Genomic DNA, 57,671 nt, shown 5'->3' with positions numbered 1-57,671 from the left:
AAGCAAGTAAATATTCAAACAGTCGGACTGTTTTATGCTCTATATCTTTTTGAGTTATACCCCTTTTTAAAGTAAAAGCTTCCTGCAGACCGGGACTATTAGAGTCCAGCACACCGATTTCTTCATCTAAAAGACAAAATATCTCCTTACCATTCTGAAATTCTGAGCGAATGGGGCTTGGATGCACATGTCGATAGTAAGACTGGCTTTCAGCTGTTTTACTGATCTTGAAAAAATGAAGAGAAAGATTTTCTTCCAGTTCTGCTTTCGAATGATAAAAGCCTTCTTTCAACAAAGCAGCTTTAATATCTTTCAAATAAGCATCGGGCAGCTGAGCCACACTGAATTCTTCCACCGTCAGCCACCTGTTCAAAAACGATACGGCGTCTTGCTCTTCTTCACGGATAACCAGTTGCCCTTCATATTGGTCCAGCATGGCTTCAATACTTTCCTGCCTCTCTTCGGGACCATCATCTGTCATTGTTATACCATTTCCTAAATATATATGATCTTTCGTCTTTGGGTTGCGCTTCAGCATAAACTGTTCCGGGACTTTATCCACCCCACCCTCAACAAATGGGTTGCAGCGAATAATCCTAGCGACCGCCATCAAACTTCCTTTAAAAGCACCGTGCATTTCTATCGCCTGCACCGTGTAATTGGAACAAGATGGATAATATCTGCATGTTGGCGGGAATAAAGGAGAAATCATTCTCTGGTAGCCCTTTACTGCCGCTAACAGTAATTTTTTCAAATTGACCTTCTCCTTCGGCTTTCTTAATAGCTCTTATTATACCAAATCACTGCAAAAAAAGAAGCGCCCATATACAGGCACTTCTTCATTTTTATTTCTTATTCTGTTTCAAAAACATCGGCTACTGTTCTTGTAACGTAACGTGCACCTCTGACAGAAGCAAACAAGTTAACGCCCTCTTTTTCAAAGAGATTCTGGTCGATGATTTTCTGCATAGCTGCTTCTACCGTCTCCTGATCAATATCTAAGACTGGTTGATTTATACCAATGGTTTTGCTTTTTCCTTCTCCTGTTTTAAAACGTAATTCTAATTTTGTTGACATATTCATTCCTCCTATTAAAATGTGATCATTGTTTTTTGGTAAAGCTGCTTAATTTTTGACACACCTGATTACAGTGAGTAACGGTATTCTTCTACCAGCACAGTTTCTGATACCGGCAATTCACTGACCGTATCAATCGCTTGTGTAAAAGCTGTAATTTGTTCATTTGTCGGTGAATGAAGCGCTCCGTTGAAGCTGCGTCGTACAAGTCGCTCATTCGCCACATCCTCAAAATATACTTCCACTCTGCTTTCTGCCCATTCTTTTTGCATAGAACATTCCTCCTGTTTTGTTTTCGTTTACTATTTTGGTAAGTTGTGATCACGCCTTACACCCTTAATAACGAACGACAGTAAAAATGTGTTACCTTGATATTAAAAAACGCCTACCTTTTTTCGGTAAGCGTTGCGCATTAGATTTTTATCAACATCCTTGATCAGTCTGCCGCTTGACGGTACATGCATGAAACCAGATGATCATTCACCATGCCCGCTGCTTGCATATAAGCATAGCAAATCGTAGGACCGACAAACTTGAACCCATCTTTTTTCAATTGTTTGCTCATCTGCGTACTGATCTCAGTCACTGCAGGCACCTCTGCTTGGTGTTCCCAGTAATTGATCACTGGTTTTCCGCCCACAAACTGCCAGATATATTCAGAAAAAGACTGTCCACCCTCAACGATTTTTATATAAGCTTTGGCATTGGTAACAACACTACGGATCTTTAGACGGTTTCGTATAATATTTTCATTCTGCAGCAATTCAGCAATTTTCTTTTCATCATAGTCAGCGATCTGATAAGGATCAAACCCGTCAAACGCTTCACGGTAGCTTTCTCTTCTCTGCAGTATGGTCCACCAGCTTAATCCAGCCTGAGCCCCTTCTAAGCATAAAAGCTCGAACAGTCGCTGATCATCATATAACGGCTGACCCCATTCCTTGTCATGATAGGCTATATACAAAGGATCTTCAGTTACCCATTCGCACCGTTTCCCCATTTTAAGCACGCTTCTTTCTTAATGATTTTTTCCAGTTTCTTCATTATAAGTTAATTTCAAAGTCCAGGTTTCTGAAATCAGGTTTTCCCCAAATTCCTGATTCTCTTCTTCATGCGTAACCCGGAAACCTACTTTTTTGTAAATATGCCTAGCCGTATCTAACTGTTTCATCGTCCATAATTGAACACTGTCGTAACCGGCTGTTCTAGAAAATTGTATGACTTCTTCTACCAGCCTTGTCGCCAGTCCCATTCCGCGTGCGTTTGGTTCAACAAAAAGCAGTCTAAGCTTCGCTGTCTGGTTTCCTGCATTTACGACAAAGACACAACCGATCATCTGCCCGTCTTTTTCCGCTATAAAGCACCGCTCTTTTTCCGGGTCATAGGTTTTGATAAATTGTGATGTGATTTCTCCTACGACAGCCTCGAATGCTTCTCCCCATCCGTATGTACTGGCTACTGTCATTGCATGACGGTAAGTAATCCATCCCATATCGCCTAATTGGTGGTTTCTAATTGAATATAGTTGTTCATTCATGCTCTTCCGCCTTTCATTTAACGTTTTCTTTATTGTCGACGACTCCACCTCCTTTGTCAATCGCTTAAAATGGTAAAATACTTCCTTCATTTTTTGCGAAAAACAGCCTAAACAATTCTCATAATCATAACTAATAATAACGATGTAATATTTTTAACATTCATACTCTTACTAATGAAGAGATTCAAAGTATACCTAACGTATTAGAATTTCTTATATTTTTATTGAACTCCAACCAAATGCTTATTAAATAAAGCCATTTTGGAATGTTAGTATGTTCAAAAAAAGCCTAGCTATCATTTTTATCAGAGATATATTAAGTGCGTTAAACAATAGATTGAGTTACAATAAGGTTACACAAAACCTATGACACATCAAATTCTAATCATATTATTAGAAAAGCTTCAAATCAATGTTTTAAAACGGTAACATCGGCAACTCGATTGTGAAAGCTAAGCAATTTGTTTTACAGTGCGTATTTGGTTTGTTACGATTATGATTGTGCAAAATGCCGCACTTAGACAGAAGTTATGTAAACAAACCCTTTTGTTTTAAGGAATAGGTGAATAACTTTTTTCACTAAAAAAAATAAAACATTATTTTTGAGGAGGTAATGATTTCTTGGGTACAAAAGTAGAAGTACAAAATTTAGTTAAGATCTTCGGTAAAAAAGAACAGCAAGCTCTTGAACTGCTGCACCAAGGCAAGGGAAAGGCTGAGATTCTACAAAAAACCGGAGCAACTGTTGGGGTAAACCAAGCAAGTTTCGAAATTCAAGAAGGCGAAATATTCGTTATTATGGGACTTTCGGGAAGTGGAAAGTCTACTTTGGTTCGTATGTTGAATCGCTTGATCGAACCATCAGAAGGAAACGTTTTGATTGATGGTGACAACATCTCCAAAATGGAAAAGGAAGAATTACGTAAGGTGAGACGTGAGAAAGTCTCTATGGTTTTCCAGAATTTTGGGTTATTCCCGCACCGTACAATTCTAGAAAACACTGAATATGGGCTAGAAGTGCAAGGCGTTGATAAAGAAGAGCGTCAGAAAAAAGCAGAAAAGGCCTTAGATAACGCTGGACTTCTTCCTTATAAAGATCAGCTTCCAAGCCAGTTATCTGGTGGGATGCAGCAACGTGTCGGGCTGGCTCGTGCGTTAGCAAATGATCCAGAAATACTATTGATGGATGAGGCATTTTCAGCATTAGACCCGCTGATTCGTCGTGATATGCAAGACGAACTGCTGGATATGCAGGAAACGATGCGCAAAACCATCATCTTCATTACCCATGATCTGAACGAGTCGCTAAGAATTGGTGACCGTATCGCAATTATGAAAGATGGAGAAGTTGTTCAAGTCGGAACTGGTGAAGAAATCTTGACTAATCCAGCTAACGATTATGTTGAGCGTTTCGTAGAAGACGTCGACCGTTCTAAAGTCTTGACTGCTGAAAACATTATGGTTCGCCCGCAAACCGTTCGTTTAGGACAAAGCGGACCAAGAGTTGCATTGAACCGTATGAGAACAGAAAGTCTTTCAAGCTTACTGGTTGTTGGAGAAAATCAAAAACTATTGGGTTATGTAGTAGCTGATGATGCTGCAAGACTAGTTAAAGAAAACGTTACTTCATTAGAGTCTATTATTCGTACGGATATTCCAAAAGTTGACAGACATACTCTGATCAATGAACTGTATGGTATTATTCATGAAGCAACAACACCAGTAGCTGTAGTGAATGAAAATGACCGACTGCTAGGTATCGTTGTTCGTGGATTAGTCATCGGTGCATTAGCGAAAGAAGAAGAGGAGGAAGCAACTAATGGAGAATAGTTTTTTAGATGTAATCCCTCGTGTCCCCGTATCAGAATGGATTTCAGCTACTGTCGATTGGTTGACAAATAATCTTGCATGGTTATTTGGTGCCATTCAAGATGCCGGCGATTGGTTAATGGATACAATGACGGATCTGTTATTATTGATTCCAGATTTCGTATTCATCATTATCATGGTTGCATTGGCATTCTTTGCAGCGAAAAAGAAATTTGGATTACCCATTTTTACACTTGTTGGATTACTATATATTCAAAACCAAGGACTTTGGGAATCCTTAATGTATACCTTCACGCTGGTTATCGTAGCCAGTCTGGTATCCATCATCATTGGAGTGCCTGCCGGAATATTAATGGCTAAAAGCAAGATAGCTAATACTATCTTAAGCCCTATATTGGACTTCATGCAGACTATGCCGGCTTTTGTTTACTTGATTCCCGCTGTAGCTTTCTTTGGAATCGGTATGGTTCCAGGGGTATTCTCAGCTGTTATCTTCGCATTACCGCCTACTGTTCGTTTTACGAACTTAGGGATTCGCCAAGTGTCTGAAGAAATGGTCGAAGCTGCGGATTCATTCGGTAGTACTGGATCACAAAAATTATTCAAAGTAGAATTGCCATTAGCTAAAGCAACTATGATGGCTGGTATCAACCAGACAGTATTGCTTGCACTATCAATGGTAGTTATCGCATCAATGATCGGTGCACCTGGTCTTGGTGAAGAAGTTATCAGTGCCTTGCAGCGTGCACAAGTAGGACCAGGATTCGTTTCAGGTCTATCACTTGTAGTACTAGCGATTATTCTAGACAGAATTATGCAAGGGTTCAATAAAAGATAACTATAAGACATGGAGTAATTGAAATGTCTTACCAATATTCAATACTTGTTTTAAAAAAGAATAAATAATACTTTCGAGGAGAGATTTATTTTGACAATGACATGGAAAAAATTTGGATTAACTGCTGCTTCAGCTTCAGTATTACTTTTAGGAGCTTGCGGAAATGATTCTGATTCTGCAGATTCAGGCGAAGATAACGGCGTATCTGGAGAAGTCAATCTAGCTTACGTTGCCTGGGATACTGAAATTGCTTCTACAAACGTTATTGCTACTGTTCTAAGTGACTATGGTTATGATGCAGAAACAACTCAATTAGATAATGCTATCATGTGGGAATCTGTGGCAAGCGGTGAAGCTGATGCTATGGTTGCTGGATGGCTGCCTGGTACACACGGCGAACAGTTTGAACAATACGGAGATCAATTGGATCACTTAGGCACAAACCTTGAAGGAGCTAAAATCGGATTAGTAGTTCCTTCATATATGGATGTAGACTCTATTGCAGACTTAAGTGACGAAGCCGGTCAATCTATTACAGGTATCGAAGCTGGAGCTGGAGTTGTCGGAGCGGCTGAACAAGCACTTGAAGACTACGAGAATCTTTCAGACTGGTCTGTTCAGACTTCTTCATCTGGTGCGATGACTACTCAATTAAACACAGCAATACAGAACGAAGAAGATATTGTGATTACTGGATGGTCTCCACACTGGATGTTCCAAACTTATGATCTTAAATATTTAGAAGATCCTGAAGGTTCTTTCGGCGAAGCTGAAACAATTGATACGTTTGCTCGTGAAGGATTAGCTGAAGATATGCCTGAAGCATACCAAATCTTAGATAACTTCCAATGGTCTACGGAAGACATGGAATCAGTTATGCTTGATATTCAAGAAGGAACAGATCCTGAAGACGCTGCTCGTACTTGGGTTGATGAAAATCCAGAAAAAGTTGCTGAGTGGACTGAAGGCGTAGGAGCAGAATAATACTGTTTTTACTAACAAAAGATTCGTCAAAAAGCCGACAACCTAAAAGGTCGTCGGCTTTTTTGATAGATATATGACCATCTATTGACGTTTTTCAATAGAATAATGAGTATCTTTCAGGCTGCTATCAGCTGTTTCTTCGCTAATTCCTCTTGCACTTTCAACAGTCGCAGTTTTGTTTTCTAAATCTATTTTTACTGATGCTACTGTTTCTATTGCAGATAGTTTATCTTTGACTGTATTAGCGCATCCTTCACACTTCATACCGTTCACCGTCATCACTTGTTCCACTTTAATCTCTCCCTCAAATTTACTTTAGAGTAATCATTCATCAATGGCATTCTTGCTGACAATTACATTGTCCCGGTACACACTGACAAGCTACTACTTTTGGCGCCGTCTTTTTTTTAGTCTGCAGCAGTTCTTCCAGTCGCTCAATGTCTTCTATACTCAATGTCGTGTCTTCAATCATTTGATAGAGAACTGCTCCTCTTTTTTTAGTACAAACCTGTTGCAATACTTCTTTACTATTTTCTTGTATACTTTCTTGTTCAGAAACATTTGCTGAATAGAGGTATTTTCTGCCTTCTTCAAGCGTGTTCAGCTTGTTTTTCTTTACCAGGCGCCCAATTAGTGTTTTGGTTGTTGCAGGCTTCCAATCCATTTTTTGCGTTAGTATTTCACTGATATATTTACTTGTAGTCGGCTGATTGGCCCAAACTACGCGCATCACTTCCCATTCAGAAGAAGTAATCTGACTCTCTTGCATATACGTCCTCCTTTTGACTACGTGTGTAATCTTTCCTACTACATTTAGTTTACATCTGTAAACAATATTAGTCAAGTCTCTATTCCTGATATCAAAAAAAGCCAAAAACTTGAGCAGCTTTTTGCTCTGTTTTTGGCTTGATCATTCTAATTTGTCATGAACTCCTGAAGCTCTTCCCACCTAGGCGGTCGATTGATCAACTCAGTTATTCGGTATTCTCCGGTTCCTGCTGTTTCTTTCAACTGATTCAGCGCATCAACATCATTAAAATGCCACCACTCGGAAGCAAGAGGCGTGAACCCAGCGGCTGTCATATATCCTTGCAGTCTTAACGCAGGTTCTGTTACTGCACTATTGAGCGTCATGTTTTTCCAGCCTTCCTGGTCACTGGACGCAATCGGTTTAGTAAACATTGCCGAGTTCGTACTCAATTCATGAAAAGGCGTCTGCATTTCATATTCAGTGTATTCTAATATTTTAGGCACATGGTAATCGCCAACGATTCTTTCTGTCAGTTCTTCAATTTTTACTAAGGTTAAATCAATCGCTAACCCTTTTTGATGATTAGAAACACTCGTATTAATAAACCAAGTCAAACTCCAAGGTTTTTCTGTAATTCCCGTTTTGACTACAGAGTTGTTCTTCGCCAGCTTACTTAACGCTTCATTTACTAGAAGCTGAATATCTCGAGGGCGAAAAGTTTCGTAAACCTTAAGCGCTTCTCCATTCTGCAAGGCAATCTGTTGAGCAGCCTGTACTTTTTTAGCAGTCTGATACAAGATAGGCATGATATAGCTATCTTCACCTAATCGGTCACTGTAAGCTCTCATATCGTACAGTGATTCTCCTGTCAGTTCTGGGATATCTACAAAAGAGGATCGAAATTGAGCATTGTAGCTGTTTGTATGATCATAGATAATAGAAGGAATGACATCCGGCAAGTTTATCATAGCTGTTTTATGTTGAATCCATCCGTCTGTCCCTGAGTCTCCTTTCACTCTCCACCATTCACCAATTTCTTGCTCAATTACAAAAGGTGCTCCAGCTTTCAGCGTTACAAGTACATCTGCTTGAGTATCCGGTTCAGCAAAAAGTTTTTGCTCCACCGACGTATACCCCCCTGCACCGATAAGCGGCAACTCGAAAGGTCCTTCTTCATACCAAATCGGAAATTCAGGTGGAACGGGTTCTTTTATATTTACAGGTTCTTCTGGTTCTTCAGAAGTCTCTTCTGAAGGTTGATCTGTTTGTGTCGGCTGTTCTGTTGGCGCTTCTGCAGTGCCATCGGGAGAGTCAGTCTGCAGGTCTTGAATAATATAAATGATCAAACCGATCAGAATAATACTGAGTACTGCAATAATGGCTGGTCTTTTATCTCTCAACTCGATAGCTCCTTTATCTTTTTATTTAAGTGACGTTCGTTATTTTTCACTTAAACTTTATTTTATCACATAATAAGCCAGCTTAGTAGGATAAAAAAGGTTAAATGCAACGGATAGAACCAGTAAAATGCCCATTTAGAGAACCAGCTTCTTTTCCCCGGTTGACGATTGTAGTAGTAAAAGAAGGGTATGGCCAATAAAAATCCGAATCGGTACGTAACAAATGGTCCATATTGCAGCAATCCTGGAAGCACATAGAGCAGACCTCCAACGGCAACATAAAAAAGCATTTTTTTGGTAAACTGTTCCCTGAAAACACCAAATCCTACAATCCACAATACAGCCAGGTAATGCCAATTGGCCGGATACGCGGCTAAGCAACAGAGCAGTATCACAAGTGATTTCTGAAAAACATTCATGGTTTGATGCTTAGCTGCCGTTAATGCAATCAGTCCTAACATGAGAGACCACATTACACTAGTTGCCTTCCATAAACTTAGATCGAAATAAATAACATAAGGAAAGTGAGAAATCAGTGCAAATAAAAATAAGCGTATCGTATAAGCCTTTTTATTAGATGTATAGTGATGACCTTCTGCAATCAAATAACAAATCAGCGGTGCAGCTAATCGTCCAAAAAGATGAATGCCCCATCTCATAGGGGTACCATCCGGGACGAAAACATTTGTAGCATGATCGAAAAACATTGCTGCTACTGCAACAATTTTAAGTACATTAGCGTTGATTCCATTGTTCGATAAATCTAGTTGTCTAATATTTTTCAAGATAGGCACCTCTACTGAACAGTTTTTTATAAAGGAATTGGATTTAAAGTATTATATTTATTCATAAAAAGCTTAGTAAATTTTCCTTTTATTCATTTTGCTTTCTAACTCTCTCATCATACTACGGTTTATCATCTCAATCTATGCCCTATGCTTTTTTGTGATGAAATTGAAATGTTTAGATCGTTTTTCACTTTTCCGAATAAAAAAGCTGCAGGATTTAATTGTCCTGCAACTTTTTGGTTCACTGTAATTGTATTACACTTTTTATGTTGTTTTTGTTAGACTTTCTGCTAATACTTGCATCGGATCAATCAGCGGGACTGACACATCTTCTTGTTTCAAAGCCAGCTCAATCTCTGTACATCCAGAAATAATGACCTCTACTCCAGCAGCAATCAGTTCATCTGCAGCTTCTTGCAGCAATTGCTTAGGAATAAGACCGGTATTCCCTTGCTTGATACCTTCTGCACCGTAAATTGCTTCCATCACTTTATTTTTTTGAGTGATATCGCTGGGATACTGAATCTCAAAGTCTGTTAATTTTCGCTGAAACAATTCCATTTTGCGCGTACCTGTCGTGCATAACACACCCACTTTACGAACACTGCCCTCAAGCTGCTTCAAGTGAGCATCTACTGCTTCAAAAACATCAGCAATCGGGATAGAGAGTTCTTTTTGTACGTCTTCTAAAAAATAATTGGACGTAATGCATGGAACTGCAATTACGTCGGCCCCTGCTTGTTCCACATTTTTAGCTGTCTGGATCAGTGCCGGCAGAGGACTCTCTCCTTCTCCTAAAATCGCTTTGGTTCTATCAGGAATTTTAGGATTATTATCAATGAAGATTCTGAAATGATCTTGATCTTTTTGTACTTTGGTTGTATGGATCAGCTTGCTGAAAAAGCTAGCTGTCGCTTCCGGTCCCATACCGCCTACTACACCGATGACTTTTTCATGATCACTCACTTTGCATCATCCTTATTTAAGAAAGACTCGTCAATGCCGGCTACGCGTTCTTCTAGTGGTGCTAACACTTCTTTAGCATCTAATTCCGGTTTCATTTCCACTAATTGATTCAAGATATACTTTGCTCCAAAGTCCATACCCTGCGCACCACCAATGACGATCACATCGTTTTCTTCCGCTTGATTCAAACTGGACTGCAGCGCATCTGGCATTTCATGGTGCAGTTCTACTTCCACGCCGGCTTTTTCCATTGTCTTGTTGAACGCATCCAGCTCTTCCGGTGTAACGATATCTTTTTCCGTTACATGGGATTCACTCAATGAAACAATGACCTTTTTCAGCCCTAGTTCCGGAATCCACTTCGCCAGAGCTTCAGCATTTTCCAGATTGGTCGTTACCCCGCGGCTTCCGCGAATGGCATATACTAAGTGCAGGTTATTGTAATCCATTTTTGTCAGCGTTTCGAGAGTAACATCAATATTTCCGGCATTTGCAAAGTGATCGTCGACAATTTTAAAGTCATCTTCATAGATAAACTGGAAACGTCTTTCTACACCTTTGAAGTTTTTGATTCCTGTCTGAATTGTTGAGATTGAAACACCGCTGATCAAACCTATCGCTATGGCTGTCATCGCATTGTAGACAGAATGGTATCCCGCAACGGATAGAGATACATCAAATGATGTCGGTTCAATCGTCTGTCCCTCCACGGTTTTGATTGGACGTTTGATTTCTACCGTAAAGTTGCCTCGGCCAGTAGATAAGTCAATATCCGTACAGTGTAAATGCCCTTCTTCACTATCGATACCGTAAGTTACAGTTGCAGCTTTCGTTTCATTGACAAGTGAAGCCGAATACTCATCATCCAGATTCAATACCGCGAACTCGTCCTCGGTTGCTTCTCTGATCAGGCTAGCTTTCGCGTTATAATACTCTTCAAACGAACCATGCAAATCAATATGCTCACGACTGATGTTATTCAGTGCAACGATATTGAAATCCACATTGCCGACTCTTTTTAAATCTAGTGCAGAAGAAGAAACTTCCATTGTGACATGAGAGATTTGCTGATCACGCATCTGTGCAAAATAAGCATGTAAATCCAGCGATTCCGGTGTCGTTAACACACTCGGAATTAAGGTGTCTCCAAACTTGACCATAACGGTTCCCATCAAGCCGGTTCTCCATTGATTCTCTTCTAAAATCGCATTTGTCATAAAGGAAGTAGAGGTTTTTCCGTTCGTTGCTGTAATGCCGATGACATTCAACTCTTTCGAAGGGTGGCCATAGTATTGATCTCCCAAAGCTGCTAGCGCTTGTCGAGTATCTTCAACTACATACTGTGCGACGCTCAGCTCAGGAAGGAATTCTTCGACAATCAATGCTGAAGCTCCACTTTCAACGGCTTGTGGTGCGAATTGATGTCCATCTGTTTTATACCCTCTAATACAGACAAACAATGTGTCTTTTTTTACTGCCTCCGAATGATAGGCTACTTCAGAAATCTTCTGATCCTGATGGTTTTTAGACTCTTTTACCTCGATTGCATCCAGTAAGGTAGATAATTGAATCATCTGTCGATTCTCCTTTTTTAATTTAACGATTTCTGCCTGTGACTCTGCCGGCCATTCGTTTCATGAATTTTCCGATAAACTGTATGCCCGGCTTTGGATCGTCTGCTGCCCATACAGCACCAGTCTTGCTTGCTTTATAGGACTTGAGGATTTGTCCCCAGGTCAGATCCCCGGCTTTCACATAAGCTCTGGAAGCATGCAGATCTTCATACATATAGTGGAAGACTTGTCCGGTGTCTTCTTTGATCACTCTGGAACCGATCGGCTGTCCAGTTAGTTCTTTATAAGCAATCAGCGGCATATTTAATCCTACATCCGCAATCATCTGATTGAAGTTTGTTGTTCGAACATTGATTTCGATCAGGTAATATTCACCCGTCTGAGCATCTTTTTTGAACTCGATCTCCGCAAAGCCTTTATATCCGATTTTTTCCAGGAACGGTGCTCCGATAGCATGCAATTCCGGAACATAACGCTGCATAGTGTAGACAGATGCCCCAAAATGAATGGGATACTGACGATGCTTCTGAGCGGTCATCCAATGGGTGACTTTAGATTCCTGATTCAAATAAGCATCGAATGTATACATGTGGTCATCGAACCCTTGAACTAGCTGCTGTACAACAACCTCAATGTCAGCATCTTTTGCTTTTTTCAAGCTTTCCTCCAGTTCTTGGCGGTTCTGGGCTTTGAATAGTTTTCTGCGGAATTTCGCAACAAATTTAGTAGAATCAGCCGGTTTTACTAAACAGGGATAGCCCAATTCTGATTCAACCGTTTCAATCAGGTTTTGTCGTGTTGTCTGAATGGTTTTCGGCACTCTGACGCCATGCTGTTCTGCCAGCACATATAAATCATCCTTATCAATCAGACGTGTCCATAATCCTTTTTCTTTTTGTGTAATCAAGAAGTACTCACTTAATTCATCCAAGTAAGCATCGATAAATTCTACATAAGGATCCGCTGTGGGATACAGTACAGGTTTGGCTTCTTGTTTTTTAGCATATTCAATCAAGAAATCTTTTAATGCTTCTGGTTCTTTTTTATAATTCGGACCGATCAGCTGCTCTGATAAGTATTTTGAGTGCAGACCATAGGCGCCCTCTTTCTGGTATTCTACGGCAACAACGGGAACTCCGGTACGGCCGAGACAACGGATAATACTTAATCCGATATAGTAATTTGCGCCTAATACGACGGCTTTATTTTGGACTGTCATGTATCTTCCCATCTCTTCCTTGTAAATGTTGATTGAGTCGTTTATTTAATCGAAGTGCGTACAACTCTCGTATGATTGATTTTTCATCTAATTTGAATCTGTACACGTTCGTTTATTATACATCAAATTGTATAGTTTTTGTAGAAGCAGCCTCTTTTTGCTGACCGTATACGCAACTTTTGTGTCGCTGATTTTTCTACTCTCCTGCTTGGCAGCACAGCTGATAAAGTGTCTCTGCATAGATATCCATTGCTCGGTAAAACTCTTCCAGTTTGATTCCTTCATTTTCCTGGTGAGCCAGGCTTGGACTTCCCGGAAAGTGTGCTCCGAACGCAACCATATTCGGCATGGAGCGTGCATATGTTGCACCACCTGATGTCATGGGTTCTTGATGGTCTCCTGTCTTTTCTCTATAAATAGACATCAATGTTTTCACCAATTCACTGTCTTTTGGAACATGCAAAGACGGCAGCGCATCATACTGCTGATACTCTAATTGATAAGCTGCAGCTGTTGTTTGCAGCTGTTCTGCCAGTTCTTCTTGAGTATAAGAGACAGGGATTCGCATATCAATCATGATTTCTGACTGTTGAGCATCGATTTTTAAAGCAGCCGCATTAAAGGTCAATTCTCCTGTAATCTCATCTTTGACTTTCCCAAACAAGCTGCTTCCATTTGTTTCTTTACCGACTTTTTCCGTTAAAAATGAAAGCGCAGGATGATCATATACCGCAGCCAATCCACCCGCTAAAGCTGTAATAGCATTTTTCCCTAAATATGCTGTACTGGCATGGACTGCTTTTCCGTAAACCGTCAGCGTCTGTCCGCTGAGAGCATATTCAGTATCTGCAGCATCCAATGCTTCTGCTATCGCAGCAACTTTTCCACCTTGATATACTGCTGTAGCTGGGACTACATTCGGTGCGCCCGGACAATCTATTTTCAGCTCATCAGAACCCGGTCCGACCAGCTTCAGCTGCAAAAGGCCTTTTTCAGCATACGTCAGTGGGAATGCCCCATCTGGAACAAATCCTCTATCCGGCAAACGCTCTTGCGCTGTGTAGCGATCCATACAGCGCCACAAGCTTTCTTCATCCGTTCCAAATACAAAACGAACAGTATGGTCAAACGTTTCTCCCGCATCTACTAATGCTTTAAAAGCGTACAAAGCAGCGATCGTCGGTCCTTTATCATCTTGTGTCCCGCGACCGTAAATCACACCGTCTTTTTCCGTTGCAGAGAATGGATCTGTATGCCATTTAGACTGATCCCCTTCTGGTACAACATCCAGGTGGCAAAGGACACCCACCATCTCTTTTCCATTACCATAATCTGCATAGCCATAGTAGCCTTCCGGGTCATAATAAGTGGTCATTCCCAGTTCTTCGCACAATTTCAATGCTTCTTTTAAAACCTGATCGATTTCTTCTCCAAAAGGCGGGTATACCGTTCCTTCTTTTTCTTGATTGACCGAGGGGATATCTACAAGTCTTTTTAAGGCTGCTAAACTTTCTTGTTTTATTGCAGCTGTTATATAATCTTTCATCATCATGCTCCTTGTTAGTTAAAAAGTTGTGATAGATTGTTTTCTTTCATTTAAGATTACGTTACTAGATTGAAGGGAAAAGTCAAGGCATAAAAAAACTCGCCTTTCCATTATAGAAAGACGAGCTGATATTAAACGATTATGCTACATCGCTAGAAGTAACGTGTTTTGTTTCATCTTGTACTTTTGGTTTCCACAGTCCTAGAATCACTGTTGAAACTGCAGTACCAATAATTAAAGCTAGGAAGAACATGAATGGATTATCACCTAATAGTAAGGCAACGATTGCTCCACCGTGGGGTGCTGGAACTGTAGTAGCCCATAATTGGCTCAATCCACCACCGATTGCCGCTCCAATTACAGATGATCCAATAACACGAAGTGGATCTGCTGCCGCAAATGGGATGGCACCTTCAGTAATAAAAGAAAGTCCTAAGATAAAGTTAGATAGTCCAGAGCTTTTTTCTGTTTCAGTAAATTTGTTTCTAAATATAAGTGTTGCCAGTCCGATTGCAAGCGGCGGAATCATACCACCCATCATAACAGCTGCCATCAAGCTGCCGTCGCCAGTATCAGTAAAGATACCGATTGAGAATGCATAAGCCGCTTTGTTGAAAGGTCCACCCATATCAATCGCCATCATACCACCTAAAACAGCTCCTAATAATACAGCATTACCTGTACCTAAGTTGTTCAAGAAGCTGATCATAGCATTATTGATCGTTGTAAAGATCGGCATAATCAAAATCATGATCATTCCTGCAACCAGTAGGCCTACAACAGGATATAGAAGAATGGTTTTAAGTCCAGCGAATGATTGAGGTACACCTTTCAGTCCTTTTTTAACGAAGTTCATCGCATAACCGGCAAGGAACCCGCCAATTAATCCTCCTAAGAATCCCGCATTGCTTTGGACAGCCATATATCCGGCAGCCATACCAGGTAGCAAACCGGGACGATCTGCAATACTGTAGGCAATATAACCAGCTAAAATTGGAATTAGGAACTGGAATGCTGCGCTACCGATACTGTTGAATGATGTAAAGAAGACACTCTCGTTTCCTACAAAAGGTTCGAGCGCAAAAGAAATGGCTAGAAGAATCCCGCCACCAACAACAAATGGCAGCATGTGAGAAATCCCGTTCATCAAATCTTTGTACAATGTGTTCCATACGCTTCCGCCTTCATCATCAGAAGAAGCATTGTCGCTGCTTGTTGTATCACCATCTACATGTAAGATGGGTGCCTGCTGATTCATTGCTTTAGTAATCAGCTCTTCAGATTTGTTGATTCCTTCAGCAACTGGACGTTGTAAAACGTGTTTCCCGTTGAAGCGAGCTAGTTCTACTTTTTTGCTTGCTGCAATGATAACACCATCAGCACGGCGAATCTCGTCTTCAGTCAGTACATTTTTTGCTCCGTCTGAACCATTTGTTTCTACACGGATCGTTACACCCATTTCATTGGCTTTGCGTTTCAATGCATCTTCAGCCATGTATGTGTGCGCAATTCCTGTCGGGCAAGCTGTAACAGCTACAACAAATTTTTCTTTTCCTGAGACGTTTTGTGTATCAGGTTTAACTTCGTTGGTTTCTTGTTCGTCATCAGCGAAGACAGCTTGAACATCTTCCGGCGTTTCCGCTTGTCTTAAGTGTTCCAGCACTTCCGGGTTAACCAATTTACGAGATAGGGAAGCCAGCACTTGCAAGTGAAGGTCGTTTCCGCCTTCTGGAGCAGCGATCATAAACAAGAAGTGAGTTGGTTGACCGTCTAAAGATTCATAGTCGACTCCTGCTTCTGATTTTGCAAATAAAACGGCCGGTTCTTGTACCGCTTTGTTTTTTGAGTGCGGCATTGCGATTCCGTCCCCTAATCCAGTTGACGTCTGCGCTTCGCGGTTCATGATGCCTTCTTTATAAGTTGCTGCATCAGAGATGACATTTTTTTCTGCCAAACGTGCAATCATTTCATCAATTACAGCTTCTTTTTCTGTTGCTTTTAAGTCTAAGATCATCAGATCTTTTCTCAATAAGTCATTGATTTGCATTTAGTTTTCCTCCATTGCTTGAATGTCTATTTGCGGAAGCAGTGCTTCGATTTTATCTCGTGTAGCCAAATCTTCTTCAAATGCTGTGGCACTTCCTGAAGCGATCCCATATTTGAATGCTTCTAACGGATCGTTCGTTTTTGTAAAGACACCTGTGAATCCGGCGACCATTGAGTCTCCAGCACCGACTGAATTTTTCAATTGTCCTTTAGGTGCTTTCCCATGGTAGACACCTTTTTCCGTAAACAGCATGGCACCTTTTTCTGCCATTGAGATAATGACGTTCTGCGCACCTGCATCTACCAGCTTTTTACCATAGAAAACCAGATCATCTTCAGTTTCCAGTGTTACATTGAACAACTCTTCCAGTTCATGATTGTTGGGTTTGATCAATAACGGACCGGAAGCCAATGCGTCCTGCAATTCTTTTCCGGTTGTATCCAAAACAAATTGTGCACCAGTCTGTTTTAGTGTCTGGATGACTTGCTGATAATAATCAGACGGCAGTCCAGCTGACTTGCTCCCGGAAAGAATGACGACATCCTGATCGGTCAGTTGAGAAAATCCATCCAGCAGCTCTTTTGCTTTTGCTTCAGAAATATGGGGTCCGGGACCGTTGATTTCTGTTTCATTGCTGCTCTTTACTTTTACATTGATACGGGTGTCTTCTTCTACTTGAACGAAACCTGTATTGATCTGTTCTTGTTTTAAAGCTTCTTCAATAAAGTTTCCAGTGAAGCCGCCGATAAAGCCCAGTGCTTTATTTTCAATGTCTAACTGCGTTAAAATTCTGGAGACATTGATCCCTTTGCCACCCGGAAACTTACGATCTTTCTGGATTCGGTTGACACCGCCTGGCTTAACCTCATCCTTCATATACACAACATAATCAATCGATGGGTTTAACGTTACTGTATAAATCACTTGCTGCACTCCTCTACGACTCGTGTCATGGACACAAGTTCTCGATTTTCTTCCGATAATTGAGTTGTCACGATTGTACAATCTTCAATATCACTTACTTTGACAAAACTCACCTTATTAAACTTGGATGCATCAGCTAACACGTATGCTTCATCTGTCTGCATGATGGCGACTCTCTTCATAGAAGCTTCTTCTAGATCCGGCGTTGTATAACCGACTTCTTTATCGATAGAATTCATCCCTAAGAAAGCTCTGCTGAACCGATAATTCTTCATCTGTTCCTGCGCCAGTGTTCCAATGATTGCTTTCGTATTCTGTTTGATCTTGCCGCCTAATAAAATGGTCTCGATTTTCAAATCTGTCAGCAAAGAGGCATGGGGAACACCGTTGGTTACGACTGTGATTTCTTTATTTTTAAAAAAAGGAATCATTTCATACGTCGTCGTTCCTGCATCTAGATAGATCACTTCATGCTCTTGGATAATACTTGCTGCTCTTTTTGCAATGGCTTGTTTTTCATGAACGTTTTTGACCGTTTTCTCTTCCATTGTATCTTCGGTCGCTACGGCCACACGCCGCTTCGCTCCGCCATGAATACGGATCAGCTTCCCAACAGACTCCAGTTGACTTAAATCTCTGCGAATGGTCGATTCAGAATGACCGAGTGTGTCGACGAGTTCTTGAACCGTCACTGTATTCTTTTGGTTGATTTGTCTAAGGATATAAGCATGTCGTTCGTCTGTAAGCACTTACTTCACCTCTCATTCTATAATATACCATCTCATACAATCAAAATCAATCATAAATAATCATAAACAGTCAAACAGAACACAATTTGTTCAACTTTATTTAATTAAGTACATACAGCCTATACCTGAATTTTACATATAATTGAAGAGATTCTATTGCTTTTGTTTCAATGCCCGCTATAATAACTAGGTATCATACATTCTATAAGATGAATTTAGGACTTGTTTAAATGTTTTTTAGCCGTTAAAGGATAGGAGGATATCATTATATGAAGAAAGACATGACACAAGGCAGTCCGATGAAACTGATACTGAGTTTTACGGTGCCATTGTTGATTGGGAATTTGTTCCAGCAGTTTTATAATATGGCCGACTCTTACATTGTAAGTCAGACAGTAGGGGTAGAGGCATTCTCAGCAATCGGTTCGACAACCAGTCTGCAGTTTCTGATTATTGGATTAGCGATTGGATTAACAGCCGGGCTAGCCGTTATCACAGCACAGCGTTTCGGTAGAAAAGATGAAGCTGCTTTGCGAAAGAATCTCGCTGCCAGCTTAATCATTAGTATTGTCATCGGAGTCGTATTGACCTTGCTGACGACGACCTTTACAGAAGAGATCCTGACACTGATGCAGACGCCGGAAGAGACATTCCAGTATGCTTACGATTACTTAAATGTAATATTCTGGGGAATCGGTGCAACCTTGATGTTCAACTTGCTGGCGAACTTGCTGCGAGCACTAGGTGACAGCAAAACACCGCTCTATTTCCTGATTTTAACTTCCGTATTAAATATTGTATTAGATTATGTCTTTATTCTTTCCCTTGATATGGGAATTAGAGGGGCTTCCACAGCGACCGTTATTTCGCAGATTGTTTCTAGCCTGCTTTGTCTCTTCTTTATATGGAAGAAAGTGCCCCTGCTTAGAATTCATAAAGAAGATTGGGCGATCGACTGGGCAGAAATCAGAGAACATTTACGTATCGGTTTACCTTATGGATTCCAGTATTCAATCATTGCGATCGGTTCTGTTGCCATTACCGTGACACTGAACCGTTTAGGTGCCAGCGCAGTTGCTGCGTTCACTGCCGCTCAAAAAGTCGATACTGTAGCTATGCTGCCCCTGCAGTCTTTTGGGGTAACAATGTCTACTTACGCTGCACAAAATTATGGCGCCCGCAAGCTGAACCGAATCTGGTACGGCGTTAATCAGGCGATCAAGTTAAGTGTAGCCTATAGTGTAATCATCGGCGTTATCTTATTGCTCTGGGGCAGACAGTTAGCCTTGTTGTTCGTTGGAACTGATGCTTCTCCTGAAGTGATCAGTATGATTCAGCAGTTTTTTGTAACGAATGCGACGCTTTATGTGATTCTGTCGCTGCTGTTCATTTATCGTCATACCCTGCAAGGACTGGGCAATAGTTTGGCCCCTACCGTAGCAGGCATTGGAGAATTAGCAGCGCGTGCGATTGCTGCGATCGTATTGTCGATTCCATTCGGCTTCCTAGGTGCGGCTTTATCCAATCCACTAGCTTGGATAGCGGCGTTCGTTCCATTATCCATTGCTTATTATTCTACTCGAAGAAGTCTTTCAGGACGTGTTTCCTTCTCTCCAGAAACAATTGAAGAGGTTGTACCAGAACTGGAACTTCAAAAAGTCAAATAACCTTCAATCCATTAAAGCCATCTTTCAGTTTAAAACTGGAGGATGGCTTTTTTTGTATAGACCACTTTTAGAAATTAGCCGGATTGTTCTTTGTGAAATCCTTGAACAAAATTTGTCTATCTTCCCTGTTCAAAATTCTGTCGCATTTTCAAAAACGCCTATATATATCAACGATTGCCTACATGAAAGTAATGAAAACGACTAACAAAACCATGTGTTGATTTTGTTCACATTCCTTTCACAAAGAATCTTTCAAAGGGGCTTGTATTCTATTTAAAAGTATCTATACTTGTCAAAAGTGTTAGTTATAAAACACTGATCTGACGTGCTTTCATAAATGGTCAGATCTTGAAATGATTCATTTATTTTAACAAATTAAATGCACCTTGACGCTTATTCACTATCATCCGATATCGGATAGATAAACAACTCAACCATGGAGGTTATCATATTGTACAAAGACATGACTAAAGGCAACCCGCTTAAATTAATCGTAATGTTTTCAATCCCGCTGATCTTAGGAAACTTATTCCAACAAATGTACCAAATGGCTGATACCTTCATCGTTAGTAAAACGATCGGTGTTGAAGCTTTCGCAGCTGTCGGTGCTACAGGCAGTATCAATGGATTAATCTTAGGTCTGGCAATCGGATTAACTGCCGGCTTATCTGTTCTGACTGCACAACGCTTCGGAACAAAAGACGAAACAAAAATCAGACAAAACTTGGCAGCAAGTGTCATCATCTCTGGTACAATGAGCGTGATCTTGACTGTTGTCGCAGTATTATTCACTCGTCAAATTTTAGAATTCATGAACACACCGGCTGAACTGATCGAACATGCACACAGCTACTTGATTGTACTATTCTCTGGTATCGGTACAGCAGTAATGTTCAACTTGATCTCAAACATCTTGCGCTCAATCGGAAACAGCCGTGCACCACTAGTATTTTTGATTATTACTTCTATTTTAAATATCGCATTAGACTTAGCGTTTATTCTTCTATTTGATATGGGCGTTGCCGGTGCAGCTTTGGCAACTGTCATTTCTCAATTTGTTTCAAGTGTTATCGGATTAGTTTATATTAAGAAAAATGTGCCAATTCTTCGTATTCATAAAGAAGACTGGGCTGCTGGATTCAAACAAATCAAAGAACATTCAGCGATTGCTTTCCCAATGGGCTTCCAAAGCTCTATTATCGCAATTGGATCTATCGCTATCCAAATGACTTTGAACAGCTTAGGACCTGAAGCTGTTGCAGCAACAACAGCTGCTCAAAAAATCGATGGTATCGCTACTTTACCTCTTGTTTCTTTTGGTATTACAATGGCGACTTTTGCTGCTCAAAACTACGGTGCTGGACAAGTTGACCGTGTATGGCAAGGTGTCCGTACTACATTAAAAGTTGTATTGACTTACAGTGCTGTTATCGGTTTAGTATTAGTCTTCTTCGGTCGTCCGCTTGCTGCATTATTCGTAGGATCAGGAAACACTGAAATCTTAGGCTTGTCTCATTTATACTTTGCAACAAACGCACCTTTCTACTTCTTGCTTGCTATGTTATTTATTTACCGCTATACACTTCAAGGACTTGGAAAAAGTACTGCGCCTACAATGGCTGGAATCATGGAGTTATTTTCTAGAGTCGGCGCTGCATTACTGCTTTCAAACTCTTTAGGATTCGCAGGTGTGACACTTTCTAACCCGCTTGCTTGGTTAGCTGCGCTTGTTCCATTGACTTTCTCTTACTACAGCCTGAAACGTCAATTGGATGGAACAGAACGTCCAAAACTATTGCCAAGATTAGCTAGCTTAATCCGTTAAGATTCTAATTTTAAAGCCTCCTGATTTCTCTCATGAGAAAAATCAGGAGGCTTTTCTTTTTTATTTACCATTAAACTGTGAAAGCCATTCTCTGGCGATAGCTGCAAACTGGTCAGTATCTTCCATATGCGCCCCGTGGCTAACATTCTTCATGATCACTGACTTGCCCTTTTGTGCAAGACCAGCGCATACTTCTGCGTGTCTGGACGGCCAGAATGGACTGTATTCCGCACCGATAAACAAAACAGGTTTCTTTATCTTCTGCAGGCTTTTACGCCAATCTCCTTTCAGATAATCCCTATATAAAGGTGCTTTTTCTTTTACAGAAGCAATCTTCTTTTCTTTTAAAACCATTGTATTGAATAAAGACCATAACACGCTGGTCTTAGGGAGTCTATGTAGAGGCAAAATCGGCGACTTCAAAACTTCTCCAATCGATTCTTCACTGATTCCCGGGATACCCAGATTCCACGCAGCGTCGTTTAACATCTTAGGAGTCTGATCAATAAAGATTGCCGAGGCAATTTTTTCATCCCCAAATTGTTCCAAGTAACTCATCATTACTGTAGATCCTAAAGAATGGCCGATCAAAACAGGATCTTCCAGCCTCATAAATGCTAGGAATTCTTTAACATCTTTTCCTTGTCTGGCTACCGACATATCGTTAAAGTCCGCTATCGTTGCGCCTTCGTACCTTCGCTCCAGACCGATGACACGATAGTCTTGCTTCAGTTCTCTAGCCACATACCTGAAAGTCTGCACACTCGTCTGAGCGCCGGCCAGCAATACCAGCGGTTTTCCTTCTCCAATATCAAAGTAGTGCAATAAAGCTCCATCTGAAGTAGGAAAGGGTTTAAACCTTTCTAATCGCATCCGTCATTTCTCCCATCTTTTTGCTTATAAAACTGTACCACTATTGCCAGTATAATACAGCTCACTCTTATCCCCATTCAAAAACACTTCCAGCATCTGCTCAAAGTCCTCAACGGTTTCTGCTTCTTTCAATTCCGTCAGCGGCATCCACTTTACTTCTCCCTCTTCAGAAGACTGGATTTCTCCTTCGTATGTACAGGTACGATATAAAAAAACGATGTAGCGAGCGTTAGATTCTATCTGAAACTGTTTAATCCCGCATAACGAAAGATTTGAGACTCTCAGTCCCGTCTCTTCTTTGACTTCTCGCACAGCTGCTTCTATAAATGATTCACCCGCTTCTACTTTCCCTCCAGGGAACGCAATGCCCTTCCAGCTTTTTAAACGATGCTGGACCAGCACATCTCCTTTACCATCTTCAATCATGACCATATTAGTAAAAACTGTTCTCTCCACTTAGATTCTCCTGACTATTTGGCTCGTTATATTGGGTTGTTTTATATAGTATAACAAATCGTTCAAATAAGTGTTGACTTCCAAAGTGTATGCACTATATAATACACCTAGCGAATGTATTACTTGCTTAATACATTCAGCAACTTTTTTTACCACTAGTGTATTAAACGCGTAATACAGAAAAAAACAGATGATACGTCATTCCTCAAAATGTTTCCCGTGAAACAATGAAGAAATCGATCATTCTCAGTTACTTAGCTTAATTAGAAAGGAGTACTGAATATGAATCTGATATTAAACAAGCGCGATCCGATCTACCTGCAAGTCATGCACTTTTTAAAAAAAGAAATCGTAGCGGGACATTTAAAACCCGGTGAAGAGATTCTTTCTAGAAGGCAGCTGGCAAACGATTTGAAGATCAACCCTAATACGGTGCAGCGTGCATACAGTGAAATGGAGGCAGAACAATTGATTTATACAGAACCGAATAAACCCAGCAAAGTCACTGAAGACCCCAACGTATTGCGTCAGCTGAAAAGCGAGTGGGTCAATCAGGCTGTCAAAGAGTTTGTTAGTGCCATTCAAACAGTAGACATTACCATCGATGAAGTCACAGATTTAATTAAAACAGAAATGAACCACCATAAGAACGGAGGATAAACATGATAGAAGTAAAAGATATTCACAAAAATTTCGGCAGAAAAAAAGTATTAAAAGGTGTTTCTTTCACAGTTAATAAAGGCGAAATCACTTGTCTGATCGGAATCAACGGTGTTGGGAAGACGACGATTTTGAATGCCATTATGGACTTGACGCCGATTAAAAGAGGCGAGATTCTGATTGATGAAAAGCAGCATTCTCCTGAAATGTATAATCAGATCACCTTTATCCCGGATGCTGCTATTATGCTGCCTGGAATGACAATCCAGCAAGCAATGGATTTTATGAAAGAATATCATTCAGTGTGGAATGAAAAGCGTGCAAAAGACCTGCTTCGATTTTTCAAATTAAAAGTATCCGACAAGATTCAGGACCTATCCAAAGGTAATGTAGCCAAGGTCAACCTTCTAATGGGACTATCCTTAGATGTGGACTACATATTAATGGATGAACCTTTTTCGGGGATCGATATTTTTACCCGAGAACAGATCACTGAAGTATTCAGCAGCCGATTAGTAGAAGATCGCGGCGTACTCATTACGACTCACGAAATCAGCGATATCGAGCATTTAATCGATAAAGTACTGCTGCTGGACGATGGTGTTATTATGAAAGAATTCTATGCTGAAGCTATGCGAGAAAACGAAGGCAAGTCAGTTGTAGATGTATTACGGGAGGTATATGAAGGATGAAACAATCGTTAAAACACTTTATCCGCTTAGTGAACTTTGAATTTGAACGGATGTATAAATTTTTATTTGCCGTTATGGGGATCTTGATTGCCGCTAACTTGGCTGGTTACATTCTGCTCCCTCTTGAATATATGAATAATGCTCGCGAAATAATGAGAATTGACTCCTTGACCACCGCACAGTTTATTGAAAACAATGACCCTTTTTCAATGTACCCTGTGTCCATCTCTTTATGGGTATTAGGCCCCATTGCTCTTGGTATTATCGGTTTTATATTTTATTCTGTTTTCATCTGGTACCGCGAATGGTTTGGAAAAAATACTTTTATCTACAGACTGTTGATGATTCCAGTTTCAAGAATGCAGATATTCTTCGCTAAATTTTTGATGATCGTAATTGGTGTATTCAGTTTGCTTGCTTTACAGCTCTTGTCATTGTGGATCGGTGAAATCATCGTGTCCAATATCGTCTTAGGAGAATTTTATACGTCTTACAATCTGCCGCAAATCTTACAGTTGAACTATATTTTCCAAATTATTTTTCCAAGTATCGGGGAAGTATTTTTAGGCTCATACATCATTGGGTTTGTTGCTGTACTGGTCTTATTTACGGTTATTTTATTTGAAAGAAGTTTTCGAATCAAAGGACTAGTCATGGGAATCGGTTATGCGATAGCTTGCTTATTCTTTGTTCTCTCGCCAAATCTGATCCCTACAGTATTTAAAAATTACCACATTCTCTTTGATTCTGAACTGATTTTACTGATTTTCGGGTTCTCGTTGATTGTGGGTATGATCTCTATATTGCTTAGTCGTTATTTATTGAAGCATAAAATCACTGTTTAAAAAATACCGTTTAGAAAGGAATGAAACATATGTCAAAGTATGCAAAATTAATCGGGATTACGTTATTCACTATCGTCAGCTTCTGTATCTACGGAATTGCAAAGACCTCCGCTGAAACGACGACTAACCTAAAAATTGAAACGACTGAAGGCGATGATACTTATGCGGATTCCTTCAATTTATCTGGATATATTTATGGAGAATCCAATACCCTGCTTCCTACATTTCATTATACCGATGGGGCATTTGAGTTGAAAGACGAATCATCTTTTTTCGAAATTTTAGATGCTTCAATCTATTTAACTGCGGACCAACTAATGGAAGAACATAAATCCTTTATGCGCGGCAAGTCTCCTTACGCCCAGTTCAAAGTAGAGGATGAAAAAGTTGTCTACGCAGCTTCTGATACCGATCAATATTGGCAGGAGACTTCTACAAATCAGTTGAATGTTTCTTTACTGGATAAAGCGAATGATGAGATTTCCGACTATACATTTTCATTGCCTGAAGATTCTTCTGGAACTTCATTAGAATCCGTTAGAAACTTTTATGTTCAATACCCGATGGTTTACTTTACTCTTTTAACGGCGGAGTCGAATAATAGTAGTTTGTACAAAATCTATTCTGCTGACTTGTCTAAAGAAACTCCAGAATTACAGCTTGTTAGAGAAATAGATTCTAAATTAAGTACCGTGGACAGTCTCTATAGTTCATTATCCGAATCAGCAAATAGCCGCTATCTAGGTCTGGCAGAAATCAACTATAATGAATACGAAATGAGCGTGGATTCTTTTACTATTTATGATTATGAGACTGACACTCTTTTAGAAACACAGAGCTTGGAAGGCATAGAGCAGCCAAACTTGTTAAGGGATGGAGAAAACCTTTATATTACGTCACCTTCAGAAAACGGACTTACTGTTTATCAAGTAGATACTTCGGCAGAGCCAGCCGCATTATCACCCATTTTTGAATTGCCAGCTTCAGAAAATGGACCTATTTTACCTGCGTTTATTTCGGACAATATACTATATTCATATGAAGAACACTATGATTCTGTAGCTCTGAATTATAGTATTCAAATTAACGATCTCAATACGGGAGATCTTCTCTATAAAGGAGAAATACTTGGAGAAGACTCAGAACCAGTTGATATGTCTTTAATAGATATTCAAAAAGCAGCAGAATAATTCAGCAAACGATCCTTTCTCTTGAGTAAAGGATCGTTTTTTATGTTGTGCTTTAGTATGATAGTAGTAACAACGATTCATGGAGGAAACAATGATGCCTTATATGATTTCTGAAGCAAAAAAAATCCGGAAAGATGATATGACTAAGAATCTGCAGCAGCAAGTAAAGAGTATTCTGCCGAAAATCAACGCAGGAGATTACCGCCAGATCATTGAAGCTGACTCCGATGAGCATATAGTTGCGTTAGGACTGAGCTGGAAAAATCCTTTCCATCCATCTGCAGAATATCTGCGTATTTATCTGGATGAGGACTTGAAAGATCAAGCAGATGTTCAACGACAGCTGCTTACTCATTTAGAGAAAAACCCCTCCTCTACAGCTGATCGTTTGATCTATTCTTTGATGAATGATCAAGTAAAGACGCTTTCAACCCTGAAATCCAACGGTTATGAATTAATCAGGAACACGTGTGAACCGGCACTGACTGTTGCAGAGTGTTTGAGCCAGATAGAGACATCAGCTCATTCTTCTGTACTCACTTATGGAGAAATGATGAAAGATCCTCAGTTGAAAAATGAATTCTTTACTTTATTGAAAAGGAACTATGAAGCTACTCATCTTGTTAATCCAGCAGCTGACCTGACACTATCCGAATGGATGTCTTTGTTGTTAGACGAACAACCTGACTGGAATTTAAGCTTGGTAGGATTGACAGATGGTTCCGTTTCTTCTTACATCACTATTTTTCCGCCTGAGAATGAAGGTGTGGAGATCGCTTGGATGGGACTGCGAACAGAAATACCCACTGCTCGCTTAGAATTGCAGCAGCTCTTTAAGAAACAGCTGGAGTTGCTAAACCAGACAGGGATCCGTTCCATTGAGGCAGAAATTGATACGACGGATCACTATGCCTCTGCTCTTTTTTCTTTTATTGAACTTGGGACGTTGAAGTCATACGATACTTATAGAAAATCCATCTAGCTGATTCACTCTAGATTTAGCCAATATAAATTGTTATACTGTTGAAAATTATATCTATCAATAATAGCTTACTTAAACATTTTTTATTAGAATGGATGACCCTATGACAACTTCTATCAGACAATCATTGACGCAAAGCAACCGCATTGTAATCAAAGTCGGCACCAGTACGATCATGTATCCGAATGGTTCTATCAATCTGCAGCGAATGGAGAAACTGGCTTTTGTTTTAAGTGACTTGAAAAATCAGGGCAAACAGGTCATCCTCGTTTCTTCCGGCGCAATCGGCGTTGGCTTGGCTCGTATGAACTTAACTGAACGCCCTGTAACGATTCCAGAGCAACAGGCGATTGCGGCAATTGGTCAGACAGAACTGATGAACTTGTACAGTCAGTTTTTCTATCACTATGGTCATCAAGTCGGGCAAGTTCTACTGACCAAGGATGTAATCGACTTTCCAGTGAGCCGGGAAAATACTGCGAATACTTTTGAACAACTTCTCATTAAAAATGTCATCCCCATCGTTAATGAGAATGACACTGTTTCTGTAGAAGAACTGGACCACCTGACTCGATTCGGTGATAACGATACACTGTCTGCAATCGTTTTAGAAATTACAGATGCAGACCTTCTGATTCTTTTATCTGACATCGACGGTTTCTACGATAAAAACCCGATGATCCATACTGACGCCGTTTTATTCGATACGATACATGAAATTACTGAGGATACGTATGCATTAGCCAGCGATCCTGGAACTCGATTTGGAACAGGCGGCATGACGACTAAATTATCAGCAGCACAGATAGTACTGGAAGAACAGAAGCAAATGCTTTTGACCAACGGCGAGGATCCAACGATTTTATTCCGCTTGTTGAAAGGCGAGCCTATTGGAACCTTATTTACACCAAAACAGAATGGAGCACTCAAATGACCACATTAATTGAATTAGGAAAACGAGCAAAACAAACTGCACGTATTCTTGCTCAAGCTTCCACTCAAGAGAAAAACAGTGCACTGAACAAAATGGCAGATGCCCTGCTCACAAATACCTCTTCCATCTTAGCCGCAAACGCCGAAGACACAGCAGCTGCAGAACAGAATGGTGTTGCTGCAACGATGCTGGACCGCTTGACACTGACAGAAGATAGAATCAAATCCATGGCAGATGGACTGAGAGATGTTGCAGCTTTGCCAGATCCAATCGGGTTGGTTAAAGGCATGTGGACAAATGATGCTGGATTGAAAATCGGCCAGCAGACGGTTCCGCTTGGCGTGATCGGAATCATCTTTGAGTCGCGCCCTAACGTCACCTCTGATGCTGCCGGTTTATGCTTTAAATCTGGAAATGCTGTTATCTTACGCGGCGGAAAAGAAGCCATTCATTCCAATATAGCCATTATAAAAGCTCTGCAATCCGGACTGACATCAACGTTTTTTCCTAAAGAAGTGATTCAACTTGTGGAAGATACTTCTAGAGAAACAGCTCGTGAGATGATGCAGCTGAATCGTTATCTGGATGTTCTCATCCCGCGTGGAGGAGCAAATCTGATTAAAGCCGTTGTCGAGACTGCGACGGTGCCGGTGATCGAGACTGGAACCGGCAACTGTCACATTTATATAGATAAGGCAGCTGAACTGGAAATGGCCACAGATATCCTCGTCAATGCTAAAACGTCTCGTCCTTCCGTCTGCAACGCAGCAGAAACCTTATTGATTCATAAAGATGTGGCAGAAACGTATCTGCCAGTCATTGAGAAAGCTGTATCCGAATGGAATGTTGAACTGCGCGCAGATAAAAGAGCTGCAGCCTGCTTAACTTCTTCCGTTCCTGCAACGGAAGAAGACTGGAAAACAGAGTATTTAGATTATATTTTAGCGGTAAAAGTCGTCGATTCGATCGATGGAGCTATCGAGCACATCAATCACTACAGTACCGGTCATTCAGAAGCTATCGTAACAAGTGATTACTTTGCCGGACAGCAGTTCCACAAAGAAGTGGATTCGGCAGCCGTATACATCAATGCTTCTACACGTTTCACTGATGGATTTGAATTTGGATTTGGCGCTGAGATCGGAATCAGCACCCAGAAACTCCACGCAAGAGGACCAATGGGACTGCCAGAACTCACCTCAACTAAATACATCGTGTTTGGTGAAGGTCAGACTCGATAAGCAATGAAGGCCTGTAAACAGATTGCTGCATCTGTTTACAGGCTCTTCTTTTATAAACGATTATCGTAATAATGATTACCTAGATAATTATTATTACGATAATCGATTTATTCCATCATCTTCTGCTGCGTTTCTTTCGTGATGTTCATCATAGACTGAAAGAACTTGGTCAGTTCTTCTTCAAATCGCTTGTCTTCCAGACGGTTTACATTTTTTGCGATGACTTTCTGCTCACGACTGGCATCCAGTACAGGCAAATCATGCTGCTTTTTATATTCGCCGACTTTCAAAACGGTTTTGAGTCGAGCTTCAAAAAGCCGTGTCAACTCTTGGTCGATCGCATCAATTTCTTGACGATACTCTTCTAATTTACTCATACGGTGTGTCCTCCAATCATCAGATCCATCAATCCAAGTGCTGTAACAGCTTCTAAGACTGGCAGTACTCGGGGAACAATACAAGGATCGTGTCTTCCTTCCACTTCCAGTTCTGCCGCTTTCCCTTCTTCTACATTGATGGTTTGCTGTTTTTTCTTAATAGAAGCAGGTGGTTTAACGGCTGCCCGGAAGACGACCGGCATACCATATGTGATTCCGCCGATGATTCCTCCATTATTGTTGGACCGCGTTTTGATGTCTCCTTGTTCATCGTAGTAGTACTCATCATTCGCTTCTGATCCGCGCATTTTTGTAATTTCAAATCCAGTTCCGAATTCAATCCCTTTGATAGCTGGCACTGCAAAAACTAAGTGTGCCAGTTGGGATTCTACAGAATCGAAAAACGGATTTCCGTATCCAGCATCTAATCCTAAAACAAATGTCTCTACTACGCCGCCGACTGAATCGCCATCTTCTTTTGCTTCCACGATCAGCTCTTTCATTTCTGCTTCTTTTGACGCATCAAAAAGCGGCAATTGCTGATGTTTGAAGGCTTCTACTTGTTCTAAGCTGACCGATCCCTGTTCTGAGAAGTCTTCGTCTTCTATTGTTCCGATTGAACTGATATGGGATCCAATCGTGACTCCTTTCTGTTCCAGCCACTGTTTGCAGATTGCACCAGCAAATACCAGAGGAGCTGTGATTCTGCCTGAGAAGTGCCCGCTGCCTCGGTGATCATTATGTCCTTTATAACGTACACGTCCTGGGTAATCCGCTTGTCCTGGCCGCATCACATTCTTCAGAAGACTGTAATCTTTAGACCGTGTATTTGTATTCCAGATGATAGCGGTCAGCGGTGCACCTGTCGTCTTCCCATCTAAAAATCCACTGAGAATCTCCGGCTGATCCTTTTCTTTACGTGGTGTTGTCAGCTCGTTTCTGCCAGGTGCTCTTCTGGCCATTTCAAATAATACCCGTTCCATATCTACTGTTAACCCCGGCGGTAATCCGTTAATGGTTACGCCAATTGCAATCCCATGCGACTCTCCGAAAATAGAGATTTGAAGGTTTTTACCCCATATTCCACTCATGTACTTCTCCTCCTGCTTTTTGAAAAACTTCCCAGAAATCGGGATATGATTTTTGAACACACTCTGTATCTTTGATGTAGATCGGTTCTCTGCAGACAGTCGAAGCAACCGCAAGCATCATAGCCATCCGGTGATCTTTGTGACTCCAAACTTCCTGCCCACCTTTCAGCGAAGGCTGTCCTGTAATGTGCAATGTATTCCCTTCTGCTATAATCTGAGCTCCTAACGCGGCCAGTTCTTTCTGGGTCGCCATCAACCGATCGCTTTCTTTGATTTTTAACCTCTCCAAGTTTGTAAAAGACGTCTTTCCTTCACTTAATGCTGCCGCTAGAGCCGCAATCGGAATGATATCCGGTACTTGTGCACCATCAATGACCCGCTCGTGCTGCTTCGGCTCTTGAAGCTGCTTTAGAATTTGAATGATTTCCTGGTCTCCCTGCAGAGAGTCTGCTTTCAAGCCATCCACTATGACCGGATTCCCCAACTGCTCAGCCGTTAACCAGAAGGCCGCTTGGGAGTAGTCACCTTCAACTGTATACTGTTGAGATTGATAGCTTTGATTGCCGGCTATTTTAAAGGTTGTATCGTTCTCGTTGATGATGGAGATCCCAAATGTTTCCAGAACAGACAACGTTAAGTCGATGTATCCTTTTGACTCTAAATGTGTCGTAATGTTTAGAACCGAATCGCCTTCCAGCAGCGGCAACGTCAGCAGCATCCCTGTTATAAACTGAGAGCTGATATCTCCCCGCATATTATAAGTACCCGGCTTCAGTTTTCCTTCTATGGTCAGATTCAGTTGTTTGGAATCTGCTGGTTCGTAGCTTACTGACTGTTGTGCAAAAATTTCTTGATACGGATGCATTGGCCGCTGTCCTAATTTCCCTCGTCCAGTAAACCTGGTTTCTCCAGCGAATAAAGTAGCAACCGGTACGAGAAAGCGCAGTGTTGAACCTGATTCATTACAGTCAATTGTATGGCTGCGTCTAGCGCTAGCAGACCCTATACCGTCAATTGTTAAAGTATTTTCTTCATGTAAAATCACGGCTCCAAAGGCCTGCATCCCTTCAATCGTTGCTTGAATGTCTTCAGATAACTGAATATTATGGATAACACTGCGCCCTTCCGCCAAACTGGCACAAATCACTGCTCGGTGGGCCATACTTTTAGAAGGAGGAACAGTGACTGTTCCACTCAATGTTTTTGGTATGAGTTTGAGATTCGTCAAGATGATGTACCTCCTGTCGTTAAGCTTTTGAAAAAGGTTAGATCGCTATGCACTCTTCTAGCTTTGCCAATACTGTCTAGAATAATGATCGTCAAATGACCCTCTAAATTTTTCTTGTCTTTTTTTATATACGGCAGTATTTCTGAATAGTCTTCCGGTTTTTTCAATTCTGTAGGCAGCTGATGTTGTTTTAATAGGAAGATCAGCGCTTCTGTCGTGCCGGCTTCTGTTTTCTTTTCAGCTTCTGCGATTCTAGTCAGCTCAACCATCCCAATCGCCACCCCTTGACCATGGGAATAATCTTCATAGTGATAATACGCTTCGATTGCATGGCCTAAAGTATGCCCAAAGTTCAGCAGCATTCGTTCACCAGTATCCTTTTCATCGGTTTGAACGACTTGTTTTTTAAGGGTACAACAGGTTTCGATAACCCATTCAATCTGCTGCATAACTTGTTCTCTAGAAGAAAGGTCCATCAGACGATCAAACAGTTCTCGGTCTTTTATGCAGCCGTACTTGATGACTTCTGCCATACCATCCGCGAAGGCTTCGTCCGTCAAAGTTTCCAGTACCAGCGGGTCGATTAAGACAAGTTTCGGATGATAAAAAGCACCGACCAGATTTTTTCCTTCGGGCAGATCAACGCCCACTTTCCCGCCGACACTGCTGTCGACTTGTGCCAGCAATGTAGTGGGCACTTGGATGAATGAGATGCCTCTCAAGTAAGAAGCTGCTGCAAATCCGGCGATATCTCCAATCACACCGCCACCGAGTGCAACGATCAAGTCACTTCTGGTTAGCCCAAATTCGATCAATCGGCTATAAATGTCCGGCATGGTCTGAAAGGCTTTCGTTTGTTCTCCAGGCGGCAACACGATGCACTGAACAGCGTATCCTGCAGACTCCAGCTCCTCCACTGCTTTATTCCCATAGTGTTGATGCACCGTTTCGTCTGTTATTACGGCTATTTTTGTTCCTTTGAACACTTTCAAGAGTTCTGACCCTATATGATTCAGCAATCCTTTTTCTATTTTCAGCGGATAGCTTGTTTTGCTTTCTGGAATTTCTACTGTCAGTTCAGGCATCGGGTTCCCTCCTTTTTAGTTATTTTGCTAATACAGTTGCTGCTGCTTGGATCGAACGGTCTTCCACTTCAGCCAGTTTGCGGGCTTTTTCCATAACCGCTGCAAATTCATCCGGTGTCAGGCATTGTTCTCCATCACTCCATGCATTTGCAGGATCGTTATGGACTTCGATCATCAGTCCGTCAGCGCCTGCTGCGATGCCTGCTTTGGCACCCGCTTCGACCATGTACGCCATTCCGCCAGCATGACTTGGATCAATAATAATTGGCAGATGCGAAAGTTTTTTAATAACCGGCACCGCTTGAACATCCAACGTATTTCGTGTTTCCGTTTCGAATGTGCGAATACCGCGTTCGCATAAAATGACGTTCTCATTTCCTTCTGACATAATGTATTCTGCTGACATCAACCATTCTTTGTAGGTTGCAGACAGTCCGCGTTTTAACAAGACTGGTGTATTGGTCTTTCCAACTTCTTTCAGCAAATCAAAGTTCTGCATGTTGCGGGCACCAATTTGAATAACATCTACGGAATCCACAAATTCATCGATCCATTTTGTCGACATCAACTCTGTCACGATCGGCATGCCGGTTTCCTGTTTAGCTGTTTGCAGCATGCGCAGTCCTTCTAATTCCAATCCTTGGAAGCTGTAAGGAGAGGTTCTCGGCTTGAATGCTCCGCCTCGCAGGAAGTTTGCGCCGGCAGCTTTGATTTGTTTGGCCACACGCACAATCTGTTCTTCGCTTTCAACTGAACACGGACCAGCTATGATACCCAACTGGCTTCCCCCAATTGTTTCGTTTCCTATTTGAATGACAGAGTTTTCTGGATGAAATTTTCTATTGGCACGTTTGTATGGTTCCTCTACTCGTACAATTTGTTCGACCTCTTTCAGTGCTTGCAGCTGGTGGGTATCGATTCCGCTGGTGTCTCCGATCAATCCTAGAAAATCTCTTTTAATATCTGAAAAATGACTGACAGCTACACCTCTGGTTTCTAAGCGACCTGTGATTTCTTTAACGGCTTCTGCAGTTACCCCTTGTTTTAATACAATAATCATAATTATTATCCCCTTTTTTATGTTTTAGTTTATTTTGTAAAGACACCAGACCATAACTGGCTCATAGCGTTCTTCTACTGTGTGTTCAGGCTGTTTCTCTTTTTCATACACATCTTCACTGATAATCGTATATTTCATACTTTTTTTGCAGAAAGCTTTCCAGGCTTTGTACTTGCTGTCTGTAAAACGGACTACCGTTTGCTCGGACTGTGTATCTAGATACTTTTTCAGAAAAATAGTGGTGGCTGGATGAATCATCGCCGTGTTTTCTGTGTGCTGCTGGTTTTTGATAAGCAGCATTGGCTTCGTCTTCCTTTGAAACACATTGACCAGTTCGATTTTATCCCAATAGTCATAATTGAATTCTTTCCAACCATAATCTCGTCGCGCGCTTTTAAAGGCTACCGGAAATAGTACATGCTGACCTTTTAACTGTTCTAGATTATGAAGCAGGCTGTCAAAAGACGGATACTCAACGATATCATCCTCCTCTGATTGAAGCAGCGATTTGGCAGCCGCATAACTGTCGGTGCTTTTTGGACCTAATGTATGGATAATCATGTTTTCTACCTCCACTATTTTTAGTGCCTGAATATTTCACGCTAATTTTAGGTACTCAATTTCTTTTTCCTCTGAGTTCGCAGAATTTTGCTCTTATTCTCCTTACTCACTCTCTTTTCTTCTCTGACTTCATAGAATTTTGCTCTTATTCTCCTTACTCATTCTCTTTTCTTCTCTGACTTCGTAGAATTTTACTCTTATTCTCCTTACTCATTCTCTTTTCTTCTCTGACTTCGTAGAACTCTGCTCTTATTCTTCTTACTCACTTCCTTTTCTTTTCTGACTTCGTAGAATTCTGCTCTTATTCTCCTTACTCATTCTCTTTTCTTCTGACTTCGTAGAATTCCGCTCTTATTCTCTGTACTCAACCTCTGTTTTCTCTGACTTCGTAAAACATTGCGCTTAACTTTTTGTGATTACCTGGTTCATTCTTTTCTCGTCATTTACTGCGTTCAAACGGACCTCCTGGCGGAACGGGTAACTACGCTCACTAGCGCTCGCCTAGTACTTTGCCCGTAACTCGCTTCGCTCGAACGGTCCCTTGCGGAGATGTGACTACGCTCGCTGGCGCTCGCCTAGTACTGCGTCCGTAATTCACTTTGTTCAAACGGACGCAGCAAAAAGCCGCATTCTGTCTTCTTTAGAAGATCGAATGCGGCTCTGGTTTATATTCACTCATAAAATGTTGTATTTTACTTGTGCGCCCCATTCGATTTCTGTGAAATCTATGGGACGCTGTTGTCAGCAGCTTAAAGCTCTCTAGCCTCCATAGATTTGATCCTAAAGAAGCTAAAGTAATAACGATTCAATTGTGAGGTCGATGCTTTATGAATGTGATGTTGGTTGATCATGTTCCTAACTCCTCAATTGATTGGTATCAGCTGTTGTTCAACTGTGCCCCAATACTAGCAAGTAAAAAATTCAATGTCAACAGAAATCACAAAATTTTTTCAAATTTTATTTTAATCTTTTGTTTTCATCATTCAAAAAACCGCTCAACAATAGGATTTACTCACTTTTTTCAGACCAAATAAATTTAATGAATTCTCATAAATTTTTAGATTCTATTTGTAATTCATTTTTCTTTTGTCTATACTTCAAACCAAACTTACTTGAATGAAAGGAGTCGCTCATGCATTTTTACGGTTTATTTGGAGAGCATTTGTCTCATAGTTTATCTCCTCTTCTGCATCGATCTATCTATCAAAAGACTGGATTACAAGCTTCATACAAGACATTTGCTTTCCCGCCGGCTGAGTTGTCTGAAGCGGTAGCAAGCATTCGTACATTGACCATCAGCGGGGTGAATGTAACCATACCTTACAAGGAAACGGTTCTGCCATTTTTGGATGAACTAGATCCCTTGGCAAGACAGCTTCAGGCAGTAAATACGATAAAAAATCAGGCTGGTCATTTAATTGGATATAATACGGACTATGCGGGATTTGGATTGATTTTTGAACGTCGAAAATGGTCTCCAGCTGGAAAAACAGCAGTTGTATTGGGGACCGGCGGAGCTGCAAAAATGGTGATTGCTTATTTGCTGCATCAGGGTATTCAGCACATTAACATTGTTTCCAGATCTCCTGAACGTTTCGAATCTACAGACAAAACCACCTATACCAATTACACTTCGGCTTCGACGCTGCAAGGAGATTTTCTGATTAACACTACCCCTGTCGGCATGCATCCAAACACAGCCGATTCGCCCGTTTCTGAAGGGATGATTCAACAGTTCGGTATTTTGATCGATTTAGTCTACAATCCTTTTGAAACAACTTTTTTATCGCTAGGAAGAAAGCATGCGAAAGAAACGGCAAACGGGTTGGATATGCTGATCGGGCAAGCTGTCAGAGCGGTAGAGATTTGGGAAAACATTGAAATCGATTCTTCCATCATTGAAGAATTGATTCAGGAATTTGGTGAGAGAAGATGAAATCCAACATTGTATTGATCGGGATGACAGGCAGCGGCAAAACGACTATCGGCAAACAGCTGAGCGCAAGGCTCTCAATGTCTTTTATAGACATCGACCATTATATAGAAAAAACAGAAAAGCAGACAATCCCCGAACTCTTTGCGGTTAGCGAAGAGCATTTTAGAGAAATTGAAGCAGCTGCATGCCAAAATCTCGCCGCTCAGCAGCAACGAACAGTTATCTCCTGTGGCGGCGGTGTTGTTTTAAATCAACTCAATATTCAGGCATTGAGAAAAACAGGGTGGATTATTTTGATCGACCGGCCAATTGAACAGATTGTTCAAGATATTCAGACGGAACATCGTCCACTTTTGAAGTCAGGAATAGAAAGACTATACCAATTGTACCATGAGCGAAAGAATCTCTATACGGCAGCAGCTGATTTCATTGTACCTAACACCTCTTCTTTGGAACAGGTATTAATCGAAATCGAGAAACAGCTTCCTGCTTCTATAATTTCTAAGTAAAGGAGAAGACAGATGGATTTAGTGATTATCAATGGTCCTAATTTAAATTTTCTAGGAATACGGGAACCAGACGTTTATGGAAAAGAAACATTGGAAGATCTTGAGCAGAAGATCAAAGCTTACGCTGAAGATCGCGGGCATACATGCGATTTTTTTCAAAGTAATACGGAAGGTTCGCTGATTGATCGGATCCAGCAAGCCCACAGCGAGCAGGCGGACGGAATTATTTTGAATCCAGCTGCTTACACACACTATAGTTATGCGATTCATGATGCGGTCAAGTCAGTCGGAATCCCCACTGTAGAAGTTCATTTAAGCAATATCCACGCCCGGGAAGCTTTTCGTAATAAGTCTGTTGTTGCATCAGCCTGTATAGGACAAATTTCCGGATTTGGCGCAACAGGATACACTTTAGCTATTCACGCATTGGAAGAACAGTAACATAAAGGAGTAGATTATGAACATTGGAATTATTGGTCTCGGTGCGATCGGCGGCTCATTTGCGGCAGGATTAAGAACAGCTGGGTATGATGATGTCTATGGTATAGATATCGACGAAGAGACGATTCGAATTGCCCTCGAATCAGGCATGATCAAGCAAGGTGGAACGAATATTAAGGATTTTCTACCTGAACTTGATGTATTGATCTTATCTTTGTATCCTAGCCAAATCGCCCCGTTTGTAGAACAGTATGCTCCTTTTTTTAAACAAGGACTGGTTCTGACAGACGTTACGGGAGTCAAGACGACGATTATCGAGCAAGTACGAGCTGTACTGCCTCCTAAAGCAGACTTTATCTTTGCACATCCGATGCGCGGGAGTGAAAAGAAAGGCATTTCAGGTGCTGATCATACCCGCTTTTTAAACGCGAATGCTCTGATTACTCCTATCGACAGTAATCTGGAGGAAAATATACAAACGATTGAGAAGCTGTATAAAGCCCTTGGTTTTACAACACTTACACGTGTATCCCCTGAACAACACGATGAACAGATCGCTTATGTCAGTCAGTTGATGCACGCACTGTCAGTAGCAGTCGTCAATAGTATTCAAGCTTCGGATGAAACACTAACGTTTGCGGGCAATAGCTTTCAGGAGTTGACGCGGATCGCTGATATCAATGGTGAGTTATGGAGCGAATTATTCTTGAACAATCGTACAGCGCTGCTGGATTCTATTGAACAATTCGAAGTGGAATTGAATGCTTTAAAGCAATCACTGATAGAAAATGATGAACATACTTTAAAACAATTGTTTAAACAAGCAACAACTCAAAGAAGACATTGGTACTGAATCGAACACATTTTAAGCTGTCTAGAAAATTAATTTCTCTTGGCAGCTTCATTTAGTTCATTAATCAATATATTTAACACCGATAGCTAAAGCGCCAAATTCTCTTTCTTGATCAATTGAATAGATTTCGTATGTACCTTTTACCAATTCCTCTAGTGTCCACCCTTCACAACCGAATGCTGCAAATGGACTATCTAGATACATATCTTTGAAACTCTTATACTTTTTCAAATCAGTCACTTTCACAATGATTGATTCGTCCAGTTGTGGGACTTTAGTAAACTCTATAAAATCTCCTATTTTGATTTTCTGTCTTTTTTCATCATTCAATCGTACTTCTATCCATTTGGTCTGCTGCTTAATACTTTCTAAATATTCTTCATATAAGCCCATTTGATGGATTTTATCGGTGTTTCCCATTTCAAAGCTCCTTCAATTTTATATTCCTGCTAGTTATAGTAGTGTTATCTCCTCATTATCAAGCTTTCGTTGAATAAACATTAACGGATTTTCCCTTCATCGCTACTTGCTTCAATACCTGCATTCCATTTTTTTCTGCTACATTCTCAGAACCGGTATTTCCTACTTGTACTAGAGAGATCATTTCTTCTAATTGAAGCATCTGTTCACCAAATGTACGCAGTGCTATAGCAATCTCCGTAGCATATCCTTGATTCCAGTAGTCCTCGGCAATCCAATATCCGATTTCAGTATACTCATTATCTTCTATTATCCAGTCTATAAATCCAGCATGCCCAATTGCTTCTCCAGTACTTTTAAGTTCAATAACTCTCAGTCCTAAATGAATACTTTCATCATACATTTTGAGCATCTTATCCATAAATTCTTTTGTCTCTATTCGATCCCGAGTCTGTCCGTTACCAATATATTTCATGATTTTCTCATTTGAAGTCAGCGAATATAAAAATTCAAAATCATCCTCTGTATAATCGCGCAACTTTAGTCTTTCTGTCTCTAACATATATGCTTCCTTTCAAATTTAATGGCAGAAAAAGAGCACAATATGCTGTTAACACATCCTGCGCTCCATTCTTTTTTATTCTAATTTAAAAATAATTGATCCCCATTGCCGCTTTTACTTCATCCAATGTCTGCGCTGCGACACGTTCTGCTTTTTCACTGCCGGCTTTCAGCATGGTACGGACAGCTTCACGATCTTTTGCGAATTCTTCTCTGCGTTCGCGGATCGGCTGCAATTTCGCCTGCAGAACTTCATTCAAGTAGCGTTTGATTTTCACATCGCCTAATCCGCCTTTTTGGTAATGGTCTTTCAGCTCTTGTACTTTTTCTTTATCGTCATCGAAAACATCCAAGTAAGTAAAGACAACATTGCCTTCAATCTGACCCGGATCTTCTACGCGAATATGGTTTGGGTCTGTATACATACTCATCACTTTTTTCTGGATTTCATCTGCAGAATCAGATAAGTAAATCCCATTGTTCAAAGACTTGCTCATCTTGCCTTTTCCATCGATTCCGACTAGTCGTCCATGCCCTTTTGGCGGCAGAATGATATCCGGTTCGACCAAAGCTTCGGTATGATACGTTCGATTAAAATCTCTTGCAATTTCTCTAGTCTGCTCCAGCATCGGTCTCTGATCTTCCCCGACCGGTACGTGCGTTGCTTTGAAAGCTGTAATATCTGCTGCTTGGCTGACTGGATACATGAAAAATCCAGCAGGGATACTCTCATTAAACCCTTTTTCCTGAATTTCAGACTTCACAGTAGGATTTCGGTTCAGTCTGGCCATCGTAACCAAGTTCAAATAGTACATCGTCAATTCCGGCAGCTGTGGAATTTGTGACTGGATCAGAATTGTAGAACGCTCAGGATCCAGACCAACCGCGAGATAGTCCAGCGCCACTTCCAGCAGGTTCTGTTGAACTTTTTCCGGTGTTTTCGCATTGTCCGTCAATGCTTGCTGGTCAGCAATCATCACATATATATGGGTATCCGGATCTTCCTGCATTTTTACACGATTCTGTAAAGAGCCTACGTAATGCCCAAGATGGAGTTTTCCCGTAGGACGGTCTCCAGTTAAAATGACTTTATTCATTAGATTTGTGCTCCTTAATCATTGAATTATTCTCCTACTTATTGTATCGTATCTATACCCTTTAAAACAACGCAGATATTGATTTTAGACGAAGTTTTAATGCTCATGCCGATTGAAGATAAAAAACCAGTCTTAAGTCTGATGAATGTATTCTGATAACCGCGTACACTAATAATGTGAAGAAAAAATGACATCCACATGTATAATGATTGAATATTTTAAAATTTTTTGTAAATTTTAGATATTATTTTTAAAATATGGTCATCCTATCACTTTATTTAGAGTATAATGAATACAATTAATTTTGGAGGAAGATATGAAGATATTAATTACAACAGAATGGTATACTCCAACTGTTAACGGTGTAATCACTTCTATTATCAACCTAAAAGAGATCTTAACGAAAATGGGACACGAAGTTCGCGTGCTGACACTATCTGATAAAGAGAATGTACAAGTTTGCGATGAGCAAGGCTTATACACTATGTCTTCTTATGGGATTGGAAAAATTTACCCTGGAGCTCGTTTTGCATTCACAATGGACGAAGAAGTTTTATCTCACATTCTGCAATGGAGTCCGGATATTATCCATACTCAATGTGAATTCAGTACATTCCGTATCGCACGCAGAATTTCTGAGATTCTGAATGTTCCTTTAGTGCATACATATCATACGGTCTATGAAGATTATACACATTATTTTTCACCCAATAAAAAATGGGGAAAAAAAGCAGTCGGGTTATTCAGTAAGAAAGTATTGAATCACGCCGAAACGGTTATTGCACCTACGAAAAAGGTAGAGCAGCTTCTGAAAGGGTACAAAGTTTCTCAGCCAATTCAAGTGATACCCACAGGACTCGACCTGGTGAAATTCAGTCAGATTGTAGAACAAGATGAAATCAAGGCTTTTAGACGCTCCTTGTCTATCCCGGATGATTGTTCTGTGCTGGTCAGCGTTGGACGAGTAGCTAAAGAGAAAAATTTAGAAGAAATCATCTACTATTTGAGTCGCTTGCAGGACCCTTCCCTTCGTTTAGTGATCGTCGGGGACGGACCTTACCGATCTACACTGGAAGAATATGTAGATAAAATGGGTGTGCGTCAGTATGTTCACTTTGTGGGAATGGTAGAACCTTCTAAGATTCCTGTCTATTATAAACTGGGAGACGTCTTTGTCAGTGCTTCAACGAGTGAAACACAAGGATTGTCTTACATTGAAGCGCTAGCCAGTGGTACCTTAGCCTTATGCAGGAAAGATGACTGTCTGATCGGTGTAATCCAAGATGGTGAAAATGGATTTCAGTATACGAATTTTGAAGAGTTCCAGACTTCTCTTTATACACTGCTCTCTGAATTTAAATACAACGAAGCTCAGAAAAAAGCAGCACAAAATAAAATAGAGGAAACGTACTCTATCGAAGCGTTCGGAAAGCAAGTTGAGGCTGTTTATTTGGATGCTGTCCGAAACTATTCTCATCAACATGTTTTCTCTATCTAGGAATGAGGATTTAATTGGAAACCAATGACATCAAAGTTTTACTGTACACCGGCTCCGAAAAGCTGCTGTCTAAAAGCGGCATCGGCGAAGCGATCCGGCATCAGAAAAAAATGCTGGAAGCTTTAGAGATTTCCTACACAGAAAATACGAACGAAGATTATGATGTGGTTCACTTAAATACCGTGTTGCCAGATTCTTTCTGGATGGCTAAAAAAGCCCGTTCAAAAGGGAAAAAAGTTATTTATTACGGTCATTCCACTATGGAAGATTTCAGGAATTCTTTTCGCGGTTCGAACCTTGTCGCTCCCGCATTCAAAAAGTGGCTGGAGCTGTGTTATAGACAAGGGGATATCATTATTACACCGACTGCTTATTCTAAAAATCTTCTCTTACGTTATGCCATCAATCGGCCAATTGTTTCGCTGTCTAATGGTGTGGACACCACTTTTTTTGCAAAAAAAGCAGCTTATGCAAAACGATTCAGAGAACAGTATGCGTTAAGTCAAGATCAGAAAGTCGTGATGTCTGTAGGTCATTTGATTGATCGAAAAGGCGTTACTGATTTTATCGATTTAGCAAAAATATTTCCTCAATATACTTTTTTCTGGTTTGGACACACACCCAAGTCTTTAATGACGCCGGCAGTCCAAAAAGCTATTGCACAAGCTTCTGATAACTTGCATTTCCCCGGCTATATATCTGCCGAAGAACTCCGAGATGCGTATTCCGGCAGCGACTTGTTCTTGTTCATGACCTATGAAGAAACAGAAGGCATTGTTTTGCTTGAAGCACTAGCGAACGAGACACCTGTGTTGGTAAGGGATATTCCCATTTATCAAGAATGGTTAAAAGAGGGAAAATCTGTTTATAAGGCAAAAGTGCAAGACGACTTTGAACGCAAGCTGCCGATGATTTTAGAGGGAGAGCTTCCTTCTCTGACTCAAGCAGGACTGCAGGAAGCGCGAGCGCTTGACTTAAAAGCCGTCAGTTTAGATCTGGCAAAGATTTATCAGCAATTATTCTATTTATAACCGTTAATAGTTGGATAAGAGGTAGAACGCTCACTGTTGAGTTTCTACCTCTTTTTTCATTCAAAAGTGTATTAATCGTGTAATTTTTTCTACAACCTTACTGATGTCGTTGTATTCAGTGAACATTATGATTACAATAATATAAACTTATTTAATCAAAGAGATAAATTGCAGATTGCAGGAGGAACCGGATAGTGACTTTTTCTGAACAAACACAACAGACGATTCAACAATTACACACTTTAATTGATTCTGTCGATCAGATCGTTATTGGGAAAAAAGAGGTAACTAGAATGACACTGATTGCTATGCTGGCGGGCGGTCATGTCTTATTTGAAGATATTCCCGGAGTTGGAAAAACGATGTTGATCAAGACCATTGCTAAAAGCTTAAAAGCAGACTTTTCTCGTATTCAATTTACACCCGACTTGATCCCCTCTGATATTATCGGTTTTTCTGTACCCAGTCTGCATCATGATCAATTTGAATTTAGGTCTGGTCCTATTTTCAACCAGATCATTCTTGCTGATGAAATCAATCGGACTTCTCCCAGAACGCAGGCAGCTATGCTGGAAGCCATGTCCGAACGCCAAGTTACTTTAGACGGAAAGACTCATTTGCTTCCTGATTCCTTTTTCGTATTAGCGACTCAAAATCCTATTGATTATGAAGGAACCTATCCTTTACCCGAAGCCCAACTCGACCGTTTCTTATTTCAGTTATCTCTTGGCTATCCAGACAATGAACAAGAAATTCGTATGCTGGAATCAACTGATCAATTAGAAGCCATCGACTCTTTAACACCTGTTTTGTCCTTAGCCGAATTTAAAACTGCAAAAGCTGTGGTTCAAAGCATTCATGTAAATCGTGATTTATTAGAATATATCGTCCTGCTGGCTGACCGGACACGTCAACATCCTGAAGTCCGATTAGGAATCAGTCCGCGCGGTGTTCAGTACTCTTTATCAGCTGCTCGTGCACAAGCCTATTTAAATGGGCGTGATTACGTTACTCCTCAAGATATTTTGTCGATTATCAAGCCGCTGTATCGACATCGCCTGCTGATGGAAAACAGCTTAAGTACAAAAGAGAAAGATGCCTTTATTGATCAATTGATCAGCCAAGTCCCTGTACCTGTAAGAAGCGGACGTGCACAATGAGAGCTTATTTGCCCAACAAACATGCTGTATCTTTTCTACTGATTTATGCATTAGTCGTTCTCTATACACTCACATTCCCTTCTACAGTCACTTGGTTTGCTTTTTACGCCTTTACTTTTGTACTGGCTGCAGCCTTTCTGTCTGCCCGCTTTCATGCAGTCTTTAAGCGAATCAAGACAGAAATGCATTCTGACGGTACCATTTCTTTATTATTCAATGTCGTGCGCCGCTTTCGTTTATTGTTTCTGGTTCCTGTTATTCAAGTCACTTTACTGAGTGAAGGAGAGCCGTATAGTCAGCAAGTTTCTGCATACTTTAAGCGTAAACTCTCTGTACACTATCCAGATTTGAAGTTACCTAGAGGTCATCACGATAAATTAAAAGTGGAACTCAAAGGATCTGGACTACTGGGGATTTTTAACCATCGATCAATGCATTCGCTGCCGGTTGATTTAGATGTTTATCCGAAAGGATTGTCTAAATCTGCGATTCATGGCTTGATGCACAACAGACAGCTGGGATTGACCAATCGACGGTTCGCTACTCAGCATGAGTATCAGGTCAAAGAAATTCGAAAATATCAATCTAGAGATTCCCTTAGCCACATCGATTGGAAATCAAGCTTAAAACGCGATAACTGGATGATCAAAGAGTATGAGAAAGAAGAACAAAAGCCGCTTAGTCTTTATTTTGCCGGCATAGATTCACCGAATTTTGAATCGTTGCTGAGTCTGGCTTATAGTCTATATCAGGAGTTGTCCGCCACCCACCCTGTCACTTTGAATTTATGCGGGTCATTCAATGGCGAAATCAAGGTGAAGCAAACTCATCAGGATTTCTTATCAATTCAGCCTTGTTCAGAAAAGCATTTGTTAGCTGAACAGATCAATAGTCGTTTGCTGACTTCAGAAACGATTCTAATCATCTGTCCAAAAACCGACGCTATTTCTGATCTGCTGAATAACTCGACTACGATTATCCCTTTAACAGAAGACCATTTACCTGCAGCCGAAGGAGAGAAGGCCTATGCAGTTTAATCTCAATCGTTCTTTTTTTAATTTCAGCCGGACACTTCTTCTAGGAATCGTCCACAGCTTGCTGGTTTTACCTGTCCTGTATCTGTTTCTTGAAATCAACGAATTGCCCGGTTTTTATTCATTTGCTGGATTCTTTGTTGTGACACAACTTGTTGCAGCCGTTATAAAAAAACGTTGGCTGTACTTTTTATTTGAAGGATTAGCGTTATTCATCTTTTATTACTTTTCTTTTCCATCATTACGTATACAAAATAACCTTTCAGGATGGTTCGATGCTTTTGTTCAGGAAGGACAGCAAGAATGGACTTCCTTGGTCGCTGGATCCACGGTTGCTATTCCTGTCCATTTAATCAGTTTGGCACTGCTGCTGCTGATCATCTTAGTCACCTATTCCGGTCTTTACCAAAAAATAACATCCCCTTCTTTTCTGATTGTGTTTGGTTATTTATTGCTGATTCATACATTTACAGGCTATGCTATTTTACCGTATACCGTATCTGCTATCGGCTTCGGTCTGCTGTTCATCGGATTGGCTCGTGTCAGTGAGCAAATGGGCTATCGCCATTTTTTCAAGTCCAGCATACTGACAACGTTGCTGACGGTTGCTGTTGTGCTGGTTGCTTATTTCAGTCTTGAGCGCCTGAAACCTGTTCAAAGCTGGATTGAAACGACTTCCTCCGGATATCAGCAAACTTTGGATAGAGAAGGTTTTTTTGACTGGGTCAATGATCAGTCGCCCCGTTCCAGGTTTAAAAGAACCGGTATGAGTACCAACGATGAACGATTGGGCGGTCCGCTTCAAAATGACTATACCCGTGTATTCAAAGCTTATACAGATGAACCGCATTACTGGAAAGTGCTCCATCGTCGAATATATATAGGCACTGGCTGGAACAGTGATAGTCCTGGTCAATATGAAGAGATGCTTTCTCCTTATCTGTCTGCCGCTTATAATGCCTCTCCTGATCCTCAAGCAGAAAATGCGACTGCAACGCTGGTTTGGGAGACGCCTCTTGAGTACTTGGCATTACCTTATGGATGGAGTGAACTGAACATTGATGATTCCCTAACCGATTATTCGTTAAGCGTCAATCGTTATACTGAACATCATTTATTTACTGAAAGCCCAGCTGATCTGTCAACATATACGGTCAGCTATGACTCGTCTTATCCAGGGCGATTGGACGAAGCACTTCTTAAACAAGATGACGGCTGGCGAAAAGAATTTTTAGGTCAGTTCGGCAGCCAGGAAGGTGAATCCTATAATCCTGAACTCCCGCTTGAAGATCAACTGAGACAGTTTATTCCGGAAGAGCTTCAACGACCGGATGATTTTCCGCAGAGAGTGGTTGATCTTGCTAATGAACTGACAGCGGGGATGGAAAGTGAATATGAAATGGTCCGTGCAATCGAGTCTTATTTAAAGTCAGAAGGCAGATACCGCTATAGTATGGAAGATGCAGCTCAGACACCACCTGGCAGAGATTATGTCGAATATTTTTTATTCGATACGTTAGTAGGATACTGTGATAATTTCTCAACTGCCATGACTATGATGCTGCGTTCTGTAGGTATCCCGGCGCGTTGGGCAAAAGGATTCACACCCGGAAGTCAGCAAACGAACAGTCAGGGGGAATCTTATTACCAAATTTCAAATTCAAATGCGCATTCTTGGGTAGAAGTCTACTTCCCAAGCGCAGGTTGGGTCCCGTTCGAGCCGAGTCCGACTTTTGCCAGTCCAGTGACTCAAACAGAGGAAGATGCCTCTCCGGAAGACGAACGCTTCGCTGCAGAACAGCGGGATACACAGAATGCTGCAGAAGCAGAAGCGCCACCTCCAGAACCGGAAGCTCCAGAACCAGAGACAGAAGAAGCTCCGGAGCCCGAAGAACCGGAAGCACAAGAAGAGACAGCAGCACAAGAAAAGTCTGCTTCAGCAGATTCTCCGGAAGAAACAACCGGTCGTTCAGTTCCTATTCTGCTTGCAGCTGGACTGATCTTGCTGATAGCCGCATTAGTCTTTTTCTCAGTTCCACTCTATGCAGCTGGTTGGATCCTTAAAAAAATGCTCCAGTATAACAAGCTTTCATTAACAAGAGCTGTATCCTGGATTTTAAGATTATTTGAATTCAAAAGAAAAAGAGCTGCCGATCAGACGGTCCAAAGCTATCTTCAGCAGTGGAACATTCACTCGCCGTCTCAATCAAGTACGTTAGAGAGCTTTGGAGCATTGGCTGATGAATGCTTCTATGGAAGAAATAAGAATACTCATCTTCCTGCTCCTCATCAAAAAGAAATACTGCTTGCAACATTGCAGATTTATCAGCAGCACCTATCTGCTAGTCATTTTGATAGATTAAAAAAGAACAGAGAAACTCGGTCTTCTTGACGAGTCTCCCTGTTCTTCTTTTTTAATTAATATTGTTGAGTTAGTATTACTGACTTAAACCCTTTTGTTAAAAACCAGCCTGCAGCTGTTACCAAAATAACCAAAGCTACGATGGATCCAAAAGGAATAAATGTTTGGACTAGGTACATAATGATTGCTGCAATCATGATAATTGCAAAGAAAATCATCGTAGCCATACATCCCTGGTTCGCTTCTGAAGCATCATATTGTTTAGAAAATGGATAGGTCTTTAACGTTCTCCTAACTTCTATACAGAACAAAATGATAATCAAGAAAAACCCATTGAGCAGAGGGACAGCCAGCTCCCAGCCGGCTATCACTAAAACAATGATCGACAATAGCATGTAAAGGGGAAAAATCAGCTTCATCGTCATCGCTTTGATCACTCCCTGAAAGAAGAAATGTGCATCTGCATTAGAGCTGATCCCAAAAACCCATCTTCCTTTATAGTTCTTGGAATAACGCAAAGTCGTTGACAGCATCGGAATAATCATCATTGTAAAATAAGGCATGTAAATTAAAAGCCCAGACGACTCAAGTCCAGCTTCCGCCAATCTGAGGGAACTGATCATGAATACGAAGGGAAACACCAGAATACTGGCTAGAGAGGGATATAGGCGCGTCTTAAACTCTCGTTCATGCTTAGTCAGCTGCCAGACAAAATGGTAGTACCCTTTTTCCTGAGCATTCCAGCAGACCAGATTCCCTGTCGCCGTTTCATACCAGGAGCGCTTATCTTCATCTGCCTCTCCACTTTCCATTTTTTGCAGATTCAATTCGATTTTGTCATTATTCAATCGGTAAAGCAGCACAATACTGATCGTTCCAATCACCAGCAGCGCAACATAGACACCATAGGTCACTGACCAGCCTTGTTGCAGAATACCAAAAGGAGCTACAAACCAAAGCGGGAAAACAATCGCATGCCACCACTGCAGATTTAATTCAATCGCTAAGGTTGACGGATCAACCACTTGTATCACTTGATTCATAATCTGATAACCGACAATGGTAAAAACCGAAATACCAATCTGACTGTAGGCAATAATATTTTTCAGACGTTCGCCATTGAACCGTTTCAGCACAGTCGCGTAGGTAATAATGGTCAACAGCAAGCACCACACAGCAGCAACAATTGTTAGAATAATGGCCATCAACCCTATCATGAATCCATGAAAGAAAAAGCTCGCTGCAATCATAGGTCCTGCAATCGCTACAGTAAATGAAATCAGATAAATAAATACGTGTGTAGCTTTTGCGGCACTCAAAGTTCTAGACGAGACCGGTTTTGTTCCAATCAATACCTGATCTTTGGTATTCAGAAGAATACTCGAAAAATTTGCGATCAGCGTTGAAAACAGCATGATAAAAACGTAACTAAAGAACGCCGTATATTGAAATAAAATATTATCGATTGAGAATAAAAACAGTAAGAGCATACTGATCAGAGCATATACCCAAAGAGACTGGAAGAAAGGATTCTTGTCTTCATCCCTTTTTTTATTGTTCCAAGTATTAGCGATCGGATTCTCCTGTCGACTGTCCATCGTCATTTTAGTCTCAACGATCAGCTTCATAATCGGAAAGTCGACACTAAAAAATCTATACATCGGCTCTAACACATTCAACGCTTTACCGAAGAAAGACTCCTGCTTTTTTTGATCAGAGCCAAACAGGTTACGCATCATAAGCGGTCGTTCCTCCTTTCAGCGCTGACATGAAGGATTGCGCTAATTCAGCGTGCTCATTGAATCCCGTCAGTTGATTGAACAACTGCTCCAGTGTTCCGTCCGCTTCTTGCTGAAGCGCCTCAAATGGTCCATCCGCCACGACTGTACCCTCATTCAAGATCATGATTCGATCACTCAGCTTTTCCACTGTATCCATAATATGAGAAGAGTAAAAAATAGTTTTTCCATCTTCTTTTAATGCAATCAGGATTTCTTTAATGATCTGCACACTATTGGCATCTAGTCCATTCAGCGGTTCATCCCAGAAAAGAATATCCGGATTGTGCAATAAACTGGAAATAATCAGTACTTTTTGCCGCATTCCTTTTGAAAAAGAAGACAGACGGTTTTTAAAAGCCGATTCGATCCCCAATATTCGCATCATTTCCAAGCTTTTCTGACGTACAACTTCTTCTTCCAGCCCGTATAATCGGCCGACAAACAACAAATATTCTTCTGCAGATAATGTTTCATACAGCTCTGCATTTTCCGGAACATAGCCGATTTTCGCCTTATATGTATCATCACTGCTGGTAATCGGCTTTCCAAACAACAGAATTTCTCCGGCATCCTGCTGCAGCATACCTAAAATGATTTTGACGGTCGTACTTTTTCCGGCACCGTTCGGACCTATGTATCCAATAATTTCCCCTGGATGAACAGAAAAGTTGACTCCTTTTAAGACAGTATTTCCCCCAAAAGACTTTCTAACTTCGCGCAATTCTAAAATCGGTTCCATTTATGTACCTCCATTATTGTGGCTAAGACTATATTATCACAACCTGATCTTCAGCGACAAAGTTCTCTGAACTCTCTATACATTTTTATACAGTTCTTTTGCAAACTATGGTACATTGATTAGTATAAAATAAACTTTTTAACGCCCTCACTTCAATCAAAAAAGGAGCCCTTATATAGATGTATGAACAACACTTCTCTAAAGCCAAGATCTGGTCCGTTCTCTGGAGAGTCATTCTTGCTTCAATCGGCATAGTCATCGTAACCAGCATTCTGCTTGTAGCCTTCCAGTACCAATATTTCGACTTCTTGAATATGGTCGGATCACTGGTTCTTTATTTTCTGATATACAAGATTACGATCAGTCAAATCCATAAACAGAACTTTTCTCTGCTGGCAATCACCGATAGAGGGAACCTGGATAAAAAAGCACTGTATCCTATTTTACTCTTAACCGTGATCACTGCCGTATGCGGCTCTCTGTTTCTCTATGTCGTTTTGCGTTTAGCTTATTTCAGTCAACCATTATATTATGAACTGGTACTGTTTTTTGGTTTTATACCTGGATTGGCTGATGAATCGGCAACGTCTTCTTTATATCTATTGCCTATCGCTGTGATAGCAGCTCCGATTGTAGAAGAATTGACTTTCAGAGGATTCCTATTGAATAAGTGGGCAGCAAAATATGGAAACGTCAAAGGGATTATCTTCAGTTCAATCGTCTTTATGATGATTCATTTAGGATCTTTGCTGATTCCTCAACTGCTGCTCGGACTTCTCTGTTCGCTTATCTACATCAAAACGAAGAAAATCATTTATCCGATTATTACGCATATTTTATACAATTTTCTGATCATAGTACCTAGTCTGTTTAGTCCCAACCTCAGCGAGAGTGAAATCTTAGAAATGGTTTACCCTTCACAGTCAACCTTGGATGATTTCACCCTATATACTGTAGTATTCGTCGTTCTGCTGGTTGTCTTACTGATCGGACTGGTTCGCTATGGGAAAGGCATCCGTCAAGAGCAGGCACCTTACCGTTATAACCTGGAGAAGCGTCACTTGGCAGACGTTTCATATGAAACAATTCAGCAAAAAGATCAGCATTTTGATGACTTTGACGATTTTTAAAAATAATTAAACCGGAAACAGACTCGTCTTCTATTATAGAAGGAACAGCCCGCTTCCGGTCTTTTTATTCTTCGTCTACTGTGTATTCTTTGAAAAATTGTTCTAAGAACTGCTCCATAAACTGATGGCGTTCTTCAGCCATTTGGATGGCGGTTTCCGTGTTCATCAAATCTTTTAGTTTTAATAATTTTTCATAAAAGTGATGGATAGAGCTGGTTTTGCCATTGCGATAATCTTCTTTTGTCATTTTTTCTCTCACTTCGTACTGCGGATCGAAAATCGGCTGCCCGACACTTCCCGCATAGGTAAAAGCTCTGGCAATCCCGATCGCACCAATTGCATCCAAACGGTCTGCATCCTGTACGACTTTGGCTTCTAAAGATCCTAATATCTTTCCTGTTCCGCCTTTAAAGGAAATGGTTTGAATAATCTCCAGTACTGGTTCAATGACATTTGGCGGAACACCTTCTCCTTCAAGCCAGTAATTGATTTCAGAAAGACCGGTCTCTTCATCCAGAACCACTTTATCGTCTGCCAGATCATGCAGCAAGGCCGCAAGCTGGACGATAAACATATCTGCTTTTTCAGCGCGACCGATTTTGATGGCGTTTCTCCAGACCCGCTCGATATGGAACCAGTCATGCCCAGATCCCTCTCCCGCCAACTTTGAACGGACCATTTCGGCCGTACTCATAATGATTTCTTCATTCACTGCTATCGCCTGCTTTCCTTTTCGTTCTTTTCAGTTTATCATACATTTATGATAAACTACGGTTACTCATTATCTTATTTCAGCTGGTTAAGCTGAAGTACCAAGAAAGGATTAAAAACTATGCAGATCCTCATTGACGCCGATGCAAGTCCAGTAAAAGATATTGTCATTGAAGAAGCAGATGGAAAAGATCTACCGGTTGTTTTAGTCTCCAGTATCGCTCATTTTTCACTGCAGGATTATCCCGATTTTGTCCAGACGGTTTACGTTGAGCAGGGTGCAGACGCTGCTGATTTTAAAATCGTGCAGCTGGCAAAGCCCGGAGATCTCATCATTACTCAAGATTATGGTCTAGCTTCTCTTCTCTTACCAAAAGGGTGCACGGTTATCCATCACAAAGGATTTAGGTATTCCTCAGATAATATTGACCAGCTGCTGCAGACTAGACATCTCAGTGCCATGGCTCGTAAAAGCGGTCAGCGGACAAAAGGTCCTAAAGCTTTTACCGATGAAGACAGAGAAGTTTTTCGTTCTCTGCTTCAAGAACTTTTACCTCACTAATAAATAAAGGATCGGAAGCTAAGTTGTCTTCCAATCCTTCTTGTTAATCTGCTGATTGTTTTTCCTGAAACGCCAGCATGCCGCCTTCTACGTTGGTTACATTTGCTTGTTGAGCCAAGCGTTCACAGGCATTCGCTGACCGTCTGCCAGAGCGGCAAATGACATAGTATTCTTGATCAGCGCCAAATTCTTCTAAGCGATTTTCAAGTTCTGATAAGGGAACGTTTTTTGCACCTTCTATATGTCCTTCTGTGAATTCATCTTCTTCTCTCACATCAATGACCTGTACCGTTTTATGATTTGGATAAAACTCTTCCATACTGATTGTCTTAACCATTATTATCCTTCTTTCCTTTTTTATTAATTTCTCTATCTATTGTATCTTGTTCAAGGGAAATTGCCCAAGTATACATTTCGGTGATTTTCTTTACAGCTTTTTCAAGTTTATATGTTAGGATAAGTATGAAAAGATCAAAAGTAGGAGTCGACAGAATGAAAAAGAAGATTGCATATTCACTAATAGGCGGACTAGGCGCTGTTGTTGGAGCTTTGACCGTTGCAGGTCATTATTTTTATAAAACGGCCGTTTCCAATAACGATAAAGACTTTCTGGAAGTTGTCAATTACGAAGAAATTACCCCAGATGATCCTTGGGCTGCAGAAAAACGGTGGTACAATCAAGCTGAGCGTGAAGCGACAGAAATTATTTCTGAAGACGGCTTACGGATCGCCGGTATTTATATTCCAGCATCGACCCCTTCTAAAAAAATTGCGCTGATTGCACACGGATATAATGGCAGTTCCAGGGATATGGCGCCTTTTGCAGAACTATTCAACCAATTGGGGTACAATATTCTAGTTGCAGACGCCAGAGGACACGGAACCAGCGATGGAAATTATATTGGATTCGGCTGGCACGAACGCCATGATTACCTTAAATGGATTGATCAGATGATCAACAGACATGGAGAAGACTGTGAAATTGTCTTATTTGGTATCAGCATGGGTGGCGCTACAGTCTTGAATGTCAGTGGAGAACAGCTGCCTGCTCAAGTTAAAGCGATCGTAGAAGACTGCGGATTCAGCTCAGTTGAAGCAGAAATTACTCATCAGCTAAAAGCGATGTACAAGCTTCCTAAATTTCCGCTTGTTCAAATCACCAGCTTGATCACAAAGTTGAAAGCCGGTTATTGGTTTGAAGAAGCTAGTCCATTGGAACAAGTCAGAAAGAATCAGATACCCACGTTATTTATCCACGGAGGTGCAGATGACTTTGTGCCCACAAGTATGGTTTATGACTTATATGAAGCGAACGCTTCTCCTAAGGAACTTTACGTGGTTCCAGAAGCTAAACATGCCTATGCTTACGTCATGGATAAAGAAACGTATCGACACAAAGTATCGACTTTCTTGAACCAATATATATCTTCTGAATAACTCATAATTGTAACGAAAAAGGCAACGACTTCTCACTTTATGGAAGTATCGTTGCCTTTTTTATATTTTTCGTGACCGTTATCTTCTTGGCCAGTTCTGGTGATCAATTTGTACAGCGCCCAGCAGTTTCCTCCTGCGATCGCTATGTTCTTGAAAAATAATCTCCAGCTCGTGGTCCAATACTAACGGCATTTCTTCTTTATCTGAAATAGAAAACTCCGGTATCGGCGGTACTTCATCTGCCGGGTTCACAAAAGCTTCCGTCAAGGTATCCATGTAGGTTCCGATGCTCGACTTCGTACTTTTGATCAATAGATCATTCGCCAGGTTTTCCTCTTTTAGACCATATAACAATATAATCAGAGTGTCTTCTAATGTCGCAATTGCTACTGAAGCTGATTCATCAGCTTTTCTACTATGGTAAAAGTGCAGCAGCGGATAAGCATGATGCTGCTGTGTCAAGGCGCTGATTTTAGCTGACACATCTACTAACACTAAGTCGATATTATGAAAGTCACGACCATTCCATGTATTTTCCACGATTTCCACGCAGTTTTTCCCCAAACTCGAAATACTAGTTGCAAGTGATCGCTTCTGAACAACCGAATCAATTACAGAAATAATGTAAGACGCACACAGCGTTAAAAAAAGAATACCGATAGCTGAATTCAGCGTCGTAACAATTTGCCAGAACCCGGCTTTGGGAGAATAATCCCCTACTCCTAAAGTAAAAAGCGTGAATCCTGTGTAGTAAAGCTGTTCGTACCATCTGATCGGAGAATCCGGTGAGGAAGTATTGGTAATAGAGGTCGGGTCTCCAGAGAAGAAAATAGCAAACCCTAACCAAATCAAGACTGACCAGCTGATCAGTGTCATCGTCAGTGTAACTGGACCAATAAAATCAAAATATTCAGGATTCTTCTGTCCCAGTTTATTGAAAAACTTCCAAATTGTATTTGCCAACCCCTTCGACAAAGGACCCGCTCCGCCGTCTACCCAGAGGGTTGTCCAAATCAAATCTACAATGGTAAATATAATAATTACAAATCCTATAATATAAAGCAGCCAATTCATTTTTACTCATCCTTTCTCTTAAAACCTTCCTTTCCATCATAGATGGATTATGAAAAATTTCCAAACAAGATGAATTAGTTTAGTTCACTTTCCTCACGATAAATGCATACTCGATTTCTTCCCGAAGCTTTTGCTTGGTATAAAGCTTTGTCTGCTTTGTTCAGTAGTTTCGAGACAGTTTCACCCACTTGTCTGGTTGCTTCTGCGATTCCCAGAATTAAGGTAACGCTGACTTCACCTTCTACTGTGAGAAGAGGTGTTTTTCCTACATAGCTGCGAATCCTATTCGCTATTTCTTCGGCGTTTTGGTGAGTACAGTTTTTGATGGATATGACAAATTCTTCTCCGCCATATCTGGCGAACAATTCTCCCTGCGTTAAATGCTGCTGACATAATTCAACCACATGTTCCAAAAACCGATCCCCTATGTGATGTCCATAATGATCATTGACCTTTTTAAAATAATCAACATTCATTATCAGCACTGATCTAGGATGAGACTCTTTTATGGATTCCTAATAATCAGCTTCACACTGCTGTAAAAATGCTCTGCGATTATAAATTTGAGTCACCTCATCATAGTAATCCTAATGTTCCAACAATTGATGCAGTCGTTTGATCTCCGTTATCTCAGTGAACAAAACCAGATAAGCTTTTGTCTTTTGTAATGGATTCAAGGTAGACATCAGAACTTGAAAAATTCTGTCTTCATCCGATTGCAATGTAACTTCTGATGTTCCTGTCTGAATTGCAAAGGGTGTAGAAAAGGTCATTTCCCAAATCTACTGTACTGCCGTTCCCAAATGGGCACGATGCCATTGCGGAAAATACATTTTGCATGCCTCATTAATTTCTACTAGTCTCAGCGACTCATCTAATACCCTAACAGCATCATCAATGCTATTGAAAATGACGTCTTTGGCAATCGGCATAATACTGAATAGTCTTGATGAACTGATTGCCCACCAGTACAAAACGGAAGAAAGCCACAACACCATCGGAACAAAGTCTACCCCTTCAGGGGTCACTCCGATCAAATAGATAAAAGCCGTTAACATAGGAACGAACTGTCCAAACATCAGCGCAAAAATCTGTGGACGATATTGTTCTGATATCTCTTTATACTTAGAAGGCAGCAAAATAAACGGTACAAACATACAAGAAAAGGTGACAATCCCTGCACTAAGTACCAGACACCGATTTCTTGATAGAGAAAAGGTGCACCTAAGTCAGGATCGATAGTAAATACTCTGTAGTATAAATGATGGAAATCGTTTGTCGCAACAAGCACGACCGTAATGATTGGAATCACCAACAATCCTGCAATAAAAGTCTTTTTTATCTCTATTCCCAGATAACGCATGATAAACAGTAATCCCAGAGGAGAAGTAAACGGCAACCCTAAGTAAATGACTACTGTCCACCATTTCAGTTCTTGCAGATCTGTTGCCAGCATGCTGAATGCTGTACCGAAGCAATAGAGGGCTATTGAACATACATAAGCTAAAAAATATGTAGAAACACTTTTATACAACTTTCTTTTTTGATAAACATAAATAAAAAGATAAACATTCAAGACTCCAGAGACAACTGTAATAGAAATTGTCGGTAATAATTGTGCACGCATAGTTTTACCTCGTACAGATTTTTATTTTTACTATAGCTTAACAATTTGTATTTTTTTCTCAATGCATTAAGAACATTCTATGACATATTTGACAAAAAAATAGTGAGAGAGGCGTTACATAAATATCCTCTCTCACTATTATTCTATTTAAAAGATCTTTTTTGTTCTTTCAGCTAATCAATGATACTACTCCATCGCTGGCAGATCTTCAATAGAATCAATGTCCATATAAGTCGGTACCGCAATTCCGCTGCGAGCACCTTCTAGGTTCACACCCAAATCTACGATATCTTCTTTATACTCTTCATAAAAGGCTCCATGAGAACCCGGCAGCCAAGGTGCTAGACTAATGTCTCCTTCTCCTGTAGCAATCGCTTGAAACATAACAGAAGGATCTACACTGGTGATTTTAGTATTGTATCCCTGATTATCTAAAATCTGTTTCATCACATTTGCAGAAGAGCGTTCCGTATCCCATGGTGTAGAGACTAACGTAATCGCCTCGCCGTTCCCCTGTTCCGTACCTTCAGTCCATTCAGCTACTTTGTTCTGATTTTCATCAATCCAGTTTTGCGCTGCTTCTTCAAAAGGGATATCTCTAGCTTCCAACATAACACTTTGCATATCTTCAACGGTCCAGTTAAAGCGATCAGCAATCGTATAAGCACCCGAAAGCTCTTCTTTCAAGCCTTTTCTTGCAATGGTGTAAAT

General features: G+C 40.8%; 56 protein-coding genes and 3 pseudogenes (1 of these 59 running past the window's edge). 23 read left to right on the top strand and 36 right to left on the bottom strand.

Features of this window, described 5'->3' with window-relative positions; all coding sequences use genetic code 11:
- Positions 1-511: 511 nt before the first annotated feature.
- The 5 genes and pseudogenes from yidD to B6F02_RS03725 all read right to left on the bottom strand — a co-directional run.
- Positions 512-754, bottom strand: a pseudogene (gene yidD / locus B6F02_RS11115) (membrane protein insertion efficiency factor YidD); the annotation flags it as partial.
- A 98-nt stretch (positions 755-852) separates the two neighbouring features.
- On the bottom strand, positions 853-1,077 hold the full coding sequence (locus tag B6F02_RS03740; protein ID WP_256864637.1) for a DUF2922 domain-containing protein: 225 nt from the start codon (positions 1,075-1,077) through the stop codon (positions 853-855).
- 68 nt (positions 1,078-1,145) lie between these two features.
- Positions 1,146-1,349: a DUF1659 domain-containing protein gene (locus B6F02_RS03735; protein ID WP_080146057.1), complete on the bottom strand. Its 204-nt coding sequence runs from the start codon at positions 1,347-1,349 to the stop codon at positions 1,146-1,148.
- Between the two features lie 164 nt (positions 1,350-1,513).
- A complete protein-coding gene (locus tag B6F02_RS03730; protein ID WP_179128518.1) occupies positions 1,514-2,077 on the bottom strand; it encodes a DNA-3-methyladenine glycosylase I in 564 nt (187 codons plus the stop codon).
- Positions 2,078-2,095: 18 nt separating this feature from the next.
- The gene (locus B6F02_RS03725) at positions 2,096-2,614 is read right to left on the bottom strand and encodes a GNAT family N-acetyltransferase (protein ID WP_179128517.1); all 519 of its coding nucleotides are present in this window, start codon (positions 2,612-2,614) and stop codon (positions 2,096-2,098) included.
- Positions 2,615-3,235: 621 nt separating this feature from the next.
- Here B6F02_RS03725 and B6F02_RS03720 point away from each other — a divergent pair.
- Positions 3,236-4,444, top strand: a complete 1,209-nt coding sequence (locus B6F02_RS03720; protein ID WP_080146054.1) for a quaternary amine ABC transporter ATP-binding protein — start codon at positions 3,236-3,238, stop codon at positions 4,442-4,444.
- A pseudogene (locus B6F02_RS03715) lies at positions 4,434-6,266 on the top strand (ABC transporter permease/substrate binding protein). The gene B6F02_RS03720 and the pseudogene B6F02_RS03715 overlap by 11 nt, the downstream one beginning before the upstream one ends.
- An 81-nt stretch (positions 6,267-6,347) precedes the next feature.
- Here the strand turns inward: B6F02_RS03715 and B6F02_RS03710 are convergent.
- The 11 genes from B6F02_RS03710 to B6F02_RS03660 all read right to left on the bottom strand — a co-directional run bounded on the left by B6F02_RS03710 (position 6,348) and on the right by B6F02_RS03660 (position 18,230).
- A complete protein-coding gene (locus B6F02_RS03710; RefSeq protein WP_080146053.1) occupies positions 6,348-6,557 on the bottom strand; it encodes a heavy-metal-associated domain-containing protein in 210 nt (69 codons plus the stop codon).
- 40 nt (positions 6,558-6,597) lie between these two features.
- On the bottom strand, positions 6,598-7,035 hold the full coding sequence (locus B6F02_RS03705) for a CopY/TcrY family copper transport repressor (RefSeq protein WP_080146052.1): 438 nt from the start codon (positions 7,033-7,035) through the stop codon (positions 6,598-6,600).
- Positions 7,036-7,181: 146 nt separating this feature from the next.
- Positions 7,182-8,417: an SH3 domain-containing protein gene (locus B6F02_RS03700; protein WP_080146051.1), complete on the bottom strand. Its 1,236-nt coding sequence runs from the start codon at positions 8,415-8,417 to the stop codon at positions 7,182-7,184.
- A gap of 65 nt (positions 8,418-8,482) precedes the next feature.
- Positions 8,483-9,202, bottom strand: a complete 720-nt coding sequence (locus B6F02_RS03695) for a TraX family protein (protein ID WP_256864636.1) — start codon at positions 9,200-9,202, stop codon at positions 8,483-8,485.
- Positions 9,203-9,469: 267 nt separating this feature from the next.
- Entirely contained in the window at positions 9,470-10,171 is a 702-nt protein-coding gene (locus B6F02_RS03690) for an aspartate/glutamate racemase family protein (RefSeq protein ID WP_256864635.1), read from the bottom strand.
- Complete coding sequence (locus B6F02_RS03685; RefSeq protein ID WP_080146050.1) at positions 10,168-11,745, bottom strand: Mur ligase family protein; 1,578 nt, start codon at positions 11,743-11,745, stop codon at positions 10,168-10,170. The genes B6F02_RS03690 and B6F02_RS03685 overlap by 4 nt, the downstream gene beginning before the upstream one ends.
- Before the next feature lie 22 nt (positions 11,746-11,767).
- The gene (locus B6F02_RS03680; RefSeq protein ID WP_080146049.1) at positions 11,768-12,964 is read right to left on the bottom strand and encodes a carboxylate--amine ligase; all 1,197 of its coding nucleotides are present in this window, start codon (positions 12,962-12,964) and stop codon (positions 11,768-11,770) included.
- 196 nt (positions 12,965-13,160) lie between these two features.
- Entirely contained in the window at positions 13,161-14,510 is a 1,350-nt protein-coding gene (locus tag B6F02_RS03675; protein WP_080146048.1) for a M20 family metallopeptidase, read from the bottom strand.
- Positions 14,511-14,649: 139 nt separating this feature from the next.
- Positions 14,650-16,557: a PTS fructose transporter subunit IIABC gene (locus tag B6F02_RS03670; RefSeq protein ID WP_080146047.1), complete on the bottom strand. Its 1,908-nt coding sequence runs from the start codon at positions 16,555-16,557 to the stop codon at positions 14,650-14,652.
- Positions 16,558-17,481 (bottom strand): 1-phosphofructokinase, encoded by a 924-nt coding sequence (gene pfkB, locus B6F02_RS03665; RefSeq protein WP_080146046.1) that lies wholly within the window; start codon positions 17,479-17,481, stop codon positions 16,558-16,560.
- On the bottom strand, positions 17,478-18,230 hold the full coding sequence (locus B6F02_RS03660; protein ID WP_080146045.1) for a DeoR/GlpR family DNA-binding transcription regulator: 753 nt from the start codon (positions 18,228-18,230) through the stop codon (positions 17,478-17,480). Before B6F02_RS03660 ends, pfkB begins: the two co-directional genes overlap by 4 nt.
- Positions 18,231-18,499: 269 nt before the next feature.
- Here B6F02_RS03660 and B6F02_RS03655 point away from each other — a divergent pair, with 269 nt between their 5' ends.
- Both B6F02_RS03655 and B6F02_RS03650 read left to right on the top strand, forming a co-directional pair.
- Positions 18,500-19,897 carry an MATE family efflux transporter gene (locus B6F02_RS03655; protein WP_080146044.1) on the top strand — a complete coding sequence of 466 codons (1,398 nt, stop codon included), beginning with the start codon at positions 18,500-18,502 and terminating at the stop codon, positions 19,895-19,897.
- A gap of 451 nt (positions 19,898-20,348) precedes the next feature.
- Positions 20,349-21,722, top strand: coding sequence for an MATE family efflux transporter (locus tag B6F02_RS03650; RefSeq protein WP_256864634.1), 1,374 nt, complete (start codon positions 20,349-20,351; stop codon positions 21,720-21,722).
- Positions 21,723-21,782: 60 nt separating this feature from the next.
- On the opposite strand, the gene B6F02_RS03645 is transcribed toward B6F02_RS03650, so the two are convergent.
- The gene (locus tag B6F02_RS03645) at positions 21,783-22,595 is read right to left on the bottom strand and encodes an alpha/beta fold hydrolase (protein WP_080146043.1); all 813 of its coding nucleotides are present in this window, start codon (positions 22,593-22,595) and stop codon (positions 21,783-21,785) included.
- A gap of 24 nt (positions 22,596-22,619) precedes the next feature.
- Positions 22,620-23,051, bottom strand: a complete 432-nt coding sequence (locus B6F02_RS03640) for an 8-oxo-dGTP diphosphatase (protein WP_256864633.1) — start codon at positions 23,049-23,051, stop codon at positions 22,620-22,622.
- 282 nt (positions 23,052-23,333) lie between these two features.
- Here B6F02_RS03640 and B6F02_RS03635 point away from each other — a divergent pair, with 282 nt between their 5' ends.
- The 7 genes from B6F02_RS03635 to B6F02_RS03605 all read left to right on the top strand — a co-directional run bounded on the left by B6F02_RS03635 (position 23,334) and on the right by B6F02_RS03605 (position 29,595).
- Complete coding sequence (locus tag B6F02_RS03635) at positions 23,334-23,711, top strand: GntR family transcriptional regulator (RefSeq protein WP_080146042.1); 378 nt, start codon at positions 23,334-23,336, stop codon at positions 23,709-23,711.
- Positions 23,712-23,713: 2 nt separating this feature from the next.
- Positions 23,714-24,403, top strand: a complete 690-nt coding sequence (locus B6F02_RS03630; protein WP_080146041.1) for an ATP-binding cassette domain-containing protein — start codon at positions 23,714-23,716, stop codon at positions 24,401-24,403.
- The gene (locus tag B6F02_RS03625; protein WP_080146040.1) at positions 24,400-25,248 is read left to right on the top strand and encodes a hypothetical protein; all 849 of its coding nucleotides are present in this window, start codon (positions 24,400-24,402) and stop codon (positions 25,246-25,248) included. Before B6F02_RS03630 ends, B6F02_RS03625 begins: the two co-directional genes overlap by 4 nt.
- A gap of 29 nt (positions 25,249-25,277) precedes the next feature.
- Complete coding sequence (locus tag B6F02_RS03620) at positions 25,278-26,438, top strand: hypothetical protein (RefSeq protein WP_080146039.1); 1,161 nt, start codon at positions 25,278-25,280, stop codon at positions 26,436-26,438.
- Positions 26,439-26,532: 94 nt separating this feature from the next.
- A complete protein-coding gene (locus B6F02_RS03615) occupies positions 26,533-27,420 on the top strand; it encodes a hypothetical protein (RefSeq protein WP_080146038.1) in 888 nt (295 codons plus the stop codon).
- A 115-nt stretch (positions 27,421-27,535) separates the two neighbouring features.
- Positions 27,536-28,354, top strand: a complete 819-nt coding sequence (gene proB / locus B6F02_RS03610) for a glutamate 5-kinase (protein ID WP_306293712.1) — start codon at positions 27,536-27,538, stop codon at positions 28,352-28,354.
- Positions 28,351-29,595, top strand: coding sequence for a glutamate-5-semialdehyde dehydrogenase (locus tag B6F02_RS03605; RefSeq protein WP_080146036.1), 1,245 nt, complete (start codon positions 28,351-28,353; stop codon positions 29,593-29,595). Before proB ends, B6F02_RS03605 begins: the two co-directional genes overlap by 4 nt.
- A 107-nt stretch (positions 29,596-29,702) precedes the next feature.
- On the opposite strand, the gene B6F02_RS03600 is transcribed toward B6F02_RS03605, so the two are convergent.
- Genes B6F02_RS03600 through B6F02_RS03575 form a run of 6 tightly spaced genes read right to left on the bottom strand, consistent with a single transcriptional unit; the run spans position 29,703 to position 34,997 of the window.
- Entirely contained in the window at positions 29,703-29,972 is a 270-nt protein-coding gene (locus B6F02_RS03600) for a chorismate mutase (RefSeq protein ID WP_080146035.1), read from the bottom strand.
- Complete coding sequence (gene aroC / locus B6F02_RS03595; RefSeq protein ID WP_080146034.1) at positions 29,969-31,063, bottom strand: chorismate synthase; 1,095 nt, start codon at positions 31,061-31,063, stop codon at positions 29,969-29,971. Before aroC ends, B6F02_RS03600 begins: the two co-directional genes overlap by 4 nt.
- A complete protein-coding gene (aroA, locus tag B6F02_RS03590) occupies positions 31,044-32,291 on the bottom strand; it encodes a 3-phosphoshikimate 1-carboxyvinyltransferase (RefSeq protein WP_080146033.1) in 1,248 nt (415 codons plus the stop codon). Before aroA ends, aroC begins: the two co-directional genes overlap by 20 nt.
- Positions 32,288-33,376, bottom strand: a complete 1,089-nt coding sequence (gene aroB, locus B6F02_RS03585) for a 3-dehydroquinate synthase (protein WP_080146032.1) — start codon at positions 33,374-33,376, stop codon at positions 32,288-32,290. The genes aroA and aroB overlap by 4 nt, the downstream gene beginning before the upstream one ends.
- Before the next feature lie 19 nt (positions 33,377-33,395).
- Positions 33,396-34,436, bottom strand: coding sequence for a 3-deoxy-7-phosphoheptulonate synthase (aroF, locus tag B6F02_RS03580; RefSeq protein WP_080146031.1), 1,041 nt, complete (start codon positions 34,434-34,436; stop codon positions 33,396-33,398).
- Positions 34,437-34,460: 24 nt separating this feature from the next.
- Positions 34,461-34,997: a hypothetical protein gene (locus B6F02_RS03575; RefSeq protein WP_080146030.1), complete on the bottom strand. Its 537-nt coding sequence runs from the start codon at positions 34,995-34,997 to the stop codon at positions 34,461-34,463.
- Positions 34,998-36,129: 1,132 nt separating this feature from the next.
- On the opposite strand from B6F02_RS03575, the gene aroE reads away from it, so the two are divergent.
- Genes aroE through B6F02_RS03555 form a run of 4 tightly spaced genes read left to right on the top strand, consistent with a single transcriptional unit; the run spans position 36,130 to position 38,736 of the window.
- On the top strand, positions 36,130-36,933 hold the full coding sequence (gene aroE / locus B6F02_RS03570; protein ID WP_080146029.1) for a shikimate dehydrogenase: 804 nt from the start codon (positions 36,130-36,132) through the stop codon (positions 36,931-36,933).
- Positions 36,930-37,442, top strand: coding sequence for a shikimate kinase (locus B6F02_RS03565; protein WP_080146028.1), 513 nt, complete (start codon positions 36,930-36,932; stop codon positions 37,440-37,442). Before aroE ends, B6F02_RS03565 begins: the two co-directional genes overlap by 4 nt.
- Before the next feature lie 12 nt (positions 37,443-37,454).
- Entirely contained in the window at positions 37,455-37,883 is a 429-nt protein-coding gene (aroQ, locus tag B6F02_RS03560; RefSeq protein WP_080146027.1) for a type II 3-dehydroquinate dehydratase, read from the top strand.
- Between the two features lie 16 nt (positions 37,884-37,899).
- Positions 37,900-38,736 (top strand): prephenate dehydrogenase, encoded by an 837-nt coding sequence (locus B6F02_RS03555; protein WP_080146026.1) that lies wholly within the window; start codon positions 37,900-37,902, stop codon positions 38,734-38,736.
- Positions 38,737-38,796: 60 nt separating this feature from the next.
- Here the strand turns inward: B6F02_RS03555 and B6F02_RS03550 are convergent, their stop codons facing one another.
- The 3 genes from B6F02_RS03550 to trpS form a co-directional block, all read right to left on the bottom strand.
- Positions 38,797-39,156 carry an ASCH domain-containing protein gene (locus B6F02_RS03550; protein WP_080146025.1) on the bottom strand — a complete coding sequence of 120 codons (360 nt, stop codon included), beginning with the start codon at positions 39,154-39,156 and terminating at the stop codon, positions 38,797-38,799.
- Positions 39,157-39,214: 58 nt separating this feature from the next.
- Entirely contained in the window at positions 39,215-39,718 is a 504-nt protein-coding gene (locus tag B6F02_RS03545) for a GNAT family N-acetyltransferase (RefSeq protein WP_080146024.1), read from the bottom strand.
- A gap of 85 nt (positions 39,719-39,803) precedes the next feature.
- Positions 39,804-40,814 (bottom strand): tryptophan--tRNA ligase, encoded by a 1,011-nt coding sequence (gene trpS, locus B6F02_RS03540; protein ID WP_080146023.1) that lies wholly within the window; start codon positions 40,812-40,814, stop codon positions 39,804-39,806.
- 316 nt (positions 40,815-41,130) lie between these two features.
- Here trpS and B6F02_RS03535 point away from each other — a divergent pair, with 316 nt between their 5' ends.
- From B6F02_RS03535 to B6F02_RS03515, 5 genes are all read left to right on the top strand, one after another.
- A complete protein-coding gene (locus B6F02_RS03535) occupies positions 41,131-42,312 on the top strand; it encodes a glycosyltransferase family 4 protein (RefSeq protein WP_080146022.1) in 1,182 nt (393 codons plus the stop codon).
- Between the two features lie 14 nt (positions 42,313-42,326).
- Positions 42,327-43,343, top strand: coding sequence for a glycosyltransferase family 4 protein (locus B6F02_RS03530; protein WP_218672162.1), 1,017 nt, complete (start codon positions 42,327-42,329; stop codon positions 43,341-43,343).
- 194 nt (positions 43,344-43,537) lie between these two features.
- Positions 43,538-44,503 carry an AAA family ATPase gene (locus B6F02_RS03525; protein WP_256864632.1) on the top strand — a complete coding sequence of 322 codons (966 nt, stop codon included), beginning with the start codon at positions 43,538-43,540 and terminating at the stop codon, positions 44,501-44,503.
- On the top strand, positions 44,500-45,540 hold the full coding sequence (locus B6F02_RS03520; protein ID WP_080146021.1) for a DUF58 domain-containing protein: 1,041 nt from the start codon (positions 44,500-44,502) through the stop codon (positions 45,538-45,540). Before B6F02_RS03525 ends, B6F02_RS03520 begins: the two co-directional genes overlap by 4 nt.
- Positions 45,530-47,929, top strand: a complete 2,400-nt coding sequence (locus tag B6F02_RS03515) for a transglutaminase-like domain-containing protein (protein ID WP_080146020.1) — start codon at positions 45,530-45,532, stop codon at positions 47,927-47,929. Before B6F02_RS03520 ends, B6F02_RS03515 begins: the two co-directional genes overlap by 11 nt.
- Positions 47,930-47,955: 26 nt before the next feature.
- Here the strand turns inward: B6F02_RS03515 and B6F02_RS03510 are convergent, their stop codons facing one another.
- Both B6F02_RS03510 and B6F02_RS03505 read right to left on the bottom strand, forming a co-directional pair.
- Positions 47,956-49,638 (bottom strand): hypothetical protein, encoded by a 1,683-nt coding sequence (locus tag B6F02_RS03510; RefSeq protein WP_080146019.1) that lies wholly within the window; start codon positions 49,636-49,638, stop codon positions 47,956-47,958.
- Positions 49,628-50,419 (bottom strand): ABC transporter ATP-binding protein, encoded by a 792-nt coding sequence (locus B6F02_RS03505; protein ID WP_080146018.1) that lies wholly within the window; start codon positions 50,417-50,419, stop codon positions 49,628-49,630. Before B6F02_RS03505 ends, B6F02_RS03510 begins: the two co-directional genes overlap by 11 nt.
- Before the next feature lie 179 nt (positions 50,420-50,598).
- Between B6F02_RS03505 and B6F02_RS03500 the strand changes: the two genes are divergently transcribed.
- Entirely contained in the window at positions 50,599-51,549 is a 951-nt protein-coding gene (locus B6F02_RS03500) for a CPBP family intramembrane glutamic endopeptidase (protein WP_080146017.1), read from the top strand.
- A gap of 64 nt (positions 51,550-51,613) precedes the next feature.
- Here the strand turns inward: B6F02_RS03500 and B6F02_RS03495 are convergent, their stop codons facing one another.
- Positions 51,614-52,243, bottom strand: a complete 630-nt coding sequence (locus tag B6F02_RS03495; protein WP_143745210.1) for an HD domain-containing protein — start codon at positions 52,241-52,243, stop codon at positions 51,614-51,616.
- A 138-nt stretch (positions 52,244-52,381) separates the two neighbouring features.
- On the opposite strand from B6F02_RS03495, the gene B6F02_RS03490 reads away from it, so the two are divergent.
- On the top strand, positions 52,382-52,822 hold the full coding sequence (locus B6F02_RS03490) for a YaiI/YqxD family protein (RefSeq protein WP_080146015.1): 441 nt from the start codon (positions 52,382-52,384) through the stop codon (positions 52,820-52,822).
- A gap of 43 nt (positions 52,823-52,865) precedes the next feature.
- Here B6F02_RS03490 and B6F02_RS03485 read toward each other — a convergent pair whose 3' ends face one another.
- Positions 52,866-53,159 (bottom strand): rhodanese-like domain-containing protein, encoded by a 294-nt coding sequence (locus B6F02_RS03485; protein ID WP_080146014.1) that lies wholly within the window; start codon positions 53,157-53,159, stop codon positions 52,866-52,868.
- Positions 53,160-53,314: 155 nt separating this feature from the next.
- Between B6F02_RS03485 and B6F02_RS03480 the strand changes: the two genes are divergently transcribed.
- A complete protein-coding gene (locus B6F02_RS03480) occupies positions 53,315-54,259 on the top strand; it encodes an alpha/beta hydrolase (protein ID WP_080146013.1) in 945 nt (314 codons plus the stop codon).
- 78 nt (positions 54,260-54,337) lie between these two features.
- On the opposite strand, the gene B6F02_RS03475 is transcribed toward B6F02_RS03480, so the two are convergent.
- From B6F02_RS03475 to B6F02_RS03465, 5 genes and pseudogenes are all read right to left on the bottom strand, one after another.
- A complete protein-coding gene (locus tag B6F02_RS03475; RefSeq protein WP_080146012.1) occupies positions 54,338-55,333 on the bottom strand; it encodes an ion channel in 996 nt (331 codons plus the stop codon).
- A gap of 74 nt (positions 55,334-55,407) precedes the next feature.
- Positions 55,408-55,842 (bottom strand): GGDEF domain-containing protein, encoded by a 435-nt coding sequence (locus tag B6F02_RS11065; protein WP_256864643.1) that lies wholly within the window; start codon positions 55,840-55,842, stop codon positions 55,408-55,410.
- A gap of 78 nt (positions 55,843-55,920) precedes the next feature.
- Positions 55,921-56,106: a hypothetical protein gene (locus B6F02_RS11060; protein WP_218672160.1), complete on the bottom strand. Its 186-nt coding sequence runs from the start codon at positions 56,104-56,106 to the stop codon at positions 55,921-55,923.
- A 9-nt stretch (positions 56,107-56,115) separates the two neighbouring features.
- A pseudogene (locus B6F02_RS11110) lies at positions 56,116-56,960 on the bottom strand (histidine kinase N-terminal 7TM domain-containing protein).
- A gap of 186 nt (positions 56,961-57,146) precedes the next feature.
- On the bottom strand, positions 57,147-57,671 hold the 3' portion of the coding sequence (locus B6F02_RS03465) for a glycine betaine ABC transporter substrate-binding protein (RefSeq protein ID WP_080146011.1). 372 nt of this gene lie beyond the right edge of the window; the window shows 525 of its 897 coding nt (coding positions 373-897); the start codon falls outside the window, past its right edge; the stop codon is at positions 57,147-57,149.

Origin of the sequence: Marinilactibacillus piezotolerans (assembly GCF_900169305.1) — a bacterium.
Classification (GTDB): domain Bacteria; phylum Bacillota; class Bacilli; order Lactobacillales; family Carnobacteriaceae_A; genus Marinilactibacillus; species Marinilactibacillus piezotolerans_A.
The sequence above is the reverse complement of the archived record's forward strand: the minus strand, read 5'-3'. Positions and strand labels throughout refer to the sequence as shown.

Bases quoted from the DNA above. Each gene is read 5' to 3' on its own strand.
- B6F02_RS03740 (WP_256864637.1), bottom strand. From the start codon at position 1,077: ATGTCAACAAAATTAGAATTACGTTTTAAAACAGGAGAAGGAAAAAGC.
- B6F02_RS03735 (WP_080146057.1), bottom strand. From the start codon at position 1,349: ATGCAAAAAGAATGGGCAGAAAGCAGAGTGGAAGTATATTTTGAGGAT.
- B6F02_RS03730 (WP_179128518.1), bottom strand. From the start codon at position 2,077: ATGGGGAAACGGTGCGAATGGGTAACTGAAGATCCTTTGTATATAGCC.
- B6F02_RS03725 (WP_179128517.1), bottom strand. From the start codon at position 2,614: ATGAATGAACAACTATATTCAATTAGAAACCACCAATTAGGCGATATG.
- B6F02_RS03705 (WP_080146052.1), bottom strand. From the start codon at position 7,035: ATGCAAGAGAGTCAGATTACTTCTTCTGAATGGGAAGTGATGCGCGTA.
- B6F02_RS03685 (WP_080146050.1), bottom strand. From the start codon at position 11,745: ATGATTCAATTATCTACCTTACTGGATGCAATCGAGGTAAAAGAGTCT.
- B6F02_RS03680 (WP_080146049.1), bottom strand. From the start codon at position 12,964: ATGACAGTCCAAAATAAAGCCGTCGTATTAGGCGCAAATTACTATATC.
- B6F02_RS03675 (WP_080146048.1), bottom strand. From the start codon at position 14,510: ATGAAAGATTATATAACAGCTGCAATAAAACAAGAAAGTTTAGCAGCC.
- B6F02_RS03670 (WP_080146047.1), bottom strand. From the start codon at position 16,557: ATGCAAATCAATGACTTATTGAGAAAAGATCTGATGATCTTAGACTTA.
- B6F02_RS03655 (WP_080146044.1), top strand. From the start codon at position 18,500: ATGAAGAAAGACATGACACAAGGCAGTCCGATGAAACTGATACTGAGT.
- B6F02_RS03645 (WP_080146043.1), bottom strand. From the start codon at position 22,595: ATGCGATTAGAAAGGTTTAAACCCTTTCCTACTTCAGATGGAGCTTTA.
- B6F02_RS03635 (WP_080146042.1), top strand. From the start codon at position 23,334: ATGAATCTGATATTAAACAAGCGCGATCCGATCTACCTGCAAGTCATG.
- B6F02_RS03630 (WP_080146041.1), top strand. From the start codon at position 23,714: ATGATAGAAGTAAAAGATATTCACAAAAATTTCGGCAGAAAAAAAGTA.
- B6F02_RS03625 (WP_080146040.1), top strand. From the start codon at position 24,400: ATGAAACAATCGTTAAAACACTTTATCCGCTTAGTGAACTTTGAATTT.
- B6F02_RS03620 (WP_080146039.1), top strand. From the start codon at position 25,278: ATGTCAAAGTATGCAAAATTAATCGGGATTACGTTATTCACTATCGTC.
- B6F02_RS03615 (WP_080146038.1), top strand. From the start codon at position 26,533: ATGCCTTATATGATTTCTGAAGCAAAAAAAATCCGGAAAGATGATATG.
- B6F02_RS03605 (WP_080146036.1), top strand. From the start codon at position 28,351: ATGACCACATTAATTGAATTAGGAAAACGAGCAAAACAAACTGCACGT.
- B6F02_RS03600 (WP_080146035.1), bottom strand. From the start codon at position 29,972: ATGAGTAAATTAGAAGAGTATCGTCAAGAAATTGATGCGATCGACCAA.
- aroC (WP_080146034.1), bottom strand. From the start codon at position 31,063: ATGAGTGGAATATGGGGTAAAAACCTTCAAATCTCTATTTTCGGAGAG.
- aroB (WP_080146032.1), bottom strand. From the start codon at position 33,376: ATGCCTGAACTGACAGTAGAAATTCCAGAAAGCAAAACAAGCTATCCG.
- aroF (WP_080146031.1), bottom strand. From the start codon at position 34,436: ATGATTATTGTATTAAAACAAGGGGTAACTGCAGAAGCCGTTAAAGAA.
- B6F02_RS03575 (WP_080146030.1), bottom strand. From the start codon at position 34,997: ATGATTATCCATACATTAGGTCCAAAAAGCACCGACAGTTATGCGGCT.
- aroE (WP_080146029.1), top strand. From the start codon at position 36,130: ATGCATTTTTACGGTTTATTTGGAGAGCATTTGTCTCATAGTTTATCT.
- B6F02_RS03565 (WP_080146028.1), top strand. From the start codon at position 36,930: ATGAAATCCAACATTGTATTGATCGGGATGACAGGCAGCGGCAAAACG.
- aroQ (WP_080146027.1), top strand. From the start codon at position 37,455: ATGGATTTAGTGATTATCAATGGTCCTAATTTAAATTTTCTAGGAATA.
- B6F02_RS03555 (WP_080146026.1), top strand. From the start codon at position 37,900: ATGAACATTGGAATTATTGGTCTCGGTGCGATCGGCGGCTCATTTGCG.
- B6F02_RS03550 (WP_080146025.1), bottom strand. From the start codon at position 39,156: ATGGGAAACACCGATAAAATCCATCAAATGGGCTTATATGAAGAATAT.
- B6F02_RS03545 (WP_080146024.1), bottom strand. From the start codon at position 39,718: ATGTTAGAGACAGAAAGACTAAAGTTGCGCGATTATACAGAGGATGAT.
- trpS (WP_080146023.1), bottom strand. From the start codon at position 40,814: ATGAATAAAGTCATTTTAACTGGAGACCGTCCTACGGGAAAACTCCAT.
- B6F02_RS03535 (WP_080146022.1), top strand. From the start codon at position 41,131: ATGAAGATATTAATTACAACAGAATGGTATACTCCAACTGTTAACGGT.
- B6F02_RS03520 (WP_080146021.1), top strand. From the start codon at position 44,500: ATGAGAGCTTATTTGCCCAACAAACATGCTGTATCTTTTCTACTGATT.
- B6F02_RS03515 (WP_080146020.1), top strand. From the start codon at position 45,530: ATGCAGTTTAATCTCAATCGTTCTTTTTTTAATTTCAGCCGGACACTT.
- B6F02_RS03510 (WP_080146019.1), bottom strand. From the start codon at position 49,638: ATGATGCGTAACCTGTTTGGCTCTGATCAAAAAAAGCAGGAGTCTTTC.
- B6F02_RS03505 (WP_080146018.1), bottom strand. From the start codon at position 50,419: ATGGAACCGATTTTAGAATTGCGCGAAGTTAGAAAGTCTTTTGGGGGA.
- B6F02_RS03500 (WP_080146017.1), top strand. From the start codon at position 50,599: ATGTATGAACAACACTTCTCTAAAGCCAAGATCTGGTCCGTTCTCTGG.
- B6F02_RS03495 (WP_143745210.1), bottom strand. From the start codon at position 52,243: ATGAGTACGGCCGAAATGGTCCGTTCAAAGTTGGCGGGAGAGGGATCT.
- B6F02_RS03490 (WP_080146015.1), top strand. From the start codon at position 52,382: ATGCAGATCCTCATTGACGCCGATGCAAGTCCAGTAAAAGATATTGTC.
- B6F02_RS03485 (WP_080146014.1), bottom strand. From the start codon at position 53,159: ATGGTTAAGACAATCAGTATGGAAGAGTTTTATCCAAATCATAAAACG.
- B6F02_RS03480 (WP_080146013.1), top strand. From the start codon at position 53,315: ATGAAAAAGAAGATTGCATATTCACTAATAGGCGGACTAGGCGCTGTT.
- B6F02_RS03475 (WP_080146012.1), bottom strand. From the start codon at position 55,333: ATGAATTGGCTGCTTTATATTATAGGATTTGTAATTATTATATTTACC.
- B6F02_RS11060 (WP_218672160.1), bottom strand. From the start codon at position 56,106: ATGACCTTTTCTACACCCTTTGCAATTCAGACAGGAACATCAGAAGTT.